Raw genomic sequence first — 57,671 nt, 5'->3', positions numbered from 1 at the left:
CGCGCTCCCGGCCACGGATCGTGAGACGCTCTGCGAGCGCGGGGTCCTCGAGCACCGAGCGGATCGCCTCGGCGAGGCGTCGCGGATAGTGCGCAGGGTCGGCGCGCGCGACTTCGAGCCCGGCGCCGCCAGCGACCTCCGAGACGGCGGGCGCATCCGAATGCACGACGGGCGTGCCGAGCGTGAACGCTTCGAGCACGGGAAGGCCGAAGCCTTCCGCCACACTCGGAAAGACGAAGACGCTCGCCCGCGACAGCACCACGGCCAGGTCGGCGTCGTCGAGCCGGCCGAGCGTGCGGACCCGCCCCGGCGCCAGGCCCGCCTCGGCGATGAGCGCGCCGATGTCGACTCCGCCCCAGCCGCCCGCGCCGACGACCAAGAGCGGAACGTCGTCGGGCGTGTCGGCGAGCGAGCGAATGAGCTGATCAAGTGCCTTGCGCGGCTCGAGGCTGCCGACGGCGAGCAGGTAGCGCTCAGGCAGCTCAAGCGCCGCGGCGCGGCTCTCCTCGTCGTCGGGCAACCCCAGGTCGCTTCCGACGGCAGCGCCGATGACGCGGACCCGGTCTCCGAATTCGAAGTGCGCCGACAGCTCCCGCGCGACGGCATGGGTGTCGACGATGATGGCGTCGGCGAAGCGCTCGGCCCGCCTCGCCATGGCCCGGTGCCAGCGGACGCCGTGCGGGGTCAGCGTCTCCGGGTGGGTCCAGGGCACGGCGTCGTGGATGGTCACGGCGAGCCGAGCGCCGGGAGAGTTCCGGTGGCCGGAGCGGAAGATCGGGGCGAGCAGGCTCGGAGCGTGGACGGCGCCGCTCCAGTGGGGACGCGCGAGGCCGAGCGACCAGGCCAGCGACAGCTCGCGCCGGGCCAGCGCGGTCGTGTCGAGGCGAGCCAGCCCGGGGATCGTCGATCGGATGCGCGCGCGGTCGGCCTCGGGGGAGGCGGAGACCACGCCCGTCACCTCCCAGCCAGCCGGCGCGGTGTCCACGAGGCCGCGTGCGAGCTCAGCGGTGTAGCGCCCGATGCCGCCCGGCACCGGTGCCACGAGCTGGTCGACGATCACCCGGAGTTCGCTCATGCGGCCCATCCCTGTGCCCGCGCGGCGTCGCCAAGCGCCTCGCGCCAGCCTCGCATCGGAGTCAGTCCGGCGGCATCCCACGAGGCATGGTCCAGCACCGACCACGCGGGGCGCGCCGCCGGCATCGCGAAGTCGATCGCTCGCGCCGATTCCACGGGGAGGTGTCCGAGCCCCGCATCTTCGAGGATGGCCCGCATGAACTCGCGTCGGCTCGTCTGGCCCGAGTTGGTGCCGTGGTAGATCCCGCCGGGGACCGGGCGATCCGCCAGTTCGACGATGCGCTTCGCCAGGTCGCGCGCCCACGTCGGCTGTCCGATCTGGTCGTCGGCTCCGCGGAGCGGCCGTCCGGTGCGTGCCGCGGCGAGCACCGCGTGCGGGAAGTCGCCGGGGCCGCCGTACAGCCAGGCGGTTCGGACGATCGAGGCGCGGCCGTCGCTGGCGGCCATCACCCGGCGCTCGCCCTCGGCCTTGGTTCGGCCGTAGGCGTTGATCGGACTCGGCGGCGCGTCGGCGCGGTAGGCGCTCGTCGCGCGACCGTCGAAGACGTAGTCCGTCGACACATGGACGAGTCGGGCGCCGCGCAGCGCGGCAGCGCGGGCCACGTTCTCGGCGCCGAGCGCGTTGGCGGCGAACGCGCCGTCTTCATCGTATTCGGCCGCATCGACGGCCGTGTACGCGGCCGCGTTCAGGACGACGTCGGCGCCGGAGATCGCGTCGGCGATCGCGTCGGGGTCGGTGATGTCCAGCTCGGAGCGGCCGCGCGCGGTCACCTGGCGCCCGGCGAGCGCGGCGACCAGCTCACGCCCGAGCAGGCCGTGGGCACCGGTGACGAGCCAGCGGGCGTCGGATCGAACGGTCATGCGAGACCGGCGCGCTCGAGCAGCGGCTCCCACCAGTCGCGCCGGGTTCGGTACCAGTCGACCACCTCGGCGAGGCCGCGTTGGAACGGGACCTCCGGCTGGTAGCCCAATTCAGTGCTGATCTTGGTGATGTCGACGCTGTAGCGCAGGTCGTGGCCCTTGCGGTCGGCGACATGGTCGACGGCGTCCCAACCGCGACCGGTGGCATCCAGCAGCAGCTCCGTGAGCTCGCGGTTGGTCAGCTCGGTGCCACCGCCGATGTTGTAGATCTCACCAGCGCGCCCCGTCGCCAGCACGAGCGCGATGCCGCGGCAGTGGTCGTCGACGTGCAGCCAATCCCGCACGTTCGAGCCGTCGCCGTACAGCGGAACGCGCCCGCCGTCGAGCAGACGCGTCACGAACAGCGGGATGACCTTCTCGGGGAAGTGGTACGGCCCGTAGTTGTTCGAGCAGCGGGTGATCGAGACATCCAGGCTGTGGGTGCGCACGTAGGAGCGCGCGAGCAGGTCGCTTCCCGCCTTGCTCGCCGCGTAGGGGGAATTCGGCTCCAGGATGTGGTCTTCGGTCCACGAGCCCTTCGCGATCGAACCGTAGACCTCGTCGGTCGAGACGTGGACGACCTTGCCGACGCCGTGGCGCACAGCGGCGTCCAGCAGCGTCTGCGTTCCGACGACGTTGGTCGACACGAACGGACCGGCGTCGAGCACGGAGCGGTCGACGTGCGACTCGGCGGCGAAGTGGACGATCGCGTCGACGCCGGGCAGTTCGCGGTCGAGCGCGCCGGCGTCTCGAATGTCGGCGTGCACGAAGCGATAGCGCCGATGCTGCGCGATCGGTGCGAGGTTTGCCCTGTTTCCCGAGTAAGTGAGGGCGTCATAGACCACGACATCGGCGTCCGCCAGCGTCGGGTACGCGCCCTCGAGGGTGCGGCGAACGAAGTTCGAGCCGATAAATCCGGCGCCCCCGGTGACAAGAATCCGCACGATGTGAGTCTAGCGAGCCCGCGCTCGGAGTCTGCCGTACGGGTGACCGGAGCGGCTCGCTAGACTCGCGGGGTGGAGATCCGTGCCCTGAACGTCCCTGATTGCCTGGAGTTCGTGCCTCTCCATCATCGGGATGAGCGCGGCGAATTCCTCGAGTGGTTTCGGGCCGATGAACTGCAGGCGGCGACCGGTCGCAGGTTCGACCTGCAACAAGCGAATCTCTCGGTGTCGGTCGCGGGCGTCGTCCGCGGCATCCACTTCTCCGACGTGCCTCCCGGCCAGGCCAAGTACGTTGTCGCGATGAGCGGACGCGTGACCGACTATGTGGTCGACCTTCGGGTCAGCTCGCCGACCTTCGGCGTCTGGGACGCGGTCGAGCTCGACGCCGAACGGCGCAGCGCGGTCTTCTTGCCGGAAGGCATTGGGCACGCATTTTGGGCGAGGACCGACGCGACGGTCGCGTACTTGACGACGGACGTCTACAAGCCCGACCACGACCGCACCATTTCACCCCTCGACGCCGCGATCGGTCTTCCTGTGCCCGCCGACGCGAAACTGTCACCCAAGGACGAGGGGGCCCCCACGCTCGCGGAGGCAGGCGAGCAGGGCTGGCTTCCGTCGTGGGATGCCTGCCAGACCTGGTACCGGGAGGTCGGCCGATGAAGGGCATCATTCTCGCGGGCGGATCCGGGACCAGGCTGCATCCGATCACGCTTGGCATCTCTAAGCAGCTGATGCCGATCTACGACAAGCCGATGATCTACTACCCCCTGTCGACGCTGATGCTGGCGGGGATCCGAGAGATCCTGATCATCACGACGCCCGAGGACCGCGCCAACTTCGAGCGCCTGCTGGGGGACGGGGCGCATCTCGGGATCCGGCTGGAGTATGCGACGCAGGCGGAGCCCAAGGGGCTCGCGGAGGCGTTCCTCATCGGCGCCGACTTCCTCGCGGGCGACTCGGCGGCGCTCGCGCTCGGCGACAACGTCTTCTACGGCGCGGGGCTCGGTACCCGGCTTCGTGAACACACCGATGTCGACGGTGCGGTGATTTTCGCGGCGCCGGTCGTCGACCCGAGCGCGTACGGTGTCGTCGAGTTCGACGCCGAGGGTCGCGTCCTCAGCATCGAAGAGAAGCCCGCCGCGCCGAAGAGCGGTTTCGCTGTTCCTGGGCTCTACTTCTACGACGCCGGGGTGGTGGAGGTCGCGCGCACGATTACGCCGAGCCCGCGCGGAGAGCTCGAGATCACCGACATCAACGCGGCGTACCTCGCCGATGGCCGGCTGCGGGTTCAGCCGCTGGAGCGCGGAACCGTCTGGCTCGACACCGGAACGATCGACTCGATGGTCGCGGCGACCGAATTCGTCCGGGTGATCGAGGCTCGACAAGGCGACAAGATCGGCTGCCTCGAAGAGGTGGCGTGGCGGCACGGCTGGATCACCGACGAGGAGCTGGCGCGGCTCGCGGAGCCGTTGGTGAAGAGCGGCTACGGCGAGTACCTGCAGCGGCTGTTCCGCGGCTAGCGCTCGCCGACCTCGGAGACGTGACGGTCGAGTTCCTCACCCATCCGCTCGACCGAGTAGCGGGCGCGCGCGGCGACCGCGAACTTCTCGGCCTGATGGGACAGCTCGGCTGAACCGAGCAGCTCCGTCAGCCGCCGCGCCCACGCCTCCGCATCGCCGCTGTCGACGAGATAGCCGGTCTCGCCGTCGACGATTGCGTCCTGGAGCCCCTCGAGCCGCGCGGCAACGGGGACAAGACCCGCTTGCGCCGCCTCGACGACGACGAGCCCGAATCCTTCCATGTCGCCGGCGACTTCGATGTTCGGCTGGATGAACAAGTCCGCTTGCGCCGTCAACTTGCGACGGCACGGTTCGGAGACGCGGCCGAGCAGGTGAACGCGTTCGGAGACTCCGTGCTCGCGAGCAAGTCGCTCGATGAGTTCGCGATCCTCGCCCGACCCGACGACGAGATAGTGCACATCCTGAGCCAGTTTCGGCATCACGCATTCAACGAACCATGCAACGCCTTTTCGACGCACAAGGCGTCCCGTAGTGAGTAGCAAGCGCGCGTCGGGGCTCACCCCGATCCGGTCGCGGAGGTCCGCGTCTGTCGGTGCAGTTGTTGTCGGCTCGGGCGCGCTCGGCACGACTCCCATGGTCAGGACGGCGGCACGGTCAGGTGCGACTCCAGCATCGATTGCGGTTTGTAGAGTTGCGCGGCTGATCGCGAGCACGCGCGGGGACCGGCGAAGGGCAGCGTGGACGACCGAACGGTACATCCGATTCTCGTAGGTGACGTCGAGCCCGCACACCATGGTGAACGCGGGGATGCGCAGCAGCCGAGGGATCCAGCCGAGCGCCGCCCACGCGAGCGCATCTCCGAACAGGTACACCCGCGTGCGGTCGGTGATTCCCTGGGCGAACATTCGCGCGCCGGTCACCGGCAACCACCACACGAGGTGGATGTTGCTTCGACCGAGGCTCAGATGATCCGACCGGCGCTCGCGAGAGGCGAGCGCCAAGGTGGTGTTGATCGCGAGGGTCTCCATGCCGCCCACCGACGGCGGGAACTTGCGCGTGACGTAGGTGACGCGGCGAGGGGACGTCATTTCGGGCTCTCGTTCTCTGTCGGAGTCAACACCTTATTGCGGCGCCGCGCCGTGAAAAGGAGCATCGCGACGTCGCCGAGGGTCATCATCACGCGGTGGACGACCGCGATCCCGAGCACCGTAGGAACACCGAGTGATCCGCTGAGCACAAGGACGAGGACACCCTCGCGTACGCCCACGCCCGCGGGAACGATCAGTGCGGCGAACCCAGCGACCCAAGACAGCGCGTAGGCGCTCACGCTGATTGCCCCGTCACTCCAGGAGGGGGCGCTGGTCGCCCCGACGAGCGCGGACAGGGCCCCGCCGAGCAGGGCCCAACTCAATAGCGACCAGGCGCCCGCCGCAGCCATATGGCGGTGCGAGAGGGGCGGAAGCCCTTCGGATCGTCGAAGGACACGGAGAGCCTTGCTCAGCAGTCGGTTGAGGATCGGCGGCCAAAGGACGACCAGTCCGATCGCGATCAAGACGACCGGAACCAGGGCCGTCGCGCCATCCAGGTCAGGAACGGCGAAAACGGCGCCGACCGCGATCACGGATGCGACGGTGACGCTCAGCAGCAGTGCGATCGTCATCGATCCCACGCTCTGCGTTCCGCTGAGGCCGAATGCGCGACCCAGGCGGGCGCTTGCCACGATCGGCCACACGCCTCCGGGGAGGTACTTGCCGAGTTGCGCAGTGAAGAACACGGTCGCGGCTTCGGAACGGGTCAACGGGGTGCCGAGTGCCGCGGCGACGGCCCGCCAAGAGAGCATGTTCACATACAGGCCGGCGAAGATGAGGACTGCGGCCGCCAGCACCCCCAGGGGCGCCAGATCTTGCAACGCGGTGAGCACCTGATCCCACCGGCTTGTGATTGCCCAGACGAGAAATGCCAGCGCCAGCGCGCCGAAGACGATCTGACTGATCGATCGCCAGTTCTTGCGCATATCAGGTCCCGTTCCCTCGGTCGGTAGTGGTCGCAGACCGCATGGACTCTAACACTCACGCTCACGGTGTTTCATCGGCGCACAGAGGCGCTGAGAGCATCACCCGCGAGCCGGCATCGCCGCCAGCGGTGACATGCAGTGCCGAAGATTCCCTTAGCTTGCCCTTGAGGGTTGGGTTATCATAAGGAACGCGCTGGGGGCAGACTCGGCGCATGATCGGCCGCGGGGGGCTACCGATGAGAACTCTCCGAACGAAGATCATCGGCATCCTTGTCGCGACCGCCAGCGTGATCGCGACCGCTGTGATCGCATCACCTGTCTCGGCGGCGACTCCCGACTGGTCTGACTTCGACGCCGGGTACATCATCAGCGACTATGCGATGTACAACGACTCGGCCATGACCGAGGCGGAGATTCAGGAATTTCTCGAGTCTCAGTCCGGGGCCTGCAGCAATGCGCGATGCCTCGATATCCTTCGTGTCGACACAAGCGACAAATCGGCGAGTACAACGTGCAGTGCCTACAGTGGCGCGAACGATGAGCTGGTCTCGCGCATCATCTATCGCCTTCAAGGGCTGTGCGACATCAGCGCCAAGGTGCTGCTTGTGACGCTTCAGAAGGAGCAGGGGCTCGTCACCTCGACGGCGCCGAGCGCGTCGGCCATTCAGATTGCGACGGGATACGGTTGCCCCGACACGAGCGCGTGCAACTCCACGTACTACGGCATCGATAACCAGCTCTATTGGTCGGCCCGTGCGTACGGCTGGTACCGGGTGAACCCCTACGACGGCACCGAGGTCGGCGCTGAGTCGATCTATTATCATCCGCGATCCAACCCCAGCTACCAGAATCCACCGACCTGCACGTCGAAGAGCGTGATCGTGCGAAATGAAGCGACTGCGGCTCTGTACAACTACACGCCGTACACCCCGAACGCCGCGGCGTTGGCCGCAGGTTGGGGACTTGGCGATTCGTGCCCGTCGTATGGCAACCGGAACTTCTGGGCGTACTACGTGAGCTGGTTCGGCAGCCCGACGACCCTTGTTCCCAGCGGGGTTGATACCGAGCGCTTCGCCGGGTCTGATCGCTACGAAACCGCCGTGATGCTGTCGCGGGATGCCTACTCATCGGGGGCCTCCACCGTCTACATCGCCGGCGGACTCCACTTTGCCGACGCATTGTCGGCCGGACCCGTGGCCGCGGCGGTCGATGCCCCGCTTCTTCTGGTCTCGCCGACCTCGATTTCGACGACGGTGCGCACGGAGCTTGAGCGGCTGTCGCCGGATCGTATCGTCGTTGTCGGCGGTGTTGACCGCGTGAGTGCGGAGGTTGTTGCAGAGCTCTCGAGCTTCGCTTCTGAGGTCGAGCGGATCGCGGGTGCGGACCGCTACGAAACGTCAAGACTTCTGGTCGAGTCGGCGTTTGGCGAGTCCGGTGCGCCCCTCGTCTTTGTCGCGAACGGGGAGAACTACCCGGACGCACTGACTGCAGGGGCCGCCGCGGGAAGCTTGGGTGCGCCAGTGCTGGTTCTCCCGAGCTTCAGCGAGGAACTCAACGAGCAGGCGGAGGCTCTCTTGGTGGCGCTGGGCACAGCAGAGGTGAGGATCGCTGGAGGGTATCCGTCCGTTCCCGAGGCGACCGAAACCGCTCTCGTCGAGGTTCCCGGAGTCGCGACCGTCACGCGGTACGCGGGGAGCAACCGATACGAGACATCTGAATTGATCAACCGTGCGGTGTTCGAGACTCTCGACACCGCGTACATTGCGACCGGGGCGAACTACCCGGATGCTCTCGCCGCGAGCGCTGTCGCGGCAGCGTCGAACGCCCCTGTGGTGCTGTCCTCGCGGGTGTGTGTCCGCACTGGGTCCCTTGAGCACCTCGTCTCGTCGGGTCTTTCTCGGGTCATCATCGTCGGAGGTACGCCGTCGCTGGCGTCCACGGTTGCGGAGTACCAAACCTGCGGCTGAGGCGCACGTCTCACCACCTGGCAGAGGCGCCCGACGTCTCGGAGGTGGATGTCGTGCGGGGGGCGGCGCGACACGGCCGTCAGTTCGCGGGGGTTACGGAACCATCCGAATTCACAGACCCGACGAAGGCCTCACGAACGGTGAGATTCGTCGTGCGTGGAGTCATTAAGAGATGGCGGTTCCAGTACTTCACCGTCGTGGTCGCGGTGGCCTCGGAGGGTGTGGCGGTCCAATCCAACGCGTCCGCGCCGAAAGTGAGAGCAGCGAGCTTCCCGTCGGTCGCATCGGCAAGCAATCGGAGGTCGTCCCGACTGCCGCCGCTCACCGTGACGACCTGAACATCACACATCGTGCGCACCGTCGGCGCGTAGTTCGCGGGGAGATTCGCGCTGGCGATCGCCACCACATCGACCTGGATCTCCTCGACAGCGTCACAGATCGCACTGATTTCGGACGCTTGTGAACCCGCCTCCGTCTCGAAGAAGATCTGCCCCCACGGGCTGAGGGTCAGCGCGCCGGAAACCGCAAGCGTGCCGAGCGCGAGCCATCGCGAGACGCGCCCGCGGCGCCACCAGACGGCGAGTGCGAACGCAAACGCGATCAACAGAGTCGGTGTGATTACCGGGAGCACCCGACGGAATGCCCAGATCTGGTCCGGAGTCACCGAGACGACGTTGAAGTAGAGCATCGCCGACGCGGCCGCCACCGCAATCAAGACGATCCACTCTGGCTTGTGGTCGGACACTGCGCGGTAGAGCCACAGTGTGATGCCGACGATTGCGCCGAGGAGCAGGGGCCAGCCGAAGTACCAGGCAAACCACCACAAGGTGTACTCGTCGTAGCTCTGCGAGCCGTCGAGGGGGAGGCCATCCTGGGCTTGAAGCGCTTCGACCGCGCGCTGATACGACGGGTGGCTGATGAAGTGATTCGTCATCCAAAGCGGACGTGACACCCAGTAGATGAACAACCCGGCGACGATGACCGCCCCGCCAATCGCAACTCGTTTCGTCGTTCGGGGTGCCCACGGCCCGCGTCGAGCAAGCGGCAGCGCGGATACGGCGATGAGGACGACCGACACGATCGCGGTCCCGAGCCACAAGAGTTGGGGCATCGACCCGAGGTCGCTCAGATATCGAGGGGTGTTCAAGACAAGATCAAGCGCGCCCAGGCCGATAATCAGCCAACCCGCAGCCGAAAATGCGACGATATTCGTGAGCGGCCGCGAGACGCTCACCGCCCGTCCTGCTCCCAAGGCGATGAGAACCAGCCCGAATGACGCGCCGGTGAAGGCCAAAGCCCCGTCAATTCTGGTGAGTGCCGCCGATGCGATTAGGGCGCCCGCGAGCACGAACTGCGTCGTGCGCTGCGACCTCAACGCGGAAAGGAGTACCGTCGAGCCCGCGAGCACGACGAGTGTCGCCAAGATTTCGGTGTAGGACGTGCGCGAGAGGTATGTGAAGGGCATTGACGCGCCCATCAAGACGCTGGGAACGAGAGCCCACACGGGGCCCACCACACGCCGAGCGAGTCCGTACAGTGCGATGAGCGCGACGGCACCGATGACAAGGTTGGTGGAAGTGCCGCCCTCGACACCCGCGACCCAGAAGCCGATCGCGACCATCGCCGGATAGCCGTTGCTCCCCTGCAAACGCGTGATGCCATCGCTCGAGGTGGCGAAGACCCCCAACTTTTCGGTGATCGTGGGGGAGAGCTCGGCGAGCTGGCTGGCCTGGCGCACGTCGATCGGCGAGCCGCCGGTGACCGCGATATTCGCGCCGGTCACCATATAGATTCCGGGGTCGCGGATTGCGACGATGTACTCGGATGCCATCGGCAGGTTGAGTGCGAACCAGACTCCCGCGAACACGAACGCAGCGAGCGCGCCGAGCGCGGACCATGGCTGTGTCGGGACCGCCAGCCGGTTGAACGCCACCACGAGCGCGGAGAGCACGATCGCCAACGGTACGAAGATCGGCCAGACCATCACTCCAAAGGTGACGCAGGCTGAGGCCGCAAGGAACACGGCCGCGAAAACAAGCACGATCGGGTCCGGCGCGGCAGTGACAATGCGCGCGAATCGGCCGAATGATGATCCGCGTTCCCTGCGGAGAGGGCTCCGCCCAACTGAAATCATGGCAACTCCGAAAGGCACGATGGCTGGACCATGCCGAATACCGACAACGCCAACCGTCACTCTACTGTCGAGAACAGGTGCGCCGAGATGACAAGATCGAAACGCGGCGCGCGCTGTGCCGCGGCCGAGACGAGAGGACGTGCGCATGGACTCGCTTCCGGGCTATCGCCAACCAAGGCTTTCCGGGGCGCGCCGCTGGGTACGCACTTTTGCGGGGGCACTCGCTATCGTCGCGCTATCGCTTTCGGCCTGGATCGGCGTTCGGGCGTTTATCGCGTACGACGCGCTCGTCAACGCACAGTCGCGAATCGGTGACATCACCTCGAGTCTGGCGAGTCTAAACTTCCTGACGCTGCCGGTCGCCATCGAAGAGATCGATCACGATCTCGGGGTGGCCCGCTCGATGATGAGCGACCCGATCTGGCAAGCCCTCGAATCCGCACCGGTCGTCGGCGGCAGCCTCGCGAGCGTGCACGAACTCACAGCGGCGCTCGACGACTTCGTCGGTGATGGCTTGCTGCCGCTCGCGAACGACGCGCAGGATCTGTCTCTCGATGCGCTGCGTCCGAACGACGGCCAGATCGATCTCGAAGCGATCGAGACCCTGGTGGCCGCTGCTGGCTCTGCCACGGGTGGGTTGCACGAATTGCGTGCCCGAATCGAAGCTATCGACCAGACGGCGGCGCTAGGGCCGGTCCGTGGGGTGATAACGCGGCTTCTGGCGCAGGTCGTCTCTGCGGACGAGTCGGCACTGCGCGCCGTTGGCGTGTTGCAGTTGATTGAACCCGCCATCGGCCTCGAGGGGCAGCGCGGCTACGCGGTGGTGCTCTTGGACAGCGGTGTTGATACCGCGATCGGCGGCCAAGCCCTCGGTGTTCTCGAAGTGACGATGAGTGCTGGCGCAATCGATGTCAGCGCTCCGATGACCGCCGCCGAGGCAGGCCTTGACACTCCGCAGTTCCGCGAATTGGAGCGGAGTCCCGGCTTCCCGGCGTACGCGCGCGAGGCATCGTTGGCGCTCGGCTCGGTGTGGGGTCGTGACGTCGATGCTGTGCTTGCGATCGACTTGGTCGGGCTCGCCTACCTTCTCGATGCCACTGGCCCGATCACGACCTCCAACGGCACGCTGCTGTCGGGCGAAAGCCTGCGAGAAACGGCAGACGGGGCATCCTCCGTCGATGGAGGCGACGCGACGGCGGTGCTCGAGGTGACAGTCTCAGCGGTCGTGGCCGGTGAGGGAGCAAGCCGCGGTTTCCTGGCTTCGGCAGTTGCGCTGCGTGACGAGCGACGTCTGAAGATGTGGAGTTCGGATGCGGTGGAGCAGGAGGCTCTCGCCTCCACTTCGTTGTCCGGTGACTTCGCGGTGGTTGACGCGGCGTCGACCAGCTTCGGTGTCTTCGTCGTTGATCACGCGGAGGCCCAGCTCCGCACCCCCGTCTCCGTCGGCATCGAACTGCTGTCGCAGGGCTGTGCCTCCGAGCAACAACTCGTGATTTCGCTCGACGCCGGCACCCTGGCGGTCGAACGCGATCTGATCGTGTTGGGCCCGATCGGCGGGGAGATCTCGGAGCTCGGTGGCGCGGACTCGGTAACCCTGGGACAGCCGACCGTCGAGGGCAGGGATGCCGCCACAGCGCACGTTCGGATCGACCCTCGCGGTCACGCGGTCGTCACGGTCAGTTTTGCGGGAGCAGCGGAAGACGACGTGGAGAGCAGCGTCGTGACGAACGCGCGAATCGTCCCGACCGAGGTGGTGAGGTTGCCGTGCCCGTAGCGCGGGCTATCTTGGTCCAAGAGAGGCGATCCGACTAGGACGGATACGGGGCCTGCCGCGCGGATTTCGACGCCCGTCGAAGTGCGGTGTGGAGCCGGATGGAGAGCGCTGCTCGCACCGCCCACAGCACCGGGCGTAGCCAGACGTGGGGATACTTCTTCCGGAGATACAGATAGGCGCTCTCGTGATGCGCTCGCAGCGTCCGCTTGCGATGCTGGTTGGCCGTCACCCCGCCGACGTGAAGCACGTGCGCGTCAGGGACGAAAAGGTTGACCCAGCCCGCATCGCCGAGTCTGCGAGCGAGGTCGACGTCTTCGAAGTACATGAAGAAGTCGTCGTCGAATCCGCCGATATCGGCGAATGGGCGCAATCGAAGCAGAAGGCATGCGCCGGACAGCCATCCGCTTTCCGCGATCGAGTCCGACTGCGAGACGTCAGATCGGAGGTATCGGCGCGTCCAGGGGTTGCCGGGCCAGCTGTTGACGAACAGCGCATGGCCGATGCCGACGCGGAACGACGGAAGTTGCCGTGCCGACGGGTAGACGGATCCATCGGTGTTGAAGATCCGAGGTCCGGCCGAGGCAGCCCGCGAGTCGTTCTCGAGAGCCGCTCGGAGCGCCTCGATCGACCCCTCCGCCAACTCGACGTCGGGATTGCAGACCAGGAGCCAGTCGAGACTTCCCTCCGCAGCGCGTGCTGCCGCGTTGACCGCTGCTCCGTACCCCGGGTTGCTCATATCGATGAGGAGCTCGGTGTTCGGCCGTGCGGCGACGACCTCCTGGGGAACGCCGTCCGTTGATCCGTTGTCGCTGAGGATCAATCGAGCGCCCGGGTAATGGCGATCCAGAGAGCTAACGAAGCGTCGCAGTTGATCGCCCGGCGAATACGTGACGACGACGATCGCGAGTCGGGTGAGATCGGTCATGTGGCGGCCCCCGTGCGTGCGAATTCGAATGCAGCGCGATGGTCGCTCGCAGCGCGAGCCCACGTGTATGAGCTGGCGCGGGTGATCGCGGCCTGCCGTAGCGACTGGCGCCGCGGCTCGTCAGCCATGAGCGCCGTGAGCGCCGCCGCGATCGACTCCGGGTCAGGCTCGGTGTACGCGACGGCATCGCCGCCCACTTCGGGCAGCGCAAGAAGCCTCGTTGTGAGGACGGCTGCGCCACATGCCATTGCTTCAAGAACCGGCAACCCGAACCCCTCACCGAGCGAAGGGTAGGCGACAAGGGCGGCTCCACCCAGCAGCCCCGGAAGCTGCGACTTCTCGACGTAGCCGAGCCGCACGACGCGCCCGCCTGAGGCGTTCACCAACCGCTCGACGCTATCGTCCCAACCCGCCCCGCCCGCGAGTACGAGTCGCGACTCGTGCAAGGAGTCCGACGAGCTGCGAGCCGCGAGATACCCGCGGATCAGAGCGGGGACGTTCTTTCGTGGCTCGATCGTTCCGAGGAACATGATCCACGTCGAGACCCCGACGAGCCTCTCGGCAGCGCTGCGGGCGTCGTCGGTCGGAGGGAAGAAGTCATCGCGGTCAACACCGTGTGGGATGACGCGGCAGGAGCGTGCGCGAGCCCCGAGATAGCGTTCGAGTTCGTCACGCGTCGCCTCGCTCGGGACGAGGCATGCGCTTGCTCGCCGGAGGGCGACGCGCGACCACGCACGAAAGAATCGCCGCTTCAGACGACCGTGTAGCTCTGGATGGCTGAAGAACGTCGCGTCGTGAAGAGTGACCACGACTGGTCGCCGTGTGAGCAACGGCATTGTGTAGTGGGGCGAGTGGATCACGTCCGCACCGATGCGTCGGGCCAGGGCCGGGAGCCCTGCTTGCTCCCACACAAGCCGCCCCGGCCGCGATGCCGCAAGCCGCCCGACCACGATCGGTCGGGTGTCTGGAGCGATGCGTTCGAGCCAGTCGACATCACGCGGCTGAACCGCAACGACCACATTCCAGTCGGTGCCTGCGAGTTCGGGAATCAGCTTCTCGAGGTAGCGTCCGACTCCACCGAGGTTCGCCGGCAACGAGGTCGCATCGACGAGAACGGTGTGGCGCCCGGAGGAGCGCGGCAATGTGGGGCCAGGCATGGCGCCTACATTATGCCCCATCTGCGTGCGGTCTGGCCCCGGGTTGAGCGCGCTATTATCGCTTGATTGATTCCCCGCCCGACTATCTGGGCCGCAGCCGCGGAGCGGAAGATCTGCGACGGACACAGAAACGAGAGACCACCACATGAAGCGTGCGCTCATCACCGGCGTCACCGGCCAGGACGGCTATTACCTGAGCAAGCTGCTGCTGAGCAAGGGGTACGAGGTCTACGGTCTCGTCCGCGGTCAGAACAACCCCAAGATCGACTTCCTGCGTCGTGAACTCCCCGACGTCAAGATCTTGACGGGGGACCTCCTCGATGTGTCGAGCCTGTTGCGTGCGCTCGAGGCGTCCAAGCCCGACGAGTTCTACAACCTCGGTGCGATCTCCTTCGTCGCGTATTCCTGGGAGAACGCGATGCTCACGAGCGACGTCACCGGCAAGGGCGTCCTGAATGCGTTGGAGGCGGTGCGCCTGTACTCGGGCGACGACGCGAAGAAGGTGCGCTTCTACCAGGCCTCGAGTTCCGAAATGTTCGGCAAGGTCCAGCAGGTTCCGCAGCGCGAAGAGACCCTGCTCTGGCCTCGTTCGCCCTACGGCGTCGCCAAGGTCTTCGGCCACTACATGACCATCAACTATCGCGAGTCCTACGGCATGCACGCGTCCAGCGGCATCCTGTTCAACCACGAGTCGCCGATGCGCGGACCGGAGTTCGTGACGCGCAAGATCAGCCTCGCGGTCGCCAAGATCGCCGCGGGCAAGCAGGACCAGATCGCGCTCGGCAACCTCGACGCGAAGCGCGACTGGGGTTTCGCGGGCGACTACGTTGACGCGATGTGGCGCATGCTGCAGGCCGACGAGGCCGATGACTACGTTGTCTCGACCAACGAGACCCACTCGGTGCGCGAATACCTCGACATCGCGTTCCGCCACGTCGGCATCGAGGAGTGGGAGAAGCACGTCTACCAGGACCCGGCTTTCTTCCGTCCCGCTGAGGTCGACTTGCTGATCGGCGATTCGACGAAGGCGCGCGAGGGTCTTGGCTGGAAGCCCGAGGTGGACTTCCCGACGCTGGTCAAGATGATGGTCGACGCCGACGTGGCACGAGTCGCCGCGGGCGAAGCCTGAGCTGAATCGTGCGCACCGCGCTCATCACGGGAGTCACCGGCCAGACCGGAAGCTACCTCGCCGACCTGCTGACCGCGGATGGCGGGTGGGACGTCCATGGTGCGGTGCGGCCGGGAGACCGCACCCTCCCGTGGGACCCGGCGGTTGCCAGCGCGATCACCTTCCACGAAGCCGATCTGATGGATGAGGCGTCGTTGCGCGCCGCCGTCGAGCAGACGAACCCCGACGTGGTGTTCCACCTCGGCGGGCTCACGAGCGTGGGAGAGTCGTGGTCGCGGCCTGTTGACTACGCCCGGGCACTGTCGATCGCGACCATCGTGCTACTGGACGCCATCGAGGGATCGAGCACGGCGTTCGTGCACGCGTCGAGCGCAGAGATCTTCGGCGAACCGGCAGCCTCGCCCCAGAACGAGCGCACGCCGATCGCGCCCGTCTCACCGTACGGGGCCGCCAAGGCGCACGCGCATGCTGCTGTTCAGATCGCGCGCTCGCGCGGGGTCGCGGCGAGCAACATGATCCTCTTCAATCACGAGTCGCCCCGGCGCCCCACCTCCTTCGTCACGCGGAAGATCACGTCCGGCGTGGCCGCGATCGCGCGCGGTGAGCAGGACAAGCTCGCCCTGGGCAACCTCGACGCCCGGCGCGACTGGGGCTGGGCGCCCGACTACGCGCGGGCGATCTGCGCGGCGGCCGATCACGCCGACGACTTCGTCATCGCGACCGGGGTGGCGCACTCGGTGCGCGACTTCGTCGCGGCCGCCTTCGCGGCGGTCGACATCGTCGACTGGCAGGAGCGCGTCGAGCTCGATCCCCGCTTCTTCCGCGCAGCGGATGCGACCGAGCTCGCTGGCGACGCGTCCCACGCGCGGGAGGTTCTCGGGTGGGCACCGTCTGTTGAATTCGCTGAGATCGTCGCGCGCATGGTCGAGGTCGACCTGCACTGAGACGCTGCCCCGCGGCGTTACTCGCGGTGCACAGGAATCGTCCCCGAGTTCGCCCCTACAATGTCGAAGTCGCGCTTCGTCGCGATCGCAACGGCGCGGGGTGCGTGCGCCGTTCGGGCGTCGTATCCCGCCCGCCCCTTCGCACGTGAGGAACCCATGAACGACGACGACCTCGAGGCCTGGCTGACCGAGGTGCAGCGGCGCTCGTTGCGTCGCGCCCAGATTGTCGGATTGACTCAGGCTCGGGGGTTCGGGCGCCCCGTCGCGCTCGCACGGCGGGCACGGCTGAAGGTCGCTGAAGTCGGGGTACGCGAAACGGCTGCGTTGGCGATCAACCGCGCCGCGAGCAAGCTGCGGGGCCGCGCATGATGCCGCGTCGTTCGGGCTCGACCGGTCACGAGGCATTCGATCAGCGCATCGGGCTGGCGCTTCGGCGGCTGGGCGTCGACGACGCGCCGTCTCGGCTGGCGCGACTGCGGGGCCTCGTGGATGCCGTTGCCGCGCAGCCCACCGGTGACAACCTGTGGCTGCTCTTCGTGAGTCTGAGCGGGGCGTTCCCCGAATCCGACGACGTCATCGCGCTGCGCCGCGCCATCGAGCTCGCCGTCGACTCGGATGCGCGAGTCGACGCGACGCTCGCTGTCGTGCACGATGCCGCGATCGAGCGGGGATCGTGGGACCGCCCGATGCGGCTCGTGCCCGGGGGAACCCTCGTCGAGGTCGACTTCTGCGCGAAGCACGAGCACAACAGTGGGATCCAGCGGGTCGTGCGCGAGACCGTCATGCGCTGGGAGGGCTCGCACGAGATTGAGCTGGTCGCGTGGGTCGTCCACGGCAGCGCCCTTCGCGGGCTGTACGACCACGAGCGCGATCGGGTGCTCAAGTGGGGTTCCTCCGACCGCGAGCGCGGCGAGATCGCTTCGCCGCACACCGCCGACCTCGTCGTCCCCGTCGGCGGACGCATCATTGTGACCGAAGTCCCGAGCGTCGCGTCGTGCCGTTGGCTTGCCGCGATCGCTGAGCACACCTCCACCGAGGTCCATCTAATCGGCTACGACACGATCCCGCTCGGAAGCGCCGACCATCTGCCCGCACTCGAGTCCGAGCGGTTCGCGCGCTATCTCGAGCTGGTCAAGTATGCGACGTCGGTCGTCACGATCAGCGACGCCGCCGGCGAGGAGTTCCGCGGATTCGTCGACGCGGTCCGCGTTCAAGACGTCTCCGGCCCGCGGGTCGAGGCCGTCGTGCTACCGGGGGAGTTCCCGGGGACCTCGCATCGGGACAACCCTGTTCGCCAGTCCGGTCTTGTGCTGTGTGTCGGCAGCCACGAGGGACGCAAGAACCAGCGTGCCCTGGTCTTCGCCGCGGAGCGATTGACGCGCGAGGGGATTCCGATCAGCCTTCACCTGGTTGGGCGCGGCAGTGCGAGCTTCATCGGCGCCTTCGACGCGGACGTGGCGGCAGCCCGCTCTCGCGGCGTCGACGTTAGGGTGCGGCGCGATGTCGGCGACGCCGAGCTCGCCGAGCTCTACAGCACCGCTCGCGTGGTGGCGTTCCCGTCGCTGCAGGAGGGCTTCGGGCTGCCGATCGTGGAGGCGCTGGCGCATGGCACACCGGTGCTCACGAGCTCCTACGGGAGCATGGCCGAGGTGGCGAGCGCGGGCGGATGCGTCGTCGTCGATCCTCGAGACGATGAGGCGATCGTCGCGGCGCTGAGGTCCATGCTCACGGACGAGCAGGCGTACGAGCGGCTTCGCGCCGAGGCGCGAGCTCGTCCGCACCGCAGCTGGAACGACTACGCCGAGCAGACCTGGGACGCCTTCGGAGGAGCACGATGACGGAGCGCGTTGAGACACGGCTGCGAGTCAGCGTCGGCGCTGCCGTCCGCGCGATCGAGGCAACCCTGCTAGGCACCCGCTCGGCGACCGAGAGTCAGGCCCGTGCCCGGCTGAGCGCGCAGATCACGGCGCCGTCGCGGTCGGACGTCTGGTTCGCTCTGGCGATGATCGACGGGAGACTTCCGACCCCCGATGAGGTCATCTGGTGGCACCGTCATTGTGTGCTGAACGGCTTCTCGGCTCTCCTCACGCGGCGCGTGCGTCGCCGTCGCCTGGCGAGAGTGATCGTCACCGGTGCAGTGCTGGTCGACGCCCACCACACTCTCGTGAGCGGGTTGGGAACGGGCATCCAGCGCGTCGCACGGAAAGTGCTCGAGTCGTGGACAGGCGCGCGTGCGTTCCTCGCGGTCGGCTGGGACACTCACTTCGAGCGCCTCGTCGAACTCGAGATCGATGGCTCGGCTCTGGTGCGGGCCGACCGCGACGTCCTTATTCCGTGGGACTCCCGGTACGTCCTGGTCGAGCTGGCCACCGAGCGCTCGCGCCTCGACCGCATGCAGGCGCTGGCGCAGCACAGTCCGAACCGTGCGAGCGCGATCGGGCTTGACTGCGTTCCGATGACGATGTCCGAGACGACGGGGCCCGGCATGCCGGGGGCCTTCGCGCGCAATCTGGCGACGCTCGCCCACTTCGATCGGATCGCGGGCATCTCCGATGCCGCGACGGAGGAGTACGCGGGCTGGCGACGCATGATCTCCTCGGCCGGGCTCGAGGGCCCGGAGGTGCGCACCGTCGCACTCGCCCAGGAGGCCGTCGGCTCGGACGTGCCCGCGGAGACGGGCGAGACCCCGCTCGTGCTCTGCGTTGGCAGCGCCGAGCCGCGCAAGAACCAGGGCGCCGTGCTCCACGCAGCAGAACTGCTCTGGCGCGAGGGGCTCGACTTCCGACTGGTGTTCGTCGGAGGAAACGCGTGGCGATCGGAGCGCTTCGTCCAGGAGCTCGACCGCTTGCAGGGCATCGGGCGTCCGGTCGCGAAGGCGAGCGGCGTTGACGACGCAGCGCTGAACCGGCTGTACCGAGAGGCGACGGTGACCATGTTCCCCTCGCTTCACGAAGGCTACGGGCTACCGATCGTGGAGTCGTTGGCGGTCGGAACGCCCGTCATCACCTCGCGCTACGGCAGCATGCGTGAGCTCGGCGACGGCGGTGCACTGTTCGTCGACCCGCGCGACGATCACGACGTCGCCCGTGCACTCGGCCTGATTCTGAGAGACTCGTCGGTGCGCGATCGCCTCTCCGCCGCAGGGCGGAGCCGTCCAACGCGGAATTGGACCGAGTATTCTGATGAACTATGGTCTTTCCTGGTCGGGGTGGGCCGCTAGCCATCGTGCTGAAGCCAGGAGAGACATGAAGCTGTTCATTCAGATCCCGTGCTTGAACGAGGAGACCACTCTCCCTGCCGTTCTCGCCACGATGCCCAAGGAGATCCCGGGCATCGATGAGATCCATATCCTCGTGATCGACGACGGCTCGACCGATAAGACCATCGAGGTGGCGACCTCGCTCGGAGTCACCCACTTCGTGCACCACGTGCGCAACATGGGTCTCGCGCGGTCGTTCCGAGACGGTGTGAACTACGCGTTGGAGCACGGCGCCGACATCGTGGTGAACACCGACGGTGACAACCAGTACCCGCAGGAGCGGATTCCGGATCTGGTCGCGCCGATCGTCGCGGGCGAGGCCGACATCGTGATCGGCGATCGTCAGACCGCGACGATCGCCCACTTCTCCTGGTTCAAGAAGATCCTGCAAAAGCTCGGCAGCCAGGTCGTCAACGTCGCCGCGAGCACCGACCTTCCGGATGCGGCGAGCGGGTTCCGCGCGTATTCGAAGGCCTCGCTGCTGCGCCTCAACGTCGTCACCCAGTTCAGCTACTGCATGGAGACGATCATTCAGGCCGGCAACAAGCGCCTCAAGATCGCCAGCGTCCCGATCGACACCAACCCGAAGACCCGCGAGTCGAGGCTGTTCTCGTCGATGGGGCAGCACGTGATGAAGTCGGCGGAGGCGATTCTGCGCAGCTACATCATGTTCAAGCCGTTCGGCTTCTTCGCCGCAATCGGAAGCTTGATGCTCGTCGGCGCCATGATTCCGTTCGTCCGCTACCTGATCCTGATCTGGTTCTTCAGCGAGAACGCGGGGCAGCACCTGCAGTCCCTGATCCTCGGGGTCGCGCTGCTCGTCGGAGCTCTGCTCGCGCTCGCGCTCGGAGTGCTCGCGGATCTGCAGCGGACGAACCGCATCCTGATCGAGGAGTCCCTGGAGCGGCTGAAGGGCATGCAGTACGGACCGGCGACACGAGTTGACGTTGAGCGCTGAGGCGGCGCGAGCGCGGGCCGAGCGCCTCGCTGCGACGCCCTTCGACGTCGTCGCCTCGCACTCCGGTGGGTTCTTCCGCGGGTTCTTCCGCTCGCTCGCCGATGTGGTAGGGCAGCGCGAGCTGCTCGTGCTGCTGGTGCGGCGCGAGCTGAAGGCGCGGTTCAAGGACAGCAGCCTCGGCTTCCTGTGGACGCTGATCCGCCCGATCACGCTCCTGATGATCTACTTCGTGGCGATCGGCCAGTTCCTCGGCGCGGCCCGACTGATCCCGGACTTCGCGATCTTCGTCTTCGCGGGTCTGACGCTCTGGGGGCTCTACAACGAGATCATCGTCGGGGGAACGAGCTCGATCGTCTCGAACGCCGGGCTCATCAAGAAGGTGTACCTCCCGCGCGAGATCTTCCCGCTCGCGGCCAGCGGCTCCGCGGTCGTCACCTTTCTGATCCAGCTGGGCATCCTGGTCGCGGCGGTTCTGCTCCTGGGCCAGTTCCCGTTGTCGTGGAACCTTCTGTATGTTCCGGTCGCCATCGCGATCGTCCTCGTCTACGGCGTCTCGCTGGCGATCCTGCTCTCGGCGCTCAACGTGTATCTCCGCGACGTGCAGTACCTCGTCGAGGTCGGCATGCTGATCTTCTTCTGGGCTTCGCCGATCGTGTACTCGTGGTCGTTTGTTGTCGATGCGGCGCAGCGCACCGGCTTGACCTGGCTGACCGACGTCTACCTACTCAACCCGATCTCGACGGCCATGCTCGCCTTCCAGCGCGGCATCTGGAAGGCCGGTTCCGAGTCGCGCGTGCTCGATGCGGTCACCACGGTGCCAGCCCAGCCCTGGCCCGCCGACCTCGACCTGCGGCTCGCCATCACGTTCCTGATCGGACTGGTGCTGTTCCTGGTCGGACAGCGTGTATTCAGCCGGCTGCAGGGCAACTTCGCGCAGGAGATCTGAGATGACCACCGTCACTGACGCCCCCGTTGTCATCGCCGTCGACGATGTCTCGAAGCGCTTCGTCATCCGCAAGGAGAAGTCGCTCAAGGAGCGCATCGTCAACTTCCGGCGCTCGAGCCAGCACAAGGCGGACTTCTGGGCGCTGGACCACGTCGGCTTCGAGATCGTGTCGGGCACGACGATCGGGCTTCTCGGGGCGAACGGCTCGGGCAAGAGCACGCTGCTGAAGGTCATCGGAGGCATCATCCGTCCGAGTTCCGGGCAGGTGCTGCGCCGCGGGCGGGTCGCGGCGCTGCTGGAGCTCGGCGCTGGATTCCATCCCGATCTCACCGGCCGCGAGAACGTCTTCTTGAATGCCGCGATCCTGGGCCTCTCCCGTGACGAGACCGAGGCGAAGTTCGACGAGATCGTCGAGTTCTCCGAGATCAGCGAGTTCATCGACAGCCAGGTCAAGTTCTACTCCTCGGGCATGTATGTGCGACTCGCGTTCGCGATCGCAGTGCATGTCGACCCCGACATCCTTCTCGTCGACGAGGTTCTCGCGGTCGGCGACGAGCAGTTCCAAAAGAAGTGCATGGACAAGATCGCCGAGTTCCAGCGCGACGGGCGCACGATCGTGTTCGTGAGCCACAGCGCGGACCAGGTCGAGTCGTTGTGCGACCGCGCGGTGGTGCTCTCGCACGGCAAGCTCGTCTACGACGGCGACACGGGCGGGGCCATCGAGGCGCTGAGAGCCTCCTTCTAGCGCAATGCGCGTCCTGGTCATCTCGAACCTGTTCCCGCCAGATGTCATCGGCGGGTACGAGCTGCTGTGCCAGGATCTCGCGGATGGGCTCCACGAGCGGGGACACGAGGTCCGTGTGCTCACCTCGCACGCACCGGTGCTGGATGATCGCCCCTACCCGGTGCGACGCGTCTTCGCGCGGCGCGCCTACGCCGCGGTCGACCTGCGCGGCGCCGAGGAGTCGCGTCACATCGAGTCCGTCGTGAGCCACGCGGCGAACGCCCACGCGCTCGCGCGCGAGATCGACGACTTCGAGCCGGATCGGGTCCTGTTGGCCAACCTGATCGGGCTCGGGGGCCTGGCGGTGCTCGAGGTGCTGCGCCGCCGGGACGTGCCGTGGGTCTGGTTCCTCGGCGACGCGGCGCCGGTCCCTCTGGTCGACGGCGTCGGCACGGAGATCCTGGCTCTCTACGGCGCGGAGTCCGGAGATGCGTTCGACCGGGGCCGCTACGTCGCGATGAGTCGCAACGTCGTCGACGAGATCGAGCGGCGCATGAGCCGCGCCCTCCGCGACGTTCGCATCGTCCCGGGCTGGATCGCGTCGCCCGCGCCGTCACGGCCCCGAGCGGTGCGAGACGGTGTGACGCGGTTCATCGTCGCCAGCGCCATTGCCGAGCACAAGGGCATCGGGCTGATCGTCGACGCGGCCGTCGCGGTCGCGGCGACGCATCCCGGCGCCTTTCGAGTGGAGATCTTCGGCGGCGGCGACCCGGAGCCGTTCCGCGAGCGGCTCACCACGGCCGAGGCCCGCGAGGCCGTCACGTTCCACGGCCCGCGCGAGCGGCACGAGGTGCTGGACGAGTTCGCCACGGCGGACGTGTTCCTGTTCCCCACCCATGAACGCGAGCCGTTCGGGGTAGCGCCGCTGGAGGCGGCTTCTCGGGGGTGCGTGCCGATCATGACGGCGACCGCCGGAGTGGCGGAGCGTTTCGTCGACGGTGTGCACGCGATCAAGGTCGCGCGCGACACCGACGCGCTCGCTGAGGCGATGCGCGGGGTGCTGGATGGGCGGTACGACCTCGACCGCATGTCGGAGGCGGCCCGCGAGCTGGTCGCGGACGATCTCACGCTCGGGCTCCTGCTCGACGAGTTCGAGGCCGCGCTACTCGAACGCGGCCCCGAGCCCGTCGCCGCGGACGCGCCGGCCAAACTCGCCGAGGTGCTTCACGCGATCAGCGAACTCGAGGACCGCGCCTATGCGGCCTGGAACAGACAGAGGGACGACAACATGCTTCCGGAGCCTCCACCGCAGCCCGCGCGCGCAGCGAGTCTGGTCCAGCGGGCGCGATCGAAGGCGCGTCGGCTGTTGTCACGCGGCCCCGGCTCCCGCGCTGGCCAGGCCGATGCGCGCGTGGCGGAACTGGAAACAGCGGTCTCCGAGCTCCGGGTCGAGTTGCGCGCCGTTACCGACGCGCTCGAACAGACGCGCGGTCGCGTCATCGATCGCGAGGCGCTCAACGCGCGGCTGGCGAGCCTCGAGTCACGCTTCAGGTGAGCCGCGGAGCGCGGCGTACCACTCGATCGTGCGCGCGAGGCCGTCGCGCAACGAGGTCCTCGGCTGCCACCCCAGGTGCTCGCGCGCCCGCGTGAGGTCCGGCTTGCGGCGCTCAGGGTCGTCGATCGGCCGCGGCGCCGCGATAATCGGCGAGTCGCTGGCGGTCAGTTCGACGACGAGTCGCGCCATCTCGATCAACGGGATCTCGTCGTCGTTCCCGACATTGATCGGTCCCTCGTGGGTGCTTCCCGCGGCGGCCACGATCGCTGCGACCGTGTCATCGATGTAGCAGAACGACCGTGTCTGGCTGCCATCCCCATGCAGGACGAGAGGCCGTGAGCTCAGCGCCGCCGCGACGAAGGCCGGGACAGCGCGGCCGTCGTCGACCGACATGCCGGGGCCGTAGGTGTTGAACAGCCGCAGGATGATCGAATCGGTCCCGAACTCGCGACGGTAGGCCGCCGTCAGCGCTTCGGCGTAGCGCTTGGCCTCGTCGTAGACGCTGCGCGGGCCGATCGGATTGACGTTGCCCCAGTAGGTCTCACTCTGCGGGTGAACGAGCGGGTCGCCGTACACCTCGGAGGTCGACGAGAGGATGAAGCGCGCGCCGTCCCGTCTCGCGAGTTCGAGCAGGTTCTCGGTCACTCGACTTCCCGCGTGCAGCGTTGCGATGGGATGCCGCAGGTAGTGCACCGGTGACGCCGGTGAGGCGAGGTGCACCACGAGCGAGTAAGGATCGGGGGCCGCGACGGGCTCGGTTGCGTCGGCGATCGTGACGGTGAGGCGGGGCTCGTTCGCGAGGTCGCTGAGTGCATGCTCGTCGCCGGTGATGAGGTTGTCGACGACATGGACGGCCCACCCGCCCGCGAGGAGGGCTCGGGCCACGTGGGCGCCGATGAAGCCGAGGCCTCCGGCGACCAGGGCGCGCCCGCGGGGCGCGTGCTCTGAGCAGGTCATAGGTCTCCAGGCTGCGTGCGCGAGAGCGCGGTCTCCCACAGCATCTCCACAGACTAGCGCGGAACCGGATCGGGCTCGCCTGCGACATCGCGCAGTCGCCCGCGCCACGAGCGCTTGCGTGCCGCCGCCATGCAGGCCGCGACCCAGAGCACCAGACCGCTCTCGGTGACGAGATAGCTCTCGGCGAGACCCGTGACGATGATCAGCGCGAGCGCGAGCGCGGGCCAGGCGTTGACCGGGCTGCGAGTCTCCGACGCCACGAGCCAGGCTCGGACGAAACCGAGGCCAAGCGCGAGGATCAGAAGACTGAGCCCCACGAGCCCGACCTGCACCCACGCGTCGAGGTAGCCGTTGAGGGCGGACGTCGCGACGGCGCCGTTGGTGTCGACGGTCGTCGAGTACGGGAAGACCCGCGCGGGCCACTCGCCGACCCAACCCCAGCCTTCGACCGGATGCTGCCGCACCAGCTCGGCGATCTCACGCCAGAGCGAGACCCGATAGGTGACGTCGGCGGTCGCATCCAAGGCCGTCAGGACCCAGCCGCGCGCGAGGTACGCTACGGTGATCGCGAAGAGCGCGACGCCGAGGATCACGGGCTGCAGCGCTCGCCGCGCGGTTCGCGACAGCCGGCGCATTCCCCACAGCACCAGCCCCGCGGCCGCGACTCCGAGCAGCGCGGCGAAGGTCACCGGAGAGCGCGAAAAAGCGACGGTAGCGACCGCGAGGCACAGCGACAGCGCCCCGGTCAGTCGCGTCACGGACTGGGTGCGCAGCTCGATGAGGAACGTCAGCACGGCAAGTCCTGCGATGAACGCCAGAAGGTTGCGCGACCCGGCGACCCCTTGGATCGGCCCACCCACGGCGAGGGCCCCCTCGATTCCCAGCCACGGGAACGGCGTGTCCAGCAGCACGCCGCTGAGCACCTCCAGCGCCAGCGAGGCGACGAGGACACCTCGCAGCGCATCGCCGAGCGAGCGCACCAGCTGGATGAGGTCGCGCGAGAGCGCGACATAGGCGCCGAGAAACGCGTAGGCGAAGGTGTGGGCGAGCCCCGTCGCCGATGCCGCGCGATACTCGCTCCAGATGACGCTCAGCGCCGCCCAGCCGAAGAAGGCCAGTAGCGACACGGGCAGGATGCCGCGCCACTCGATCTCGGAGCGCAGCCCGACCAGCGAGGCGCTCGCCAGGACGCACAGCGTGACGAGCGCGGCGGTGGCACCGGGCTCGCCGAGCATCGCAACGAGTGTCGGTGCGGCGAGCGCGAGCACGAAGATGCATATCGTGAGCGCGTCACGAACGCGCGCATGGGCGGCTATCGCGACGACGGATGACCACCGTGGCGCGGTCATCTGCCTGGCTCCGCCCTCAGTGGTGTGCGCGGTGCCTGCGAGGCGCCAGCGGAGTGCAGCGAGAGCGCAACGAGCAGGGCCCAGCCGAGCTCGACCAACAACCGGCTTTCGGCCAGGCTCTGCACCAGGAGGGCGACGAGGAGAGCGAGGGGAAGCAGTGCCCGCGTCGGTGCGTTGCTCGGATCGATCGCCGTAAGCCAGACCCGCAGGAACGTCCCGGCGACGAATGCGGCGAAGCTCACCAATCCGATCACACCGAGTTGGAGCGTCACGTCGAGCCACGCGTTGTGGGCCTGGAGATAGGTGACGCCCCGTACGACCGCCAGATCATCGAACGGCGCGACCCACGGGGCCCAGTAGCTGATCCAGCCCCACCCCGCGATCGGGCGTTGCTCGATCAGCGCGAGGACGGCGCCCCAGATGTCTCCGCGATTGGTGAGGTCGGTGCTCTTGCTCAACAGTTTAAGGATCGGCTCCCGGGCCGCCAGGACGGCGGCTCCGAACCCGAGCAGCGCGAGCGCCCCGCCCGCCTGGATCATCACCCGCGCACGCCCGCGGGCGCGGCGCACCAGGAGCACGAGGGTGAGCAGAAGCACGACTCCGATGGCCGAAGCGAGCACCGTCGAGGAACGCGTGAGGGCCAGCGTGATGACGGCGACTGCAGCCCAGATCGCGTTCCAGGCCAGGCGGTGACGGGTCGTGGCGCCGACGACGAGGGAGACGGCGAGCGACAGCAGGGCGATCATCCCCAGCAAGTTGGCGTTTCCGACGATGCCCTGGATGCGACCGCCCTCGAAGAGAAGGTCGCGTGACCAGTAGAACGCGCGCGGGATCGTCGCCAGCTCGGAGTAGTCGACCCAGAAGGGCAGCACGGGCGCTCGGATGACGCTCGAGACGAACAACTCGAACGCGAGCGACATCCCGAGCACCCACCGGAGTGCGCTCGCGAGCGAGTCGACGAAATCGCGCCAGGCCATGCCGAGAGCGAGGAAGGCGCCCGCGACCGTGGTCGCGACGGTCGCGGCGACCCCGAGCGCGCTCGCCGCCGGGTATGCCGACCATGCGATCGAGAGCGCGGCGAGCACCAGGAACGCCACGAGAGTGGGAGGCAGCCAGCTTCGGGCGAAGCGGGCCCGGACCACGAGCGCGAGTGACGTGACGAGGAGCGCGAGCACGAGTGCTCCCCATCCCCACCATCCGATGAGGTAGCGCCAGAAGTCGCCCGCCGCGAGGGTGAAGATCAGCAGCGTCGCGAAGGCGCGGTGGAGGTGACGCAGGCGCGACTCGTGCATGGTCTCAGGTTAACGGCGATCTCGCGCGCCCAAGCGCGCGAGCGCGCGCAACGGCGCGGTGAGCCGCCACGACCACGTGGCTCGAAGCTCGACCGCATCCTGTTCGGCCCGGTTAGCGCGCGTGCGCTCCGCGCGGACCTCTGCCATGAGGTGGCGGCTCACGTGGAGCAGGGCGTCGCCGGCGCTCTGCGCCACGACGCCGAGAAGCTGGCGCTCCAACCGTGCGTCGACGACGCCGTCGAGGTCGATCACCGAGCTGGGACGAAGCAGGTCGGCGACGGCGAGTGCGGCCGCCGAAGCCCGCCACTTGGCCAGGAACAGCTCGCGATTGCGCGCGTGCAGGATCGGTCCGAGCCCGCTCGGAAGCGAGCCGTTGATCTGGTGCTGGCATTCGGCTCTTGTCGCAATCGCGAAGCGCCGTCCGCGCGCGTTCAGGGCGGCACACAGGTCGACATCGGCCCAGAGGACGGGGTAGTAGCGAGGATCCATTCCCCCCACGGCGTCCCAGTCCTGCCGACGGATCAGCATGCCGCGCGAGGGGACGTAGTCGCCCCACGTCTGCGGGTGGATCTCGCCCACGGCGGTCGCCTCGGCCGGGATGAGCGCGGACAGCGCACCGAAGTCGTCGATCGACGCGCCGCACGAATGAGGTGGCACCATCCCGTCGGCGGTGACGACGAGCGGGGATACGACCGCGAGGCCATCATCGTCGTCGAGCGCGCGTCGCAGCTCTGCAAGGCAGGTGAGAGCCGGGACCATATCGTCCTGCACGAGCCAGAGAAGGTCGGCGTCGACGAGGCTTCGCGCGAAGGCCAGGCCGCCCGCCCATCCCAGATTCAGCCCGGCCGACACCACGCGGGTGTCGAGTTCCTCGAGTCCTGCTAGTTCGGCAGAGAGGGGCCCGGCGCGATTCACGACGCAGACGACCTCGAGCTCGACGTTATCGCGTTGGGCGCGCACCGCCTCGATCGAGCGCCGTAGCCGCGCCACGTCGGCTCCGAGCGTGGGGATGAGTGCGGCGATTCGAGGCCGCGGCGAGCGAGTCGGTGCGCGCGGCGTCAAAACTTCGGGAGATGGTCGGCGATGCGGATGGGGACATCCGGGTGGTCCCATGCGAGCAGCCGACGATCCGGCGCTTCGTGGTGGTACACGTCGGTGGGGAAGTTGATCAGTCGCGCCTCTTCGTCGCCGAGGTTGACTGAGATGTGCCAGACGCCGGTCGGGATGATCACCTGGCGAACCGCGCGGTCTGACATCACGACGCGCTGGACGATGTCTCGGGTGGGCGACTCGGGGCGGGCATCCCAGAGGAACAGCACGATCTCGCCGGAGATGATCGTGTAACGGTCCAGCTTGTGGTCGTGGACGCCCCACCCCTTCATGAGGTGCGGACGTACGGAGAACTGGTACGCGTAGACGAGCGGGGTCTCGAAGAAGTCGTTCTCGCCTTCGAAGATTTCGAACACGCTGCCGCGGTGATCGACGTGGTTCGTGGTCGACCGCGTCTTGACGCCGTCGATCGTGGGCACCACGGACTGACCCGTCTTGGTGACGGTTTGGACGTCGCGCTCGCCGAATTTGGATGGCGTCTGCGTCATGGGGGGCTCCTCGAGTTGTCGCCGTCGTCCTGGGAGGCGACGGGTGCCCAGGCTAGCGAACTCCGTCGCGGCGGCGCACTACACGAACGCGGCGACACCGGTCAGGGCGCGACCCACGATGAGGGAGTTCATCTCCTTCGTGCCCTCGTAGCTGTACAGCGCTTCGGCGTCGGCGAAGTGGCGCGCGGCCCCGTAGCCGAGCACGATGCCGTTGCCGCCCATCGACTCGCGGGCCCACGCGACCGTCTCGCGCATCCGCGTGGTGGCGAAGGCCTTCGCGAGCGCCGCGTGCTCGTCTTTCTGGGTGCCCTCGTCGAGCATGAGCGAGACGCGCGTGCACATCGCGATCGAGGCGGTGATGTTGCCCATCATGTTCGCCAGGTGCTGCTGGATGAGCTGGTGGCTGGCGATCGGCTTGCCGAACTGCTCACGCTCGGTCGCGTAGCGCAGCGCCGCCTCGAACGCGCCGACCGAGACTCCGACGGCCGCCCAGGCCACCTCGGCCCGGGTGAGCCGCAGCACGGCCGCGGTGTCGCGAAACGAGTTCGCGTTCTGCAGTCGCAGCTCCTCCGGGACGCGGACGTCGGTGAGGGTGATGTCGGCGTTCTGCACCATGCGCAGCGCGATCTTGTTCTCGATCTTGGTGGCGACGTAGCCGGGAGTGGAGGTCGGCACGATGAAGCCTTTCACCTGCCCGTCGGCGGTGTCCTTCGCCCAGATCACGGTGATGTCACTGAAGGTGGCGTTGCCGATCCAGCGCTTCGCGCCGTTCAGCACCCACTCGTCGCCCTCGCGCGTCGCCGTCGTGCGAAGGCCCCGCGCCGAGTCGGATCCGGAGAGCGGCTCGGTCAACCCGAACGCCCCGATCACCTCGCCGCGAGCGAGCTTCGGCAGCCATTCGGCGCGCTGCTCGGCGCTGCCGGCGACGCCGATCGAGCCCATCGCAAGGCCGTTCTGCACGCCCACGTAGGTCGAGATCGAGGCATCCACTCGGGACATCTCGAGCGCGGTCCAGCCGCGGTACAGGGCCGAGTTGTCGAAGGACGTCGTCTCGTCCCACTGCATGCCGAACACCGGCTGGGCGTGGAAGGCGGGGAGCAGATGGCGCGGGAACTCGGCGCGCTCCCAGTGCTCGTCGACGACCGGCGCGACGTCCGCCTCGAGCCAGGCGCGAAGCCCGGCGAGCGCCTCCTTCTCCGGCTCGGTCAGCTGGGCCTCGAACCCGTAGAAGTCGCTGAGCAGGGGGGTGAACGTCATGGTGGCCTCCGCGATGTCGTCGTCGAACATCCGGAGCCTACGCGCGCGCCCCGGTGCACCCAAGGTGATTGGTACTTTGGTGCAACGCCACCCTGCCAAGGAGAGTCCGTGTTCGTCGAAATCACCAACACCCCGCGCGACTACGCCTGGGGCTCTCACACCGCGATCGCGGAGCTTCTGGGGCGCACACCGAGCGGAGGCCCGGAGGCCGAGCTCTGGTTGGGAACCCACCCCGGATCGCCCGCGCGCCTCGTCGGCGAGGACCGCACGCTGCCCGACGTGGTGGCACGGCCGCTGCCGTTCCTGCTGAAGGTGCTCGCGGCGGGGGCTCCGCTCTCGCTCCAGGCGCATCCGACACCCGACCAGGCTCGAGCCGGATTCGAACGGGAGAACGCTGCGGGGGTCCCCCTCGACGCCCCGTTCCGCAACTACAAAGACGTTCACCACAAGCCCGAGCTGATCTTCGCGCTCTCGGGGGAGTTCCGAGCACTGAGCGGATTCCGTCCCGTCGCCGAGACCCGCTCGGTGCTTGCTCCGGTCGCCCACGATGCGCGCATCGCCGCGCTGTTGGAGCGACTCCCGGACGACGCGGCGTTGCGCGGTGCTTTCGAGTGGCTGATTTCGCGAGGCGAGGGCGTCGACGAGCTGATCGCGGCCGTCGTCGAGGCGTCCGCGGTGTGCGAGGGGCCGTCGTGGCACACCGTGCGCGGCCTCGCCGGGCACTACCCGGGCGACCCGGGCATCGTGATCTCCCTGCTGCTGCACACCGTGGTGCTGACGCCCGGCGAGGTGCTCTACCTTCCAGCGGGCAACATCCACGCCTATCTCGAGGGCCTCGGCATCGAGCTGATGGCGGCGAGCGACAACGTGCTGCGCGGGGGCCTCACCCCCAAGCACGTCGACGTGCCGGAACTGCTCAGCGTGCTCGACTTCCGGCCGCTGCCCGCGCCGTATCTCGCGCCCGAGGAGCCCGAACCCGGCGTGCGCGTCTATCGACCCGACGTGCCGGACTTCCGCCTCACGGTGGTGAATGACGCCGCGCTGCACCGTGGCGTGACGCTCCCGCTTGCCGGCCCGGCGATCGCGCTCGCGCTCGACGGCGAGATCCGACTCGGCGACCACACGCTCGCCGCCGGGTCGAGCGCGTACCTGGACGACGAGTCGAGCCTCGCCGTCTCGGGCGGCGGGACTCTCATCGTCGCGTCCTGAGCGCGGCGCTACCGGTCACGCGCTGTCGCGCTCGCCGAAGGCCCGGCGGTAGCCGGTCGGCGTCGTCTGCAGCGTCTTGAGGAAGTGGTGGCGCATCACCGCCGCGGTGCCGAAGCCGACGAGCTGCGCGATCTGCTCGAGGCCTTCGGTGCTTTCCTCCAGCAGTTGACGGGCGCGCAGGATGCGCTGCGAGTTGAGCCAGGCCGCCGGCGTCTCACCGACTTCGGCCCGAAAGCGCCTTGCGAAGGTCCGGGTCGACATGAGCGCGCGACGCGCGAGCTGCTCGATCGTGAGGTCCTCGTCGAGATGGCCGAGCATCCATTCGAGGATGCCGGCGAGCGAGTCGTCTTTGACCGCGGCGACCGGGCTGGGGATGAACTGTGCCTGCCCGCCGTCGCGCTGCGGCGGCACCACCATGCGCCGCGCGATCACGTTCGTCGCGGCGACGCCGTGCTCGACCCGCACCACGTGGAGCGCCGCGTCGATGCCCGCCGCCGTCCCCGCCCCGGTGACCACCTTGCGGTCGTCGACGTAGAGCACGTCGGCGTCGACGGCGGTCTCGGGGTACTCGCGCTCCAGGCGATCCGAGTACATCCAGTGCGTCGTCGAACGGCGACCGTCGAGGATGCCCGCCTGGGCGAGCACGAACGCGCCGCTGCAGACGCTCAGCACCCAGGCGCCGCGCGCCTCGGCGGCGCGGATGGCCTCGAGGTAGCGCTCGTCGATCGGCCCGATGGCCTGGGCGGTGACGGCGACCAGGTCGGCCTCGGCGGCGACCGACAGATCCTGCGTGACGATCATGTCGAAGCCGAGACTCGTGCGCACCGGGCCCGGTTCGGCGGTCGCGATGGCGAACTCGAACCGGGGGGCGCCGCTGTCGCTGCGGTCGATCCCGAACACCTCGCAGATGACGCCGAACTCGAACGGCGCGACGCCGGGAATCGCGAGCAGGACCACTTTTTTCAACACGACGCCTCCTGGCGGGAAATCGATGAACTGTGGCAATCCTGCCACTCGCGGCACTTTCTCGCAATCCATAGATTTTCTGCCATGACCATTCTTCTCCTCTCGTTGCTCGGCGGCGCGGCGTTCGCCTCCGTCGTTGCCACGATCGTCGTCACGCTCCGTGACGGCTACCGGCGCACTCCCACGCGGCTGCCCCAGTAACCTGAAGCCATGACCTGGCTTGTCACCGGCGGCGCCGGCTATATCGGCGCGCACGTCGCGCGCGCACTCCTCGAGGCCGACATGGGCTGCGTCGTCCTCGACGACCTGTCGAGTGGACACGAGAGCTTCGTGCCCGCCGGGACGCCATTCGTGCGCGGCAGCATCCTGGACGGCGGACTCGTCGAGCGCACCCTCGAAGACCACCAAGTGACCGGAATCATCCATCTCGCGGGTTTCAAGTACGCGGGCGTCTCGGTTCAGAGGCCGCTGCACACCTACGAGCAGAACGTCACCGGGTTCGCGCGGCTCCTCGCCGCCGCCGTCGACCGCGGCATCGATCGGGTCGTGTTCTCCTCGAGCGCCGCCGTGTTCGGCACGCCGGATGTCGACCTCGTCACCGAGGAGACCGCCAAGAACCCGCAGTCGCCGTACGGGGAGTCGAAGCTCATCGGCGAGTGGCTGCTACGCGACCTCGCGGTCTCCACCGGGCTGCGCCACACGAGCCTGCGCTACTTCAATGTCGTGGGCTCTGGCGATCCGGCCGTCTACGACACCAGCCCGCACAACCTCTTCCCGCTCGTCTTCGATGCCCTGGTCGACGGGCGGACTCCCCGGATCAACGGGGATGACTACCCGACCCCCGACGGCACGAACGTGCGCGACTACATCCACGTCTCCGACCTCGCGCTGGCGCACGTCGCGGCCGCGCGGCGGCTGGATGCGGGCGAGCCGATCGAGGCGGCCTACAACCTCGGGAGCGGGGACGGCGTCTCGGTCCGCGAGATCATGACGGCCGTCGCCCGCGTCACCGGAATGGACTTCACCCCCGAGATCGGGCCGCGTCGCGCGGGCGATCCGGCGCGCATCGTGGCGACCGGCGAGCGCGCCGCCCGCGACCTCGACTGGCGCATGCGGCACTCCCTCGACGAGATGGTCGAGAGCGCATGGCGGGCTCGACTGGCCGCGGCCGACACGCCCGGCGCGTCGTAACGGGCAAAACCGGTGCGACTAAATATGATGCGCGACTTGACGTGGGCTAATCACAACGGTGTAATTATCAGCAACGACGTAGCGCCCGAGCGGGTGCGACCATGGGGGAGCGTCGCGAGAGGAGGGTGACATGGCCGCGAACGAGTATCGCCCCAATGTCCCCAATGACTGGTTCGTCGATCCGGTGCGCCTGGGGGTGCCGGGCCTGCGACCGATGGCCGTTGACGACGACGAGAACGCCCTCTCCTGGCAGAGCGATGCGCTCTGCGCCCAGACCGACCCCGAGGCCTTCTTCCCCGAAAAGGGTGGCTCCACCCGCGACGCCAAGAAGATCTGCACGACGTGCGAGGTCAAGTCCGAGTGCCTCGAATACGCTCTCGCCAACGACGAGCGCTTCGGCATCTGGGGTGGCCTCTCCGAGCGCGAACGGCGTCGCCTGCGCCGCAGCCGCAGTGCCTGAGCAGTTCCCGCATCCGGTGTCGGGCACGGTGAGTGATCACCGGGCCGTGCGTGTCTTCCGGTCCGTGCGCGGCGCTCCCGCTTAGCCTTCACTCGATGCAACCCCGAGTCACCGCGATCCTGGTCGTCCGCCGCGACGATCGCGGTCTCGACCGCGCGCTCGCGGCGCTGGGTTCGCAGACCCGTCGCCTCGACGCCGTCGTCACGGTGGATGCCGCGGTCGACACGCGCATGACCGAGGCGCTGGCCACGGCCGCGCCGACCCGGCAGGTCTCGGCCCGCGGCGCGGGCCTCGTGGACGCTCTCGCACCCGCGCTTCGCGCCCTCGGGCCGACCGAGTCGCGGGACGAATGGTTGTGGCTGCTCACCGACGACAGCGTTCCCGCCCCCGACGCGCTCGAGCGGTTGCTGGCGGCGCTCGAGATCGCACCCTCGGTCGCGGTGGCCGGCCCCAAACTCGTCGATCCCGACGACCGCGCGATGCTGCGCTCCTTCGGCGAAACGGTGTCGAAGTGGGGCGCCACGGTGCCGCTCGTCGAGGACGAGCTCGACCAGGCGCAATACGATCGCGGTCCCGATGTCCTGGCCGTTCAGACCGCGGGAATGCTCGTTCGCCGTGCCGTCTACGCGGAGGTCGGCGGGTTCGATCCGGGCCTGCCGCACGTGGATGCCGGGCTCGACTTCTGCGTTCGCGTTCGCCTCGCCGGACACCGCGTCATCCGCGTCGCGCGCGCGCACGTGGCGCGCGCTGTGGCGCCCGAGGATGCGGCCAGGCGCACCCCCGCCTCGTCCTCCGCCCGGCGCCGACTCGCGCGCACCGCACAGCTTCACCGCCGCCTGGTCTGGGCTCCCGGCTGGGCGCTGCCGGTGTTGTGGCTCGCGCTCCTCCCGACCGCCGTTCTGCGTGCGGTCGGCCAGCTTCTGGCCAAGCGTCCGGGGGCCGTATTCGGCGAGATCGGGGCTGCGCTGCGGGCCGCGTTCGACGGAACGGTGCCCGGGGCCCGCATCCGCCTGCGACGCGGGCGCCGCGTCGGCTGGGCCGCGATCGCGCCGCTGCGCATGTCGTGGGCGGAGCTGCGCGAACGTCGCGCCGCGACGCGAGAGCGTCAGCGCGAGGCGCGCGGGGTGCGACTCGAGATCGTGCGCGCCAGCTTCGTCGCCGGCGGCGGAGTCGCCGTGCTCGTGGTGCTCGCCGCCCTGGGCACGGCGATGCTGTGGCGACTCGTGGGCGCCGAGGCGCTCACCGGGGGAGCGCTGCGCCCGGTGAGCGACACCGTCGGCCTGCTCTGGTCGAACGTCGTGGGACAGCCCGCCGACACGATTCTCGGCTGGGCTCCGGCCGACCCGTTCACCGCGCTCCTGGCGATTCTCGGATCGCTCACCTGGTGGAGCCCCTCCCTCGCGATCGTGGCCCTCTGGTTCGCCGCCATGCCGCTCGCGGCGCTCGGTGCCTGGTGGTGCGCGACGCGAGTCAGTGAACGGGCCGCGCCCCCGCTGGCCGCCGCCGTGCTCTGGGGCCTGGCGCCGCCGCTCCTGTTCGCCCTGACGGATGGACGGCCGGGGGCGCTGCTCGCCCACGTGCTCATCCCGTGGCTGGTCTTCGCCGGCATCGAAGCCGCGCGCTCCTGGAGTGCCGCGGCCGGGGCCTCGCTGCTGTTCGCGGCGGTGGTGGCGAGTGCCCCGTCGCTCACCCCCGCGCTGGTCATCCTGGTGCTCGTCGCCGCGGCGGTGCGTCCGCGCTCCGCGGCGCGGCTGGTGGGGATCCCGGTGCTCGGCCTCGCCGTGCTCGCCCCCCTCGCCGTGGTGCAGATCGCGCGCGGAACGCCGTTCGGGATCTTCGCCGATCCCGGCGTTGCGGCCGCGTTCGCGGCGCCGAGCGGCTGGGAGTTGTTGCTGGGGCGCCCGGCCGGGGGTCTCGACGCCTGGGCGTCCGCGGTCGGCCTGGTCGGTGTCGAGGGCTCCCTCGCCGCGCTCGCGAGCATCGCGCTCCCGGCGCTGCTGCTGGTGCCCCTCGGGGTGCTCGCGCTGCTCGCCGTCGTGCTGCCGGGAGCCCGCCGCGCGATTCCCGCACTCGTCATCGGGGTGGTGGGACTGGCGACGGCGGTCGCGGCGGCGCATCTCAATGTCGCGGCGGCAGGTGCCGCGGCGGCCACCGCGTGGCCGGGCTCGGGCTTGAGTCTCTACTGGTTCGGGATCGTGGCCGCCGCGGTCGTGGCGATCGACGCGCTTCGTCCGCTCTCCGTCGTCGCCACGAGCGTGGTCATCGCGCTCGCCGTGCTGGGCGTTGCGCCCGCGATCGTGCATCAGGCCCTCGACAACGCACCCGTGGTGAGCGCGGGGGAGCGCACGCTGCCCGCGCTCGTCGCCGCGGAGGCGGCGGGCGATCCCGGCCTCGGCACGCTCGTGATCCGGGCCCAGGGCGACGGCTCGATCGCCGTGCGCATCGAACGGGGCGCCGGCACGACGCTGGATGCGACCTCGACGCTCGACAGCACCGACGTGGCGATCGCCGACGACGCGCGCACCGAGGAGGATCTGCGGCTCGCGGAGTTGGCCGGAAACCTCGCCTCCTTCGGCGGGTTCGACCCGGCCCCGGCCCTGGAGGAGTTCGGGATCGGGTACGTGCTGCTGCCGCCGAGCTCCGGTGACGCGGCCGGCACGGCGCAGCGCATCACCGAGGCCTTCGACGCGAACTCCCAGCTCGTCGCGATCGGTGAGACCGCCTCGGGTGCGCTCTGGCGCACCGAGGTTCCGCGATCGTCGACGGAGGCTGCCGAGGGGCTTGGTGCGCTGGCGCGCGGGGTACTCGCGGGGCAGGCGGGGATCCTGCTCATCGCGGTGCTGCTGGCGCTGCCGACCGGCCCGCGCCGCCGCGTCGTGAGTCCGGCCGTGCTGCCCGGGGAAGACCCCGCCGACACCTTCGCCGAGGACGACCATGCCTGACCTGACGCAGCCCGACTCCCGGCAGCCCGAGGGGGCGCAACCCGATCGACACGAACCCGGAGCGGTCCGCCGCGCGGTGCGGGTCGGCGGTCGCATTGCGGGAGGAACCGCCGCGCTCGTGCTCGCGGTCGCCGTCGTGGCGGGCGTCGGATTCGTTCGCCTGCCGACCCTCGGCGCGGCGCCGGCCGGGATCGCCGTGACGCCCGAACCCTCCGACCAGTTGCGGGTGTGCACGGGCGGACTCGTGCGCTTCGGCGACGAGACGGGCGGCAACGCCGAGACCGCGGTTGCGGTCTCGGGCTCCGAGCTCGTGGCGGACGCGATCGGGGCTTTGCTCGGCGAGACCGACCTCGGCGATCCGGGGATCAACCTCGACGGTGCCGACGCCGCGCCGGTCGTGATCACCGCGCCCGCGGGCGACGGGGTGCTGATCGCCGGAGCCACGGCGCAGAGCTCGCTGGTTCCGGGTTTCTCGGGGCTCGCCGCCTCGCCGTGTGTCGAGCCGAGCGGCTCGACGTGGCTGGTCGGCGGTTCGCTGAGTGTTGGGCGGAGCACCGCCCTGGTGCTCACCAATCCGAGCGACGTCGATGCGGAGGTGACGCTGCGCCTGTGGGGCGAGACGGGAATCCTCACCGCCCCGGGACTCAGCGGGATCTCGGTCCCCGCGGGAGCTCAACGCGTCGTCTCGCTCGCGGGCTTCGCGCCCGGGATCGCTTCGCCCGTGCTTGAGGTCGCGGCGCGTGGCGGGCGGATCACCGCGACCCTTCAGCAGTCGATCGTGCGAGGCCTCGACGACGGCGGGGTGGAGGTCATCGGGGCCACCGAGGAGCCGAACACGTCCCTGGTCATCCCCGGCGTCCGCATCGAGGACTCGTTGGGGGTCAGCCGCGCCAGCGCGCGCGCCGATTGGGAGGACGCGATCGCGGCCATCCGGCTGCTCGTGCCCGGCGAGGTGGCGGGTTCGGCGACGGTGCGCGTCGTGCCGGAGTCCGAGCCGGAGGAGGGGGTCGCCACCGACACCGCCCTCGAGGCGATCTCGACCTTCGTGCTCGAGCTCGAACCGCAACGTGTCGTCGAGATCGACCTCGGTGCGGGCATCGACGCCGAAGAACTGTCGGCGTTGCCCGACGGCATCTACACCGTCTACGTCGACGCCGACGTTCCCGTCGTCGCGGCGGCGCGCGCGACGACGGCCGTCGATGAGGGAGCGCCCGATGACGAGTCGGCGCTCGACCCCGTGACCGCGGCCCCCGCGAGCGACTTCGCCTGGTTCGCCGCCGCGCCGGCGCTGCCGAGCGAACTGCTCGTGGCGGTGGCGACGGCGCCGCAACCGGTGCTGAGCCTGGTGAATCCGACCGCCGCCGACCAGACGGTCTCGGTCGAGGTCGGCGGGGCGGCGGTCACGGAGTATGTGGTGCCCGCGGGCGCCTCGATCTCGCGTGCTGTGACGGCCGGAGCCGTGATCCGCCTCAGCGGCGCCGCGGGGCTTCAGGCTGCGCTCAGCTACGCGGACCCGGGCGAGCTCGCCTCGGGCGTCCTCCTCGGGTCACGCCCGCTCGCGGAGCCGATCACCGTCTACCCGTAGCGGGGAGGCGTGGGCGGCATCGCGGCTCAGAAGTGCCGGTAGCGCTCCGGCGCGATGTCCCAGGGGTCCTTGCCGAGCAGTTCGGCGACCGCGCGGAACACGCAGCTCTCGATGAGCGATCGACGGTGCCAGTCGTCGTCGCGGTGCAGCTGCGTCAGCCGTTCGATCGGGATGCGGTAGAGCACAATCGCGCGGGCCTGACGGTCGACCTGCCACCGATCCACTCCCGTGGTGGTGAGCGGTCCGGTCGGCGCGTTGGCGATGTGTACTGTCACCTTCGCCAGCTCGGCGGGCCACAGCTCGCGCACGTACTCCAGCGCCGAGGACACGCAGCTGTCGAAGAAGCTGAGTCGCGAGCGAAGCAGCGGCAGGTGCGGTCCGGTGACCGCGGAGCGCAGGCCGCGTCCGTGGCGATCACGGCCTCGTCCGCGCGCGATCGAGTCGTGGGCACGAGAGACCGGGCGGGGCATGTCGCCAGTGTACGACGCGGGTCGAGGGGTAGCCTGGCAGTCGTGACGAGTCGGCCGTGCAGCAAGGTCGCCTGTGGCGAGGACGCCGTGGCGACGCTCACCTACGACTACGCGGACGCCATGGCGGTGCTTGGCCCGCTCGCCGGCCGGCATGAACCGCACAGCTACGACCTGTGCGCGCGTCATGCCGAGCGGCTGTCGGCGCCGCAGGGCTGGCAGGTCGTGCGGCACTCGATTTCGCGCGATACCGTCGCCTGACGGCTGCGCGTCGCACGCGCCCGCAGGTAACACAGCGCGAATCCTTGCGAGAATGGGCACATGACAACGCCCGCTGCCTCCACCCGTTCGCCGTTCAAGGTCGCCGACCTCGGCCTCGCTGAGGCAGGACGTCACCAGCTCCGCCTCGCCGAGAACGAGATGCCGGGGCTCATGGCCCTGCGCGAGGAGTTCGCCGACAGCGCCCCGCTCGCCGGGGCGCGCATCGCCGGCTCGCTGCACATGACCGTGCAGACCGCCGTGCTGATCGAGACTCTCGTGGCGCTCGGCGCGCAGGTGCGCTGGGCGAGCTGCAACATCTTCTCCACGCAGGACGAGGCCGCCGCCGCGGTCGCCGTCGGCCCGACCGGCACGGTCGAGGCGCCCGCGGGGGTGCCCGTGTTCGCGTGGAAGGGCGAGAGCCTCGAGGAGTACTGGTGGGCGACGACCCAGATCTTCGACTGGAGCGCCGAAGCGGCCGCCGCGGGCGAGGACTTCGTCGGCCCGAACATGATCCTCGACGACGGCGGCGACGCCACGATGCTCGTGCTCAAGGGGCGTGAGTTCGAGCTCGCCGGCTCGGTTCCGCAGCCGGAGGCCGACGCGAGCGCCGAGTGGCGCGTGTTCCTGGAGACGGTGCGCCAGACGATCGAGGCGGAGCCGGGTCGGTGGACGCGCGTTGCCGACGAGATCCAGGGTGTCACCGAGGAGACCACCACCGGCGTGCACCGCCTCTACGAGCTGCACCGCGAGGGCGGGCTGCTGTTCCCCGCGATCAACGTCAACGACTCGGTCACCAAGTCGAAGTTCGACAACAAGTACGGGATTCGGCACTCGCTGCCCGACGGCCTGAACCGCGCCACCGATGTGCTGATGGGCGGCAAGGTCGCCTTCGTCGCGGGCTACGGCGACGTCGGCAAGGGCAGTGCGGAGGCGCTGCGCGGCCAAGGTGCCCGCGTCATCGTGAGTGAGATCGATCCGATCAACGCCCTCCAGGCGGCGATGGACGGCTTCCAGGTGGCGCGCCTGGAGAGCGTGATCGACCAGATCGACATCCTTGTCACCGCGACCGGCAACAAGGATGTGGTGACGCTCGAACACCTGAAGGGTCTCAAGCACCAGGCGATCGTCGCGAACGTCGGCCACTTCGACAACGAGATCGACATGGCGGGCCTCGAGTCGCTCCCGGGCGCCGAGCGCATCCAGATCAAGCCGCAGGTCGACGAATGGCGGCTGCCGCACGGGCGCAGCATTCTCGTGCTGAGCGAGGGTCGCCTGATGAATCTCGGCAACGCCACCGGCCACCCGTCATTCGTCATGTCGAACTCCTTCACCAACCAGGTGCTGGCGCAGATCGAGCTGTACACGCGCGGCGAGGAGTACCCGGTGGGTGTGTACGTTCTGCCCAAGCACCTCGACGAGAAGGTGGCGCGCCTGCACCTGGAGGCGCTGGGGGTCGAGCTGACCACGTTGACGCCGTCGCAGGCCGCCTACATTGGCGTCGAGGTCGACGGGCCGTACAAGGTCGACCACTACCGCTACTAGTCGAGCGGGGTCGCTCAGCCGCGCTCGGGGAAGCCGTGCGGGCGGTCGCGGAGAGCGGCGTCGAGGCGCTGCAACCGCTCGGCTTCGAGGGCGAGCGCGGCGGCTTCGCGTTCGCGGCGCACCACGGTGATGCCGGCGAGCAGCAGCTCCGCGGGGACACTCGGCATCGGTGAGACGAACACCCCGGCCTCGGCGGCGAGCCCCTCGGCGATGGTCGCGCGTCGCTCGGGGGTGAACTTGCCCGCGTGCGCGAGGAACTGCGCGATGCGTCGGGAGAGGGCGTCGGGCAGCCGCGCGACGTCGGCGACCTTCGCCCAGTCGGCGAGTTCGACCGGCACCCCGAACACCGGACTCTCGGCGCGGTCGACGCGCTCGTACTGGGCGTACGTGCCGGCGAGCAGGTCGCCGAGTCGCTTGCTGCGCTCGCTCATCAGCCCGACGAGGGCCGCGAGACCGCCGAAGGTCATGTAGGTCTCCAGCACGCCGACCAGTGCGCGGATGGCGGAGTGGCGGAATCCGATCGCGCCGCCGTCATCGCGCACGATGCGGGCGCCGACCGCGAGCTTGCCGAGCGACTTGCCGCGCGTGAGCGTCTCGACCGACACCGGGACCACCACGACGCACAGCACGAGCGAGGAGATCGCGATGATCGTGAACACGGCTTCTTCGGCGCCCGACTCCGCCGCGAGCCAGGTCAGGCCGATCCACAGTGCCAGAAACACGACGAGCACCGCGATGAAGTCGATGATCGCGCCCGCCGCGCGCAGCGCGAAACCCGCCGGCCGGAGGTCGAGGCCCACCGCTTCGCCGGTCAGCAGCTCCCGGCGGTCGTCACTCTCGTCGAACTCGTCGATGCGAAGGTGAGTCTCGGTCACCGCGCGCTCCATACGGATATCCTGACAGCAGATGGACCTCGACGCCTACTCTGCCGCCCACCGTGCGGACTGGGACCGGCTTGCCCAGGTGGCGAAGCAGCGCTCGTTCGACGGCGCCGACGCCGACGAGCTGATCGAGCTCTACCAGGCGGGCGCCACGCAGCTGTCGGCCATGAAGACGACGGTGGGGGAGTCGGTGCACGCGACGCGGCTGTCGCTGGCGCTCTCGAGGGCGCGACTGCGGTTCACCGGCGCCCCGAGCAACCCCTTGGAACAGGTGACCCGGTTCTTCGCCCTCCAGCTGCCGGCGGCGCTCTACCGCATCCGGTGGGCGACGCTCGCGGTCGCGCTCGCCACGGCGGCGATCGCGAGCGCCTACGCGGTGTGGGTCGCGAACGACCCGGCCGTGTTCGCCTCGCTCGGCCCCGAGCCGACGCTCCGCCGTTACGCCGAGCAGGAGTTCGTGGCCTACTACTCGAACAACTCCGAGGCCGCCTTCGCCGGGCAGGTCTGGACCAACAACGCCTGGATTGCCGCGCAGTGCATCATGTTCGGGATCGTCGGCGTGTGGGTGCCGTACGTCATCTTCAGCAACGCGCAGGGACTCGGAATCACGGCCGCGATCATGGACCACTACGACCGGCTGGATCACTTCTTCCTCTACATCGCGCCGCACGGCCAGCTCGAGCTGTATGCGATCTTCCTCGCGGCGGCCGCGGGCCTGCTGATCTTCTGGTCGTGGGTGGCGCCCGGGGCGCGGACGCGTGCTCAGGCGCTCGCCGAGGACGGTCGCGCCTTCTTCACGATCGTCGTCGGATGCGCGCTGGCCCTCCTGATCTCCGGCGTCATCGAGGGCTACATCACGCGTCAGGACTGGCCGTGGGCGATCAAGATCGGCATCGGCACGGTCGCCTTGGCGGCGGTCGTGATCTACCAGTGGGGCGTCGGCCGTCGCGCCGTGCGCGCGGGTGAGACGGGCGACCTCACCGAATTCGAGTCCGGGTCACGCGAGATCGTCAGCGCCTGACTCAGGTCGACACGACGAAGGCCCCGACGCGCGCGCCGGGGCCTTCGTCGTTGTCGTGCTAGGCGCGAGCGAACACGGCCTTGAAGCTGAGGCCGGCGACGAGCCCGCCGAGCACGGGCACCAGCAGGAACACCCAGAGCTGGACGAGCGCATCCGGGCCGCCGAAGGCGGCGGTCGCGAGCGAGCGCGCGGGGTTGAGCGAGGCGTTCGAGACCGGGATCAGCACGAGGTGGAACATGGTGAGCGCGAGACCGATCGCGAGCGGCGCGAAACCGGCGGTCGTGGATCCGGGGGCAGTGACGCCGAGGATGATCCAGACGAAGAGCAGCGTCGCCACGAACTCGGCGACGACGACGGCGACCACGTCGAACCCTCCGGGCGACAGTTCGCCGAAACCGTTCGAGACCGCACCGAAGTCGGGCGCGTTCCCGGTGCCCGAGCCGATCACGAACAGCACGACGGCGGCGAGCAGACCGCCGACGAACTGCGCGCCGAGGTAGGGAGCGACGTCCTTCCAGGGCATCCGGCCGGCCGCGGCGGCGCCGAAGGAGACGGCCGGGTTGAAGTGCCCGCCCGAGATGTGGCCGACCGCGTAGGCCGAAACCATCACGGCGAGGCCCACGCCGAGCGCGACGGCGAGCGGGCCGGTCGCGCTCGAGATGAAGAGTGCGGCGCCGATGACACCGAAGACGAGCATGAACGTTCCGAAGGTCTCGGCGATCAGGCGCGAGAGCATCGAGGGGGACGAGGTGGCAGCAGCCATGAATGGTTCCGTTTCTTCGTGCGGATTGAGCGGGCCCAGGCTATCGCCCTCCCGGCCGGATCCGAGGGAGTCAGAGCCGCCCGGCCGCCTTCAATTCGAGGTAGCGGTCGGCAACCGCGGGCGGAAGCTCCGACGGCGTCGCGGTGACGACGTCGGCGCCCGACTGACGGATCGCGGTCGCGACGCGCGCGGCGTCGAGAAGCGCGCGCTCGGCGGCGGCCGCGCGGTAGACCTCGCTGCGGTTGCCGCGCTCGGTGGTTGCCTGCTGGATCTCCGGATCGGTGACCGAGGCCACGAGCACCGTGTGGTTGCGGGTGAGCTGCGGCAGCGCCGCCAGGAGGGCTCTCGACGAGCCCGGCGTGTCGATCGAGGTGAGCAGCACGACGAGGGCGCGGTGCGGGGTGACGTTCCGCACGAGGCCGGGCACGGCACTCCAGTCGGTTTCGATCAGGTCAGGATCGATGGGAGCCATGACATCGACCATGCGCGAAAGGAGTTCGGCCGCCGAGGCGCCCTGAACGCGACCGCGCACCCGACGATCGAACACGACCAGGTCGACGTGATCGCCCGCTCGACTCGCGAGCGCCGCGAGCAGGAGACTCGACTCGAATGCGGTGTCCAGGCGCGGCTCGTGATCGATGCGGGCGGCGGAGGTGCGACCCGAGTCCACGACGATGACCACGCGGCGGTCGCGCTCCGGCCGCCAGGTGCGCACCACCAGTTGCAGCCCACCGCCCGCGGGGTCGCGGCGCCGGGCCGTCGCGCGCCAGTCGATCGAGCGCACGTCGTCGCCGCGGACGTACTCGCGCAGCGAGTCGAACTCGGTGCCCTGCCCGCGCAGCATGACGCTCGTGCGTCCGTCGAGTTCGCGCAGGCGCGCCAACCGTGAGGGGAGGTGTCGCCGCGAGTGGAAGGGCGGCAGCACCCGGATCACGCCGGGGGCGAGCAGGGTGGCTTGGCGGGCGGCGAGACGCAGCGGACCGAACGCGCGGACGGTGACGTGCGCGGCGCGACGCTCACCGCGGCGGCGCGGGGTCAGGGTCGTGGTGAGCGCGCGGCGCTCGCCCGCCGCGATCACGATGCGCTGGCGCGAGGGGGAGGCTCCCGCGGAGGGCTGCCACGCATCCCGCACGACGCCGTGGATCGCCCGCCGGCCCTCGTTGGCGATCACGAGACGCGAGGCGACCGACTCGCCGAGGCGAACCCGAGCGGGTGTGTCGCGCGCGATCCGCAGCGCGCGCGGAGAGCCCGCCACCAGCAGGTCGACCGCGACGAGCGCGACGCAGAGCCCGAGCCAGCCGAGCAACCCCCACGGGCCGCCGACCGCGATCGTGGGAACCGCCCCCAGCGCGAGGAGCGCGACAAACCATCCGGAGAGAGCCATGCGGACCTAGATCGGAACCTGGACTTGCTGCAGGATCGACCGCAGCACCGAGTCGGGGGCGACGCCCTCGAGCTCGGCTTCGGGCCGCAACTGGATGCGGTGGCGCAGCACCGGGATCGCCATCGCCTGGATGTGATCCGGGGTCACGCCGCTCGAGCCGGTGAGCCACGCCCAGGCGCGGGCCGCCGCGAGCAGGGCGGTGGTGCCGCGCGGACTGACGCCGAGTCGCACCGAGGGGCTCTGACGCGTGGCGCGCGCCAGATCGACGGCGTAGCCGAGCACCTCGGGCGCCACGGTCACGGTGCGCACGTCGGCTTGTGCGGCGGCGAGACCGGCGGCATCCAGCACGGACCGCACCCCGGCGGCGTCGAGATCGCGCGGATTGAAGCCGGCGGCGTGCCGGGCGAGCATCTCCGTCTCGTGGTCGCGCTCGGGCAGTTCCAGCACGAGCTTCACGAGGAAGCGGTCGAGCTGCGCCTCCGGCAGGGTGTACGTGCCCTCGTACTCGATGGGGTTCTGAGTGGCGGCGACGAGGAACGGCTCCGGCAGCGCGCGCGTGACCCCATCGGCGGAGACCTGACGCTCCTCCATCGCCTCCAAGAGCGCCGACTGCGTCTTCGGCGGCGTCCGGTTGATTTCGTCGGCGAGCAGGATGTTGGTGAACACCGGCCCTTCCCGGAACTCGAACTCGCCCGACTTCGGGTCGAACACGACCGAGCCGGTGATGTCGCCCGGCATCAGGTCGGGGGTGAACTGCACGCGGCGCGTCTCCAGGTTGAGCGTCTGGCTGAGCGTGCGCACGAGCAGTGTCTTGGCAACCCCCGGCACGCCTTCCAGGAGCACGTGCCCCCCGGCCAGGAGTGCGATCAGGATGCCGGTGACGGCCCCGTCCTGACCGACGACGGCTTTGCCGACCTCGGTTCGGACCTTGGCGAAGGATTCGCGGAGCTGTGCGGAGTCGGTCATGGTCCTCATTCTCTCGGGGTCAGGCGGGTTCGGGGTGCTGGTGCGGCGTCAGCGCGTCGGCGGGGAGGTTGTGAGCTGGGCGACGGTGCGTTCGAGCTGGCCGAGCTCGTCCGAGATCCGAAGCAGGTCGGCGTCGGAGTGCGGCGCCGCACCCGCGAGCAGATCATGGAGCTGGGATCGATCCCGGCCGGTGAGGGAGGCAACGGCCGCGACGATCTCGTCGACCGTTGCGCGGCGGGACAGCCCGACGCGGGTCGCGAGGCGGCCGAGCGCGGCCATCCGCAGCGCATCCAGTGCGTGGAGGCGCGCATCGGCGCGCTCGTACAGCCGCGCACGCCCCTCCATGGTTTCGCTCGACCGCACGATCACCGGCAGTCGTTCGCGCACGAGCGGTCCGAAGCGGCGGCCGCGCCAGACGCCGGCCGCGATCACCACGAGCACCGCGAGCAACGCCAACGGGGTCGCCCAGGTTGCGGTGAGATCCAGAATCGACGGCAGCTCATCGCCCGCGCGGAGGTCGTCTACTCCGGGCACGTACCAGACGAGCGTCGCGTCCTCGCCGAGCAGGTTGAGGGCGAGGGCGGCATTGCCGGCGAGCGTGATCTCCTCGTTCGTCAACAGCGAGGTCGCTCCGAGGATGACCAGGTCGCCGTTGTCGCGAGGGAGCTGGACGAGCGCCACGATGTCGTCCCCGGCGGGGAAGCAGCCGACGGCTCCCGTGGAGTCGTCGAGGATCCGGTAGCCGAATCCGGTCCCGCGGATCTCGCCCGCCCGCTCCGCCGCGGGCAGCGCGCACGCGGAGTCGAGCCGCTGCTCGGAGTCGAGCGCGCTCCCGGCGAGCCCGATCTCGGGGGCGAGGTCGGCCGTCGCGGCGAGGCCCGGTTCGAGGACGACGAGGCGAGCGGCGGTCCGCAGGAACTGCGCACGCTGCTGCTCATCGAGGATCGCGGTGGGGTCGTGCAGCACCACGGTCGCGCTGTCCGCGGCGGCGACGGCGCGCCGCATTTCCGTGATGCTCGTCACGAGGTGGACCTCGACGCCCTGATCGCGGAGCACCTCGACGAGCGCGCGGGTGCCGCCCGGAGCGGCGCTGTCCGGGTCGAGTCGGCTCGCCTCGGTGCTGACCCCCCGCTCGGCGACGAGCATGACGATCCCGACCAGCACGATCGCGGCGATCCCGAGAATCCAGAATCGCGCTCGCGCGCCGGTGGTGCGAAGCGTGGGGGTGAGCACCTCGGGCGCCGTCGTGGTGCTCACGCGATCGGCCCCGTCGACTCGGCGACCGCCACGCGCGTGTGACGCAACTCGTTTTCGAGCGCGCGCAGCGCCTCCCACTGCGCGCGGGTTCCCGGCTCGTCGAGGTAGCGCACCTGGTCGAAGTCGCGCGCGCTCGACTCGAGACCCTCGCGCGCGGCGGGAAACACCTCACCCGCGTGGGCGGCGAAGCCGTGGGCTGTCGTTCCGGGGAAGATCGACACGAGCGTGCGTTCGCTCAGCCCGCGCGCGAGCGCCCGATACAGCTCGGTGATCGCGAGCGCGAAGTCTCCCGCCGAGGCCGCCTCGTCGGCGGCGCGACGGATGGCGGCGGCATCCCGGGTGTCGTCCTCGCCGAACAGCGACTCGGTGACGGCGCTGCGCCGGTTCCGTCGCGGCGCCCCGTAGATCCAGAAGGCGACCAGCACGACGAGCACCACGATCGCGAGCAGGATCACGAGCCACCACGGGACGTCGCCCTCGCCGGGGGTGAACGCGAGGGAGTCGAACCATTCGAGGACGCGTTGGGCGAGCAGATCGAACCAGGTGGGACGGGCGGCCTCGTACTCCGGGTTCGCCAGTTCGCGCACCAGCCAGTCGCGCGCTTCCGGTGCGTCCGGGTCGACGGGGATCTCCGTCGGCCGGACGGTCATCACTCGAGGCATGCCTTAGCTCGCGAACGGCGAGCCGAAGGCCGGCGAACCCGGGGGGCGAGCGGCGTACGGGTCCGTGAGGTGCTCGCCGCGCTGGCGCGCCTCCACCGCCCGGGCGAGCTCGAGGTCGAGGCCTTCGGTGCGAAAGCGCAGGTCGAGGTAGAGCAGCGACGAGGTCGCGGTCTGCACGACGAGCGTGACCGCGCCGACGACGGCCGAGACCACGAAGAGCACGAGGTAGCTGACGATCGTGATCGCGATGAACCCGGCTTCGTCCATCCCGGAGGGGGCGATGAGGGTGGTGCCGAGCCCGAACAGCAGGCTCACCGGAGTGGTGACCACCTGGCCGGCGATCGAAAGCATCACGGCGACGAGCAGCACGATGCCGAACACCCGCCAGAACGAACCGCGGATGAGGGTCCACGACCGCGCGACCGCGGCACCCAGGGTGCGGCGTTCGAGCACGAGGGCGGCCGGCACGAACAGGAACTTGGTGGACAGCCACGCCACGAGAACTGCTCCGCCGAGCACCGCGAGCACCGCGACCAGGACACCCAGGGCGATGCCGACCTCGCCCAGCAGGCTGAGCCCGGCCACGACCACGACGACGACGATCAGCGCGATCATCAGGGCTGCCGACAGCAGGAACGCCCAGCCGATGAGCGCGCCGACCCGACCGCGGAGGTGCGCCCACAGCCCGCGGAAGGTGAGCTTCTCGCCGAGCGTGGCGCGCGCCACCTCGGCGACGATGATGCCCTGCAGCACCGCCGTCCCGATGATCGACAGCAGCATCGCGAGCACGATGCCGACGACGCCGAGCGCGACCCCGCCCGCGAGCAGGGCATCGGCATCCGCGTCGGACTGCGCCGACTCGATGCGGCCGATCGACCACGCGGTGACGCCACCGGTCACGAACAGGGTGAACAGCACGGTCGCGAGCGAGATCAGCAGCGCGGGCCCGAGGGTCGGCTTCGGGTTGCGTCGCAGCACCTGGAAGGACGTCCCCAGGATCGTGCCGAGGGTCATCGGCCGCAGCGGCACGAGTCCCGGCTTCGGCGGCGGCGCCCAGCCGTTCGCGCCGGCGGGGGCGGCGGGCGCGTCCGGCGCGCTTCCGCTCGCGCCGCCGGAGGCGACGGGGGCCGCGTGATACGGCGATGACGCCGGGTCTCGCGGCGCATCCGGGGCATGCCACTGATGATCGTCGGTCACGGCGGTCCCTCCCGTGGGCAGAATCCCGGCTGATGCGGGCAACACTCACGTTCATGTTCTCACGCTCGACTACGCTGGGGCGAAAGTTCAACGCGATCCGAAATCCCGGGTCGCCTTGGGAATCGGCGAGGTTCATGAGCGCGCGCATCCTGGTGGTCGACGACGACCCGGCGATTGCCGAGATGATCGGCATCGTGCTGCGGGGCGAAGGCTTCGAGCCGTCGTTCGCAGCCGACGGCACGGCGGCGCTCAGCCGCTTCCAGGAGGTGCGCCCCGACCTCGTGCTGCTCGACCTGATGCTCCCGGGCATCGACGGAATCGAGGTGTGTTCGCGCATCCGTGCCGAGAGCGGCGTGCCGATCATCATGCTCACCGCGAAGGGCGAGCCGACGGATGTCGTCGTCGGGTTGGAGAGCGGTGCCGACGACTACGTCGTGAAGCCGTTCAACCCGAAGGAACTGGTCGCGCGCATTCGGACTCGCCTGCGCCCGACCCTGCCGACGACGAGCGAAACGGTTGAGATCGGCGACCTCACGATCGATGTGGCGGCCCACGAGGTGCGCCGCGGCGACGAGAAGCTGTCGCTGACCCCGCTGGAGTTCCAGCTGTTGCTCGCGCTCGCCGCGAAGCCGCAACAGGTGTTCACCCGCGAAATGTTGCTCGAGCAGGTGTGGGGCTACCACTACAAGGCGGACACGCGTCTCGTGAACGTGCACGTGCAGCGACTGCGCGCCAAGGTCGAACACGATCCCGACAACCCTCGCATCGTCACCACCGTTCGCGGCGTCGGCTACCGCGCGGGCGCCGTGAGCTAGGCATCCCCCGTGTGGTTCGACGGGCGCGAGTGGCTCGAGCGTCTGGGTCGGCGGTGGCGCGGATCGCTCCAGCTGCGCACGATCTTTCTGACGGTCGCGCTGTCGACGCTGGCGGTCACGATCATCGGGCTCTTCGTTACCGCGAGCGTGCGCTCGAATCTGTTCGAGTCGCGCCGCGATCTGCTGCTGGACGAGGCGGGGCGCGCCACCCTGTTGGCGCAGCAGGAGTTCACCCAGGCCGGCGAGTCCACGAGCGACGGAGATCTGGTCGGGGCGCAGGAGTCGGCGATCCTCGCCGTGCGCAACACCGTGTCGAGTGATCCGCTCATCGCGTTCCTCCGGGTCCCCGGTCAGGACGGCCCGGTGCTCCTGGAGGGCGCGCAGAGCCCGAACTTCAGCGACACGCTCGTCACCGCCGAACTGCGCGAGAGCACGATCGCGTCGGAGGGAATCCAGCTGTCCTGGCAGTCGATCGTGGTTCCCGAGGGGACGGGCGATGAGACCACGCCCGGCATCATCGTCGGTAGCCTGCTCTCGGTACCCCAGGCCGGGCTGTACCAGCTGTACATCGTGTACGACCTGGCCGACGTGCAGAGCACCCTCGACTTCGTCCAGCTCACGCTCATCGTGGGCGGCGTCGCGCTCGTGCTGCTGATCGGCGCGGTCAGCTACCTCGTCGTGCGTCTCGTCGTCGGCCCCGTCCGCGTCGCGGCGGCGACCAGTGAGAAGCTCGCCGACGGTCAGCTCGAGGAGCGACTGCCCGAACGCGGGCAGGACGAGCTGGCGACGCTGGCGCGCTCGTTCAACCGGATGGCCGACAGCCTCCAGCGCCAGATCCGGCAGCTGGCCGAGCTCTCGCGATTGCAGCAGCGCTTCGTGAGCGACGTCTCGCACGAGTTGCGCACGCCGCTCACCACCATTCGGCTCGCGGGCGATGTGCTCTACGACAAGCGGGCCGCGTTCGAGCCGGCGACCGCGCGCACCGCCGAGCTCTTGCACGCGCAGACGGAGCGCTTCGAGGTGCTCCTGGCCGATCTGCTTGAGATGAGTCGCTACGACGCCGGCGCCGTCACGCTGGAGACCGAGCCGACCAACCTGGTGCGGCTCGTCGAGGATGCGATCGAGGCGATGGCGCCCCTCGCGGCGGAGCGCGGCAGCGAGATCCGCCTGGTCGCCCCGGGTGGGTACTTCGAGGCCGAGGTGGATGCGCGGCGCATCCGCCGCATCCTGCAGAACCTGTTCGGCAACGCGATCGATCACGGCGAGGGGCGACCGATCGTCGCCTACGTCGACAGCGATGCGACGGCGATCGCGATCGCCGTGCGCGACTTCGGCGTCGGGATGGAGGTCGAGCAGCTCGATCGGGTCTTCGACCGCTTCTGGCGAGCCGACCCCTCCCGTCAGCGACGCACCGGGGGTACCGGCCTCGGGTTGGCGATCTCGCTCGAGGACGCGGTGCTCCACGAGGGAGTTCTCGAGGTGTGGAGCGAGCCCGGCGAGGGAACCTGCTTCCGGCTGACCCTGCCGCGCACGCCCGGAGATCGCGTTCTCGGCTCGCCGCTCGATCTGCCGCCCGGCGACACGATCGAGTTGCGCCCGCTCGGCGAGGGCGAGGTGTCGACATGAGCGGCGTCCGGTCGCGCTGGTGGTGGCGCGCGCTCGTCGCGCTCGCCGTCGTCGGCGTGCTCGCGGGGTGCGTGCGCATTCCGGATTCCAGCGGCGTCAGCACGGTCGCGATCCCCGACGAGGGGGAATCCGAAGAGCTCTTGCCGGTTCCCGAGGGTCCGGCCGCCGGGGCGACGCAACGCGAGATCCTCGTCGGGTTCCTGCGGGCCGGTCGCGGCCCCCAGAACAGCTACGCCGTCGCGGCCGAGTACCTGACCGACGACTTCGCGGCCGAGTGGCGGCCGAACGCGGGAGTCCTGGTGAGCAGCTCGGCCGTCGTGCCGACCGACACGGCGAGCGGCCTCCAGGTGAGCCTCGAGGTGACCGCCGAGGTCGACTCGGCGGGACGCTACGACCTGGCCGGCGCCGGGTCGAGTCGCCAGCTGGCCTTCGAGTTCGAGCAGGTCGACGGCGAGTGGCGCATTTCGGCGGCGCCCGACGGCACGGTGCTGTCGCCGACCTTCTTCGAGCTCTTGTTCGAACCGGTCGAGCTCTACTATTTCTCGCCCGACTTCCGGTTCCTGGTGCCCGAGCTGAGGTGGTTCCTGGTCTCCCGCACGATCGCCAACCGGATCGTCGACGAGCTCATCGCGGGGCAGTCGTCGCTGCTCGAGTCCGGAGCGGTGCTCACGGCGGTCCCCAACGGGCTGGAGCGGATCGAGAGCGTCGAGATCGATTCGGGCACGGCGACCGTCACCCTGAGTTCCGACATCCTTGCGGTCTCCAGCGCCACCCAGTGGCGCATCCTGCAACAGCTCACCGCGAGTCTCGGCTCCTTGAGCGATGTGCACAGCGCGGCGGTCGTCTCCGGGGGGTTCCCCGCCGAGATTTCCGAGGTGGGCGGCAGCGCCGACCGCTTCCTGCAGGTCGACCCGATTCCGGTGGGGATGCTCGCCGGCGCGTTCGGTTCGATCGGCGAGTCGGAGGTGCGTCCGCTGGACGAGATCGGCACCGCGATCGACGAGCTCGGAGCGACCGCGGCGAGCGTGAGCCGCGATCGGTCGACCGTCGCGGTGCTCACCGCCGAGGGTGTGAGCCGGGTGACCGCGGACGGCGTGGAACTGGTCGTGCCGGGAACCGGCTTCATCGCGCCGACGGTCGACCCGTGGGGCTACATCTGGACCGGCCCCGCGACTCAGTTGGAGCGGCTGTTCGTGATCTCGCCGAGTGGAGCCTCCTTGCCGATCGGCATCGGGATCGAGGGGCGCGTGATCGGGGTCGAGGTGTCGCGCGATGGCACCCGGGCCGTCTTCGCGGTCGCGACGGATGACGGATCGCGGCTGGTCGTGGCGGGCATCGTTCGCGACGCCGAGGGGGCTCCGATCGCGATCGTGGAGTCGACGCTCGTTTCGATCGGCAGCGGCGAACTGCTCGACCTGTCCTGGGTCGACGGGACCACGATCGCGCTGCTTAGCCGCGCGGGCACCACCACCACGGTCTCCACGGCGACCCTCGGCGGGCGCCTGACGAACCTCGGTTCGCTCGAGAACGGAGAGCAGGTGGTCGGCGGGAACGGCGTCGAAGGAATCCGCGTGCTCGATGCCGACGGCATCGTGTATCGGCCGAGCGGCGACTCGAGCTGGCTCGACACGGGGCTGCGCGCCTCCTTCCTCGCGACGCAGCAGTAGCGCTCTCCCCAGGCCGCGCCCTGGGCGGAGCCGGGCGCCGGCGCGCGCGACGACACTGGCGAGGTGGCATCTGTGCGGCGCGGCGACGCGCGACTTCTCGAGGCGCTGCGCGACGCCGTCGCGCTCGTTCTGCCGGTCGAGTGCGCCGGGTGCGGCCACCCCGATCGCGAGGTGTGTGCGGACTGCCGCGCGGCGCTGCGCCCGGACCCGATCGTCCTGCCCGGCGAGCCGCCGGTGATCGCCGGGGCGAGGTACGAGCGCGAACTGCGGGCGGTCGTCCTGGCCTTCAAAGACGGAGACCGGCCCGGTCTCGCGCGGGCGCTCGCGCCCATCTTCGCGACGGCGCTGGAGGGCGCCCTGCGGGTGGCGCGCGCGGGCGGCGGGGGCGACGAGACGCTCGTGCTGTGCCCGATCCCGGCGAGTGCGCGGGCGCGGCGGCGTCGGGGATTCCGACCGGTGGAACGGCTCGCGCAAGCGGTCGGAGTGCGCGGGGTGCGCCTGCTGGAGGCGGTGCCGCACGTCCGTCGCGGTGCTCAGAAGTCGGTCGGCGCGACCGAGCGGGCCGAGAACGTCCGGGGCGCTTTTCGTGCCACGCGCCGCGCACGCGGGTGTCGCGTGGTGCTGATCGACGACGTCGTCACGACCGGCGCGACCCTGCGCGAGGCCACCCGCGAACTCGAACTCGCGGGCGCGACGGTGGTCGCGGCGGCCGTTCTGGCGGCCACGCCGCGACGCATGCCGAATCGAAAGGAGACACCCACCGAACTCCCACCGACACACGGGTGACAACCCGCGCGCTCGGGACTACGGTGGGGCCAAAGGCGCTCAAACGCCTGACGGGAGAAGCGCCGAGCAAGACACGGGGCTCCCCCTGGTGCCCCGGTCTGAACGGGTCGCGCGAGACCGTGCGACCCGAGTGTCAACTGACTGGAGGGTCCCATGGACATCACGATCACCGGCCGCGGAGTAGAAGTCCCCGATCGTTTCGAGGACTACGCGACGGAGAAGTCCGAGAAGATCGAGAAGCTCGCCGAGCGAGCACTCGCCCTCGAAATCAAGCTGGTTCGGCACCACGAATCGCGAGGGACCTCGGGCGATGATCGTGTGGAGATCACCCTGATCGGCCCCGGTCCGCTGGTGCGGGCCGAGGCGTCCGCGGCCGACAAGTACGCGGCGTTCGACCTCGCTTTCGACAAGCTCGTCGAGCGGATCCGCCAGGCCAAGGACCGCAAGAAGGTGCACCGCGGCCAGCACCGCCCCCCGTCGATCGGAGAGGCGGCGAGCAACGGCCGTGTCGGCGATGTGGTGCCCGCGAGTGTTGCCACGCTCGAGCGGGTCGCAACCGGCGCGATCCCCACGGTCGAGGCGGAGGACGAGGAGGACTGGAGTCCGGTCGTGATCCGGCGCAAGGTCTTCCCCGCCGAGCGGATGACCTCCGCCGAGGCGCTGGACCGGATGGAGCTGGTCGGGCACGACTTCTTCCTGTTCATCGACGCCGAAACCGATCGCGCGAGCGTCGTCTACCGGCGCACGGGTTGGGACTACGGCGTGATCGCGCTCGACGAGGAGTCCACCGGCACCGATGAGTTGGCGAAGGCCCGCGCCCGGCGGCGCTAGGTTTTCTCCGCCGCTCCGCGCACAGCCGAGCCTCAGGCGCCCGCCGCACTACCATTGCTAGAGTTACGCGCTGGTAACGGCGGGCGCCGTCGTGCCCCGCACGAGGAGTGGAGTCATCCGTGGCAAATGTGCTGGAGAGAGTTCTCCGCGTCGGCGAGGGGCGCACGCTGCGTCGCCTCAAGAACTACGCCGAGGCGGTCAACCACCTCGAGGAGGCGTTCGCCGAGCTGACGGACGAGGAACTGCGTAGCGAGACGGTCGAGTTGCGCGAGCGCTACTCCGACGGCGAGTCGCTCGACGATCTGCTCCCCGAGGCCTTCGCGGCCGTGCGCGAGGCCGCCAAGCGCACCCTCGGGTTCCGCGCCTTCGACGTGCAGGTGCAAGGTGGCGCCGCGCTTCACCTCGGCAACATCGCCGAGATGAAGACCGGTGAGGGCAAGACCCTGACCGCGGTGCTTCCGGCCTACCTCAACGCGATCACCTCGCGCGGCGTGCACATCATCACGGTCAACGACTACCTGGCCAGCTACCAGTCCGAGATCATGGGACGCATCTTCCGCGCCCTCGGGATGACGACCGGCTGCATCCTGAGCGGTCAGACCCCCGAGCAGCGCCGCGAGCAGTACGCGGCCGATGTCACCTACGGCACCAACAACGAGTTCGGCTTCGACTACCTGCGCGACAACATGGCGTGGCAGGCCGCCGACATGGTCCAGCGCGGCCACCACTTCGCGATCGTCGACGAGGTCGACTCGATCCTCATCGATGAGGCGCGCACGCCGCTCATCATCTCGGGGCAGGCCTCGGGGGAGGCGAACCGCTGGTTCGGCGAGTTTGCGAACATCGCGAAGCGCCTCGTCGAGGGCGAGGACTACGAGGTCGATGAGAAGAAGCGCACCGTCGGTGTGCTCGAGGCGGGCATCGAAAAGGTCGAGGACTACCTCGGCATCGACAACCTCTACGAGTCGGCGAACACCCCGCTCATCTCGTTCCTCAACAACTCGATCAAGGCGCGCGCGCTGTTCAAGCGCGACAAGGACTACGTCGTGATGAACGGCGAGGTGCTGATCGTCGACGAGCACACCGGCCGCATCCTGGTTGGCCGTCGCTACAACGAGGGCATCCACCAGGCGATCGAGGCGAAGGAAGGCGTGCAGGTCAAGGCCGAGAACCAGACGCTCGCGACCGTCACGCTGCAGAACTACTTCCGGCTCTACTCGAAGCTCTCCGGCATGACCGGTACCGCCGAGACCGAGGCGGCCGAGTTCATGTCCACCTACAAGCTCGGCGTGGTCGCGATCGAGACCAACCGTCCGATGATCCGCAAGGATCAGGCGGACCTGGTGTACGCGACCGAGACCGACAAGTTCGACCAGGTCGTCGAAGACCTCGTCGAGCGCCACCGTGCGGGTCAGCCGGTTCTGGTGGGAACCACGAGCGTCGAGAAGAGCGAGTACCTCTCGCGCCTCCTCGCGAAGCGCGGCGTGAAGCACGAGGTGCTGAACGCGAAGAACCACGCGCGTGAGGCCTCGATCATCGCGCAGGCCGGTCGACTCGGCGCCGTCACCGTCGCCACCAATATGGCCGGTCGCGGAACCGACATCATGCTCGGCGGAAACGCCGAGCACATCGCCGTCGCGCGGATGCACGACAAGGGCCTCAGCCCGGTCGACACCCCCGACGAGTACGAGGCCGAGTGGGACCAGGTCTTCGCGGCGGTCAAGAACGAGGTCGAGGCCGAGGCTGAGAAGGTGCGCGAGGCGGGCGGGCTCTACGTGCTCGGCACCGAGCGCCACGAGTCGCGCCGCATCGACAACCAGCTGCGTGGTCGCTCCGGCCGCCAGGGCGACCCCGGCGAGAGCCGCTTCTACCTGTCGCTGCAAGACGACCTGATGCGCCTGTTCAACGCGGGCGCCGCCGAGGCGCTCATGGCCCGCGCGCCCAAGGGCACCGCGATCGAGTCGAAGACCGTGTCGCGCGCGATCCGCTCCGCACAGTCGCAGGTCGAGAGTCGCAACGCCGAGATCCGCAAGAACGTCCTCAAGTACGACGACGTCCTCAACCGTCAGCGCGAGGCGATCTACGCCGACCGCCGACACATCCTCGAGGGCGACGATCTGCACGAACGGGTTCAAGGCTTCCTGGGGACCGTTCTCGAGCAGGTCATCGATGAGTACACGGCCGAGGGCACGAGCGACGACTGGGATCTCGAGGCGCTGTGGACCGAGCTCAAGACGCTCTACCCGGTCTCGATCACGGTCGACGAGGTGCTGAGCGAAGCCGGCAGCAAGGGCCGGCTCACCGCGAAGGATCTGCGCTCCGAGATCATGTCAGACGCCACCCTCGCCTACCAGCGCCGCGAAGAGCAGCTCGGGTCGCAGGCGATGCGTGAGCTCGAGCGTCGTGTCGTGCTGAGCGTGATCGACCGCCGCTGGCGCGACCACCTCTACGAGATGGACTACCTGAAGGACGGAATCGGTCTGCGGGCGATGGCGCAGCGCGACCCGCTCGTCGAGTACCAGCGCGAGGGCTTCTCGCTCTACCAGAACATGATGGGCCAGATCCGCGAGGAGTCGATCGGATTCCTGTTCAACCTCGAGGTCGAGGTCACCTCGGCCGATGGCACGGCACGCGTCGCCGCGAAGGGACTCGGCGGCCAGCAGGCCCCGGCGCAGGGCCTGCAGTACTCGGCGCCCACGGCCGACGGCGAGGTGGAGGTGCGCAACCAGCGCGGTCAGCTGCAGCAGGCCGCCACGGCGCGCGCGCAGCAGCAGGCGACGGCCGCGGCGCAGCCCGCCCGCCCCGCGGCGGC

49 protein-coding genes and 1 pseudogene (1 of these 50 running past the window's edge) are annotated in these 57,671 nt (G+C 69.2%); 27 read left to right on the top strand and 23 right to left on the bottom strand.

Annotated elements, in window-relative coordinates; genetic code table 11:
* The 3 genes in view from QZ258_RS00435 to rfbB are tightly spaced (each overlapping or abutting the next) and all read right to left on the bottom strand, a layout consistent with a single transcriptional unit that may run on beyond the window.
* On the bottom strand, window positions 1–1,075 hold the 5' portion of the coding sequence (locus QZ258_RS00435; RefSeq protein WP_294178008.1) for a glycosyltransferase family 1 protein. The gene continues 62 nt to the left of window position 1, outside the view; the window shows 1,075 of its 1,137 coding nt (coding positions 1–1,075); its start codon is at window positions 1,073–1,075; the stop codon falls past the left edge of the window.
* On the bottom strand, window positions 1,072–1,935 hold the full coding sequence (gene rfbD, locus QZ258_RS00430) for a dTDP-4-dehydrorhamnose reductase (RefSeq protein WP_294178006.1): 864 nt from the start codon (window positions 1,933–1,935) through the stop codon (window positions 1,072–1,074). The genes QZ258_RS00435 and rfbD overlap by 4 nt, the downstream gene beginning before the upstream one ends.
* Window positions 1,932–2,918, bottom strand: coding sequence for a dTDP-glucose 4,6-dehydratase (rfbB, locus tag QZ258_RS00425; protein WP_294178004.1), 987 nt, complete (start codon window positions 2,916–2,918; stop codon window positions 1,932–1,934). Before rfbB ends, rfbD begins: the two co-directional genes overlap by 4 nt.
* Window positions 2,919–2,990: 72 nt before the next feature.
* Between rfbB and rfbC the strand changes: the two genes are divergently transcribed.
* The gene (rfbC, locus tag QZ258_RS00420; protein WP_294178003.1) at window positions 2,991–3,581 is read left to right on the top strand and encodes a dTDP-4-dehydrorhamnose 3,5-epimerase family protein; all 591 of its coding nucleotides are present in this window, start codon (window positions 2,991–2,993) and stop codon (window positions 3,579–3,581) included.
* Window positions 3,578–4,441 carry a glucose-1-phosphate thymidylyltransferase RfbA gene (gene rfbA, locus QZ258_RS00415; RefSeq protein ID WP_294178001.1) on the top strand — a complete coding sequence of 288 codons (864 nt, stop codon included), beginning with the start codon at window positions 3,578–3,580 and terminating at the stop codon, window positions 4,439–4,441. Before rfbC ends, rfbA begins: the two co-directional genes overlap by 4 nt.
* On the opposite strand, the gene QZ258_RS00410 is transcribed toward rfbA, so the two are convergent.
* Both QZ258_RS00410 and QZ258_RS00405 read right to left on the bottom strand, forming a co-directional pair.
* The gene (locus tag QZ258_RS00410; RefSeq protein ID WP_294177998.1) at window positions 4,438–5,529 is read right to left on the bottom strand and encodes a glycosyltransferase family 4 protein; all 1,092 of its coding nucleotides are present in this window, start codon (window positions 5,527–5,529) and stop codon (window positions 4,438–4,440) included. The genes rfbA and QZ258_RS00410 overlap by 4 nt on opposite strands.
* Complete coding sequence (locus tag QZ258_RS00405) at window positions 5,526–6,455, bottom strand: lysylphosphatidylglycerol synthase domain-containing protein (protein ID WP_294177996.1); 930 nt, start codon at window positions 6,453–6,455, stop codon at window positions 5,526–5,528. The genes QZ258_RS00410 and QZ258_RS00405 overlap by 4 nt, the downstream gene beginning before the upstream one ends.
* Window positions 6,456–6,667: 212 nt before the next feature.
* Between QZ258_RS00405 and QZ258_RS00400 the strand changes: the two genes are divergently transcribed.
* Entirely contained in the window at window positions 6,668–8,422 is a 1,755-nt protein-coding gene (locus QZ258_RS00400; protein WP_294177994.1) for a cell wall-binding repeat-containing protein, read from the top strand.
* A gap of 79 nt (window positions 8,423–8,501) precedes the next feature.
* Here the strand turns inward: QZ258_RS00400 and QZ258_RS00395 are convergent, their stop codons facing one another.
* Complete coding sequence (locus QZ258_RS00395; RefSeq protein WP_294177992.1) at window positions 8,502–10,406, bottom strand: glycosyltransferase family 39 protein; 1,905 nt, start codon at window positions 10,404–10,406, stop codon at window positions 8,502–8,504.
* Between the two features lie 295 nt (window positions 10,407–10,701).
* Here QZ258_RS00395 and QZ258_RS00390 point away from each other — a divergent pair, with 295 nt between their 5' ends.
* Entirely contained in the window at window positions 10,702–12,330 is a 1,629-nt protein-coding gene (locus QZ258_RS00390) for a DUF4012 domain-containing protein (protein WP_294177990.1), read from the top strand.
* Between the two features lie 34 nt (window positions 12,331–12,364).
* Here QZ258_RS00390 and QZ258_RS00385 read toward each other — a convergent pair whose 3' ends face one another.
* Window positions 12,365–13,255 carry a glycosyltransferase family 2 protein gene (locus QZ258_RS00385; RefSeq protein ID WP_294177988.1) on the bottom strand — a complete coding sequence of 297 codons (891 nt, stop codon included), beginning with the start codon at window positions 13,253–13,255 and terminating at the stop codon, window positions 12,365–12,367.
* Complete coding sequence (locus QZ258_RS00380; protein WP_294177986.1) at window positions 13,252–14,412, bottom strand: glycosyltransferase family 1 protein; 1,161 nt, start codon at window positions 14,410–14,412, stop codon at window positions 13,252–13,254. The genes QZ258_RS00385 and QZ258_RS00380 overlap by 4 nt, the downstream gene beginning before the upstream one ends.
* Before the next feature lie 145 nt (window positions 14,413–14,557).
* Between QZ258_RS00380 and QZ258_RS00375 the strand changes: the two genes are divergently transcribed.
* The 9 genes and pseudogenes from QZ258_RS00375 to QZ258_RS00335 all read left to right on the top strand — a co-directional run bounded on the left by QZ258_RS00375 (window position 14,558) and on the right by QZ258_RS00335 (window position 23,927).
* Window positions 14,558–15,541: a GDP-mannose 4,6-dehydratase gene (locus QZ258_RS00375; protein ID WP_294177984.1), complete on the top strand. Its 984-nt coding sequence runs from the start codon at window positions 14,558–14,560 to the stop codon at window positions 15,539–15,541.
* Window positions 15,542–15,549: 8 nt separating this feature from the next.
* The gene (locus tag QZ258_RS00370) at window positions 15,550–16,485 is read left to right on the top strand and encodes a GDP-mannose 4,6-dehydratase (RefSeq protein WP_294177982.1); all 936 of its coding nucleotides are present in this window, start codon (window positions 15,550–15,552) and stop codon (window positions 16,483–16,485) included.
* 156 nt (window positions 16,486–16,641) lie between these two features.
* Window positions 16,642–16,854 (top strand): hypothetical protein, encoded by a 213-nt coding sequence (locus QZ258_RS00365; RefSeq protein ID WP_294177980.1) that lies wholly within the window; start codon window positions 16,642–16,644, stop codon window positions 16,852–16,854.
* Entirely contained in the window at window positions 16,851–18,323 is a 1,473-nt protein-coding gene (locus tag QZ258_RS00360) for a glycosyltransferase family 1 protein (protein ID WP_294177978.1), read from the top strand. The genes QZ258_RS00365 and QZ258_RS00360 overlap by 4 nt, the downstream gene beginning before the upstream one ends.
* Complete coding sequence (locus QZ258_RS00355; protein ID WP_294177976.1) at window positions 18,320–19,705, top strand: glycosyltransferase; 1,386 nt, start codon at window positions 18,320–18,322, stop codon at window positions 19,703–19,705. The genes QZ258_RS00360 and QZ258_RS00355 overlap by 4 nt, the downstream gene beginning before the upstream one ends.
* 25 nt (window positions 19,706–19,730) lie before the next feature.
* Entirely contained in the window at window positions 19,731–20,702 is a 972-nt protein-coding gene (locus tag QZ258_RS00350) for a glycosyltransferase family 2 protein (protein ID WP_294177974.1), read from the top strand.
* Entirely contained in the window at window positions 20,692–21,648 is a 957-nt protein-coding gene (locus QZ258_RS00345; protein WP_294177972.1) for an ABC transporter permease, read from the top strand. The genes QZ258_RS00350 and QZ258_RS00345 overlap by 11 nt, the downstream gene beginning before the upstream one ends.
* A gap of 1 nt (window position 21,649) precedes the next feature.
* A pseudogene (locus QZ258_RS00340) lies at window positions 21,650–22,354 on the top strand (ABC transporter ATP-binding protein); the annotation flags it as partial.
* 43 nt (window positions 22,355–22,397) lie between these two features.
* Complete coding sequence (locus tag QZ258_RS00335; RefSeq protein ID WP_294177969.1) at window positions 22,398–23,927, top strand: glycosyltransferase; 1,530 nt, start codon at window positions 22,398–22,400, stop codon at window positions 23,925–23,927.
* On the opposite strand, the gene QZ258_RS00330 is transcribed toward QZ258_RS00335, so the two are convergent.
* The 6 genes from QZ258_RS00330 to QZ258_RS00305 all read right to left on the bottom strand — a co-directional run bounded on the left by QZ258_RS00330 (window position 23,913) and on the right by QZ258_RS00305 (window position 30,380).
* Window positions 23,913–24,884 (bottom strand): NAD-dependent epimerase/dehydratase family protein, encoded by a 972-nt coding sequence (locus QZ258_RS00330; RefSeq protein ID WP_294177967.1) that lies wholly within the window; start codon window positions 24,882–24,884, stop codon window positions 23,913–23,915. The genes QZ258_RS00335 and QZ258_RS00330 overlap by 15 nt on opposite strands.
* A 53-nt stretch (window positions 24,885–24,937) precedes the next feature.
* Window positions 24,938–26,233: an O-antigen ligase family protein gene (locus tag QZ258_RS00325; RefSeq protein WP_294177964.1), complete on the bottom strand. Its 1,296-nt coding sequence runs from the start codon at window positions 26,231–26,233 to the stop codon at window positions 24,938–24,940.
* Entirely contained in the window at window positions 26,230–27,525 is a 1,296-nt protein-coding gene (locus tag QZ258_RS00320; protein WP_294177962.1) for an O-antigen ligase, read from the bottom strand. The genes QZ258_RS00325 and QZ258_RS00320 overlap by 4 nt, the downstream gene beginning before the upstream one ends.
* 9 nt (window positions 27,526–27,534) lie before the next feature.
* Window positions 27,535–28,638 (bottom strand): glycosyltransferase family 2 protein, encoded by a 1,104-nt coding sequence (locus tag QZ258_RS00315; protein ID WP_294177960.1) that lies wholly within the window; start codon window positions 28,636–28,638, stop codon window positions 27,535–27,537.
* Entirely contained in the window at window positions 28,584–29,123 is a 540-nt protein-coding gene (locus QZ258_RS00310) for a dTDP-4-dehydrorhamnose 3,5-epimerase family protein (RefSeq protein WP_294177958.1), read from the bottom strand. The genes QZ258_RS00315 and QZ258_RS00310 overlap by 55 nt, the downstream gene beginning before the upstream one ends.
* A gap of 78 nt (window positions 29,124–29,201) precedes the next feature.
* A complete protein-coding gene (locus QZ258_RS00305; protein WP_294178291.1) occupies window positions 29,202–30,380 on the bottom strand; it encodes an acyl-CoA dehydrogenase family protein in 1,179 nt (392 codons plus the stop codon).
* A 108-nt stretch (window positions 30,381–30,488) separates the two neighbouring features.
* On the opposite strand from QZ258_RS00305, the gene manA reads away from it, so the two are divergent.
* Window positions 30,489–31,589 (top strand): mannose-6-phosphate isomerase, class I, encoded by a 1,101-nt coding sequence (manA, locus tag QZ258_RS00300; RefSeq protein ID WP_294177956.1) that lies wholly within the window; start codon window positions 30,489–30,491, stop codon window positions 31,587–31,589.
* A gap of 15 nt (window positions 31,590–31,604) precedes the next feature.
* On the opposite strand, the gene QZ258_RS00295 is transcribed toward manA, so the two are convergent.
* Window positions 31,605–32,558: a helix-turn-helix domain-containing protein gene (locus QZ258_RS00295; protein ID WP_294177954.1), complete on the bottom strand. Its 954-nt coding sequence runs from the start codon at window positions 32,556–32,558 to the stop codon at window positions 31,605–31,607.
* Window positions 32,559–32,765: 207 nt separating this feature from the next.
* On the opposite strand from QZ258_RS00295, the gene galE reads away from it, so the two are divergent.
* The 4 genes from galE to QZ258_RS00275 all read left to right on the top strand — a co-directional run bounded on the left by galE (window position 32,766) and on the right by QZ258_RS00275 (window position 38,733).
* Window positions 32,766–33,746: a UDP-glucose 4-epimerase GalE gene (galE, locus tag QZ258_RS00290; RefSeq protein WP_294177952.1), complete on the top strand. Its 981-nt coding sequence runs from the start codon at window positions 32,766–32,768 to the stop codon at window positions 33,744–33,746.
* 214 nt (window positions 33,747–33,960) lie between these two features.
* Window positions 33,961–34,206: a WhiB family transcriptional regulator gene (locus QZ258_RS00285; protein ID WP_294178289.1), complete on the top strand. Its 246-nt coding sequence runs from the start codon at window positions 33,961–33,963 to the stop codon at window positions 34,204–34,206.
* 95 nt (window positions 34,207–34,301) lie between these two features.
* On the top strand, window positions 34,302–37,148 hold the full coding sequence (locus QZ258_RS00280) for a glycosyltransferase (RefSeq protein WP_294177950.1): 2,847 nt from the start codon (window positions 34,302–34,304) through the stop codon (window positions 37,146–37,148).
* Window positions 37,141–38,733: a DUF5719 family protein gene (locus QZ258_RS00275; protein ID WP_294177948.1), complete on the top strand. Its 1,593-nt coding sequence runs from the start codon at window positions 37,141–37,143 to the stop codon at window positions 38,731–38,733. Before QZ258_RS00280 ends, QZ258_RS00275 begins: the two co-directional genes overlap by 8 nt.
* A 26-nt stretch (window positions 38,734–38,759) precedes the next feature.
* On the opposite strand, the gene QZ258_RS00270 is transcribed toward QZ258_RS00275, so the two are convergent.
* Window positions 38,760–39,203: a metallopeptidase family protein gene (locus QZ258_RS00270; protein ID WP_294177946.1), complete on the bottom strand. Its 444-nt coding sequence runs from the start codon at window positions 39,201–39,203 to the stop codon at window positions 38,760–38,762.
* A 42-nt stretch (window positions 39,204–39,245) separates the two neighbouring features.
* Here QZ258_RS00270 and QZ258_RS00265 point away from each other — a divergent pair, with 42 nt between their 5' ends.
* Together QZ258_RS00265 and ahcY are read left to right on the top strand one after the other, a co-directional pair.
* Entirely contained in the window at window positions 39,246–39,461 is a 216-nt protein-coding gene (locus tag QZ258_RS00265; protein WP_294177944.1) for a DUF3499 family protein, read from the top strand.
* 60 nt (window positions 39,462–39,521) lie between these two features.
* The gene (ahcY, locus tag QZ258_RS00260) at window positions 39,522–41,003 is read left to right on the top strand and encodes an adenosylhomocysteinase (RefSeq protein WP_294177942.1); all 1,482 of its coding nucleotides are present in this window, start codon (window positions 39,522–39,524) and stop codon (window positions 41,001–41,003) included.
* Between the two features lie 14 nt (window positions 41,004–41,017).
* On the opposite strand, the gene QZ258_RS00255 is transcribed toward ahcY, so the two are convergent.
* On the bottom strand, window positions 41,018–41,878 hold the full coding sequence (locus QZ258_RS00255) for an RDD family protein (RefSeq protein WP_294177940.1): 861 nt from the start codon (window positions 41,876–41,878) through the stop codon (window positions 41,018–41,020).
* A 31-nt stretch (window positions 41,879–41,909) separates the two neighbouring features.
* Between QZ258_RS00255 and QZ258_RS00250 the strand changes: the two genes are divergently transcribed.
* Window positions 41,910–42,905 carry a stage II sporulation protein M gene (locus QZ258_RS00250; RefSeq protein WP_294177938.1) on the top strand — a complete coding sequence of 332 codons (996 nt, stop codon included), beginning with the start codon at window positions 41,910–41,912 and terminating at the stop codon, window positions 42,903–42,905.
* Window positions 42,906–42,963: 58 nt separating this feature from the next.
* On the opposite strand, the gene QZ258_RS00245 is transcribed toward QZ258_RS00250, so the two are convergent.
* The 6 genes from QZ258_RS00245 to QZ258_RS00220 all read right to left on the bottom strand — a co-directional run bounded on the left by QZ258_RS00245 (window position 42,964) and on the right by QZ258_RS00220 (window position 49,134).
* Window positions 42,964–43,668 carry an aquaporin gene (locus QZ258_RS00245; RefSeq protein WP_294177937.1) on the bottom strand — a complete coding sequence of 235 codons (705 nt, stop codon included), beginning with the start codon at window positions 43,666–43,668 and terminating at the stop codon, window positions 42,964–42,966.
* Window positions 43,669–43,738: 70 nt separating this feature from the next.
* On the bottom strand, window positions 43,739–45,052 hold the full coding sequence (locus QZ258_RS00240; RefSeq protein WP_294177935.1) for a DUF58 domain-containing protein: 1,314 nt from the start codon (window positions 45,050–45,052) through the stop codon (window positions 43,739–43,741).
* A 6-nt stretch (window positions 45,053–45,058) separates the two neighbouring features.
* Complete coding sequence (locus QZ258_RS00235; RefSeq protein ID WP_294177934.1) at window positions 45,059–46,018, bottom strand: MoxR family ATPase; 960 nt, start codon at window positions 46,016–46,018, stop codon at window positions 45,059–45,061.
* 48 nt (window positions 46,019–46,066) lie between these two features.
* Window positions 46,067–47,275 carry a DUF4350 domain-containing protein gene (locus tag QZ258_RS00230; protein ID WP_294177931.1) on the bottom strand — a complete coding sequence of 403 codons (1,209 nt, stop codon included), beginning with the start codon at window positions 47,273–47,275 and terminating at the stop codon, window positions 46,067–46,069.
* Window positions 47,272–47,925 (bottom strand): DUF4129 domain-containing protein, encoded by a 654-nt coding sequence (locus tag QZ258_RS00225; protein ID WP_294177929.1) that lies wholly within the window; start codon window positions 47,923–47,925, stop codon window positions 47,272–47,274. The genes QZ258_RS00230 and QZ258_RS00225 overlap by 4 nt, the downstream gene beginning before the upstream one ends.
* 15 nt (window positions 47,926–47,940) lie before the next feature.
* On the bottom strand, window positions 47,941–49,134 hold the full coding sequence (locus QZ258_RS00220; RefSeq protein WP_294177927.1) for a hypothetical protein: 1,194 nt from the start codon (window positions 49,132–49,134) through the stop codon (window positions 47,941–47,943).
* Window positions 49,135–49,268: 134 nt separating this feature from the next.
* Between QZ258_RS00220 and mtrA the strand changes: the two genes are divergently transcribed.
* The 6 genes from mtrA to secA all read left to right on the top strand — a co-directional run.
* The gene (gene mtrA / locus QZ258_RS00215; protein WP_294177925.1) at window positions 49,269–49,949 is read left to right on the top strand and encodes an MtrAB system response regulator MtrA; all 681 of its coding nucleotides are present in this window, start codon (window positions 49,269–49,271) and stop codon (window positions 49,947–49,949) included.
* Window positions 49,950–49,958: 9 nt separating this feature from the next.
* Window positions 49,959–51,575: an MtrAB system histidine kinase MtrB gene (gene mtrB, locus QZ258_RS00210; protein WP_294177924.1), complete on the top strand. Its 1,617-nt coding sequence runs from the start codon at window positions 49,959–49,961 to the stop codon at window positions 51,573–51,575.
* A complete protein-coding gene (locus QZ258_RS00205; protein ID WP_294177922.1) occupies window positions 51,572–53,242 on the top strand; it encodes an LpqB family beta-propeller domain-containing protein in 1,671 nt (556 codons plus the stop codon). Before mtrB ends, QZ258_RS00205 begins: the two co-directional genes overlap by 4 nt.
* Window positions 53,243–53,305: 63 nt before the next feature.
* Complete coding sequence (locus QZ258_RS00200; protein WP_294177920.1) at window positions 53,306–54,028, top strand: ComF family protein; 723 nt, start codon at window positions 53,306–53,308, stop codon at window positions 54,026–54,028.
* A 153-nt stretch (window positions 54,029–54,181) separates the two neighbouring features.
* Complete coding sequence (gene raiA / locus QZ258_RS00195) at window positions 54,182–54,859, top strand: ribosome hibernation-promoting factor, HPF/YfiA family (protein WP_294177917.1); 678 nt, start codon at window positions 54,182–54,184, stop codon at window positions 54,857–54,859.
* A gap of 119 nt (window positions 54,860–54,978) precedes the next feature.
* Window positions 54,979–57,671: preprotein translocase subunit SecA (secA, locus tag QZ258_RS00190; protein WP_294177914.1), on the top strand; the 2,693-nt coding region annotated here is incomplete at its 3' end.

This window comes from uncultured Schumannella sp. (assembly GCF_905479755.1).
GTDB lineage: Bacteria > Actinomycetota > Actinomycetes > Actinomycetales > Microbacteriaceae > DCRR01.
This window is presented reverse-complemented; position numbering and strand designations above follow the sequence as displayed.

Coding starts and splice junctions, on each gene's coding strand:
- rfbD (WP_294178006.1), bottom strand. CDS start 1,935: ATGACCGTTCGATCCGACGCCCGCTGGCTCGTCACCGGTGCCCACGGC.
- rfbA (WP_294178001.1), top strand. CDS start 3,578: ATGAAGGGCATCATTCTCGCGGGCGGATCCGGGACCAGGCTGCATCCG.
- QZ258_RS00410 (WP_294177998.1), bottom strand. CDS start 5,529: ATGACGTCCCCTCGCCGCGTCACCTACGTCACGCGCAAGTTCCCGCCG.
- QZ258_RS00405 (WP_294177996.1), bottom strand. CDS start 6,455: ATGCGCAAGAACTGGCGATCGATCAGTCAGATCGTCTTCGGCGCGCTG.
- QZ258_RS00400 (WP_294177994.1), top strand. CDS start 6,668: ATGATCGGCCGCGGGGGGCTACCGATGAGAACTCTCCGAACGAAGATC.
- QZ258_RS00395 (WP_294177992.1), bottom strand. CDS start 10,406: ATGGTCTGGCCGATCTTCGTACCGTTGGCGATCGTGCTCTCCGCGCTC.
- QZ258_RS00390 (WP_294177990.1), top strand. CDS start 10,702: ATGGACTCGCTTCCGGGCTATCGCCAACCAAGGCTTTCCGGGGCGCGC.
- QZ258_RS00385 (WP_294177988.1), bottom strand. CDS start 13,255: ATGACCGATCTCACCCGACTCGCGATCGTCGTCGTCACGTATTCGCCG.
- QZ258_RS00380 (WP_294177986.1), bottom strand. CDS start 14,412: ATGCCTGGCCCCACATTGCCGCGCTCCTCCGGGCGCCACACCGTTCTC.
- QZ258_RS00375 (WP_294177984.1), top strand. CDS start 14,558: ATGAAGCGTGCGCTCATCACCGGCGTCACCGGCCAGGACGGCTATTAC.
- QZ258_RS00365 (WP_294177980.1), top strand. CDS start 16,642: ATGAACGACGACGACCTCGAGGCCTGGCTGACCGAGGTGCAGCGGCGC.
- QZ258_RS00360 (WP_294177978.1), top strand. CDS start 16,851: ATGATGCCGCGTCGTTCGGGCTCGACCGGTCACGAGGCATTCGATCAG.
- QZ258_RS00355 (WP_294177976.1), top strand. CDS start 18,320: ATGACGGAGCGCGTTGAGACACGGCTGCGAGTCAGCGTCGGCGCTGCC.
- QZ258_RS00350 (WP_294177974.1), top strand. CDS start 19,731: ATGAAGCTGTTCATTCAGATCCCGTGCTTGAACGAGGAGACCACTCTC.
- QZ258_RS00335 (WP_294177969.1), top strand. CDS start 22,398: ATGCGCGTCCTGGTCATCTCGAACCTGTTCCCGCCAGATGTCATCGGC.
- QZ258_RS00330 (WP_294177967.1), bottom strand. CDS start 24,884: ATGACCTGCTCAGAGCACGCGCCCCGCGGGCGCGCCCTGGTCGCCGGA.
- QZ258_RS00325 (WP_294177964.1), bottom strand. CDS start 26,233: ATGACCGCGCCACGGTGGTCATCCGTCGTCGCGATAGCCGCCCATGCG.
- QZ258_RS00320 (WP_294177962.1), bottom strand. CDS start 27,525: ATGCACGAGTCGCGCCTGCGTCACCTCCACCGCGCCTTCGCGACGCTG.
- QZ258_RS00315 (WP_294177960.1), bottom strand. CDS start 28,638: ATGGGACCACCCGGATGTCCCCATCCGCATCGCCGACCATCTCCCGAA.
- QZ258_RS00310 (WP_294177958.1), bottom strand. CDS start 29,123: ATGACGCAGACGCCATCCAAATTCGGCGAGCGCGACGTCCAAACCGTC.
- QZ258_RS00305 (WP_294178291.1), bottom strand. CDS start 30,380: ATGACGTTCACCCCCCTGCTCAGCGACTTCTACGGGTTCGAGGCCCAG.
- galE (WP_294177952.1), top strand. CDS start 32,766: ATGACCTGGCTTGTCACCGGCGGCGCCGGCTATATCGGCGCGCACGTC.
- QZ258_RS00285 (WP_294178289.1), top strand. CDS start 33,961: ATGGCCGTTGACGACGACGAGAACGCCCTCTCCTGGCAGAGCGATGCG.
- QZ258_RS00280 (WP_294177950.1), top strand. CDS start 34,302: ATGCAACCCCGAGTCACCGCGATCCTGGTCGTCCGCCGCGACGATCGC.
- QZ258_RS00275 (WP_294177948.1), top strand. CDS start 37,141: ATGCCTGACCTGACGCAGCCCGACTCCCGGCAGCCCGAGGGGGCGCAA.
- QZ258_RS00270 (WP_294177946.1), bottom strand. CDS start 39,203: ATGCCCCGCCCGGTCTCTCGTGCCCACGACTCGATCGCGCGCGGACGA.
- ahcY (WP_294177942.1), top strand. CDS start 39,522: ATGACAACGCCCGCTGCCTCCACCCGTTCGCCGTTCAAGGTCGCCGAC.
- QZ258_RS00250 (WP_294177938.1), top strand. CDS start 41,910: ATGGACCTCGACGCCTACTCTGCCGCCCACCGTGCGGACTGGGACCGG.
- QZ258_RS00245 (WP_294177937.1), bottom strand. CDS start 43,668: ATGGCTGCTGCCACCTCGTCCCCCTCGATGCTCTCGCGCCTGATCGCC.
- QZ258_RS00240 (WP_294177935.1), bottom strand. CDS start 45,052: ATGGCTCTCTCCGGATGGTTTGTCGCGCTCCTCGCGCTGGGGGCGGTT.
- QZ258_RS00235 (WP_294177934.1), bottom strand. CDS start 46,018: ATGACCGACTCCGCACAGCTCCGCGAATCCTTCGCCAAGGTCCGAACC.
- QZ258_RS00225 (WP_294177929.1), bottom strand. CDS start 47,925: ATGACCGTCCGGCCGACGGAGATCCCCGTCGACCCGGACGCACCGGAA.
- mtrA (WP_294177925.1), top strand. CDS start 49,269: ATGAGCGCGCGCATCCTGGTGGTCGACGACGACCCGGCGATTGCCGAG.
- QZ258_RS00205 (WP_294177922.1), top strand. CDS start 51,572: ATGAGCGGCGTCCGGTCGCGCTGGTGGTGGCGCGCGCTCGTCGCGCTC.
- raiA (WP_294177917.1), top strand. CDS start 54,182: ATGGACATCACGATCACCGGCCGCGGAGTAGAAGTCCCCGATCGTTTC.